The organism is Pseudonocardia sp. T1-2H, from assembly GCF_038039215.1.
Taxonomy (GTDB): Bacteria; Actinomycetota; Actinomycetes; order Mycobacteriales; family Pseudonocardiaceae; genus Pseudonocardia.
Genome location: NZ_JBBPCL010000001.1, coordinates 3,865,177 through 3,922,847 on the forward strand (window position 1 = coordinate 3,865,177; position 57,671 = coordinate 3,922,847).

The 57,671-nt window shown below is 73.9% G+C and carries 38 protein-coding genes and 3 pseudogenes (2 of these 41 only partly in view); 19 read left to right on the forward strand and 22 right to left on the reverse strand.

Annotated features, from left to right (window positions below):
- The 4 genes from WBK50_RS19085 to WBK50_RS19100 form a co-directional block, all read right to left on the reverse strand.
- On the reverse strand, nt 1-905 hold the 5' portion of the coding sequence (locus WBK50_RS19085) for a glycosyltransferase (RefSeq protein ID WP_341336917.1). 250 nt of this gene lie to the left of the window's left edge; 905 of the gene's 1,155 nt are visible here — the first part of the coding sequence; it begins with the start codon at nt 903-905; its stop codon lies beyond the left edge, outside the window.
- A 163-nt stretch (nt 906-1,068) separates the two neighbouring features.
- Nucleotides 1,069-2,280 (reverse strand): cysteine desulfurase-like protein, encoded by a 1,212-nt coding sequence (locus WBK50_RS19090; protein WP_341336918.1) that lies wholly within the window; start codon nt 2,278-2,280, stop codon nt 1,069-1,071.
- Between the two features lie 73 nt (nt 2,281-2,353).
- The gene (locus WBK50_RS19095; RefSeq protein ID WP_341336919.1) at nt 2,354-3,655 is read right to left on the reverse strand and encodes an MFS transporter; all 1,302 of its coding nucleotides are present in this window, start codon (nt 3,653-3,655) and stop codon (nt 2,354-2,356) included.
- Nucleotides 3,656-3,693: 38 nt separating this feature from the next.
- A complete protein-coding gene (locus WBK50_RS19100; RefSeq protein WP_341339441.1) occupies nt 3,694-5,166 on the reverse strand; it encodes a sensor histidine kinase in 1,473 nt (490 codons plus the stop codon).
- On the opposite strand from WBK50_RS19100, the pseudogene WBK50_RS19105 reads away from it, so the two are divergent.
- Nucleotides 5,104-6,636 (forward strand): annotated as a pseudogene (locus WBK50_RS19105) (carboxyl transferase domain-containing protein); the annotation flags it as partial. The gene WBK50_RS19100 and the pseudogene WBK50_RS19105 overlap by 63 nt on opposite strands.
- Nucleotides 6,637-6,948: 312 nt before the next feature.
- Here the strand turns inward: WBK50_RS19105 and WBK50_RS19110 are convergent.
- Complete coding sequence (locus tag WBK50_RS19110; RefSeq protein ID WP_341336920.1) at nt 6,949-9,012, reverse strand: aminodeoxychorismate synthase component I; 2,064 nt, start codon at nt 9,010-9,012, stop codon at nt 6,949-6,951.
- A gap of 186 nt (nt 9,013-9,198) precedes the next feature.
- On the opposite strand from WBK50_RS19110, the gene WBK50_RS19115 reads away from it, so the two are divergent.
- Nucleotides 9,199-10,428 carry a L,D-transpeptidase gene (locus tag WBK50_RS19115; RefSeq protein ID WP_341336921.1) on the forward strand — a complete coding sequence of 410 codons (1,230 nt, stop codon included), beginning with the start codon at nt 9,199-9,201 and terminating at the stop codon, nt 10,426-10,428.
- Nucleotides 10,429-10,441: 13 nt separating this feature from the next.
- On the opposite strand, the gene WBK50_RS19120 is transcribed toward WBK50_RS19115, so the two are convergent.
- Nucleotides 10,442-12,001, reverse strand: a complete 1,560-nt coding sequence (locus WBK50_RS19120; RefSeq protein WP_341339442.1) for an acyl--CoA ligase family protein — start codon at nt 11,999-12,001, stop codon at nt 10,442-10,444.
- Between the two features lie 185 nt (nt 12,002-12,186).
- Between WBK50_RS19120 and WBK50_RS19125 the strand changes: the two genes are divergently transcribed.
- Nucleotides 12,187-13,473, forward strand: coding sequence for an acyl-CoA dehydrogenase family protein (locus WBK50_RS19125; RefSeq protein ID WP_341336922.1), 1,287 nt, complete (start codon nt 12,187-12,189; stop codon nt 13,471-13,473).
- 83 nt (nt 13,474-13,556) lie between these two features.
- Here the strand turns inward: WBK50_RS19125 and WBK50_RS19130 are convergent, their stop codons facing one another.
- Nucleotides 13,557-13,724, reverse strand: coding sequence for a hypothetical protein (locus WBK50_RS19130; protein ID WP_341336923.1), 168 nt, complete (start codon nt 13,722-13,724; stop codon nt 13,557-13,559).
- Between the two features lie 18 nt (nt 13,725-13,742).
- Here WBK50_RS19130 and WBK50_RS19135 point away from each other — a divergent pair, with 18 nt between their 5' ends.
- Nucleotides 13,743-14,501 carry a hypothetical protein gene (locus tag WBK50_RS19135; protein WP_341336924.1) on the forward strand — a complete coding sequence of 253 codons (759 nt, stop codon included), beginning with the start codon at nt 13,743-13,745 and terminating at the stop codon, nt 14,499-14,501.
- Here the strand turns inward: WBK50_RS19135 and WBK50_RS19140 are convergent.
- Nucleotides 14,444-15,019: a MarR family winged helix-turn-helix transcriptional regulator gene (locus WBK50_RS19140; RefSeq protein WP_341336925.1), complete on the reverse strand. Its 576-nt coding sequence runs from the start codon at nt 15,017-15,019 to the stop codon at nt 14,444-14,446. The genes WBK50_RS19135 and WBK50_RS19140 overlap by 58 nt on opposite strands.
- A gap of 25 nt (nt 15,020-15,044) precedes the next feature.
- On the reverse strand, nt 15,045-15,827 hold the full coding sequence (locus tag WBK50_RS19145) for an enoyl-CoA hydratase-related protein (protein ID WP_341336926.1): 783 nt from the start codon (nt 15,825-15,827) through the stop codon (nt 15,045-15,047).
- 23 nt (nt 15,828-15,850) lie between these two features.
- Between WBK50_RS19145 and WBK50_RS19150 the strand changes: the two genes are divergently transcribed.
- The 5 genes from WBK50_RS19150 (at nt 15,851) to WBK50_RS19170 (ending at nt 20,910) form a co-directional block, all read left to right on the forward strand.
- On the forward strand, nt 15,851-16,774 hold the full coding sequence (locus WBK50_RS19150) for an LLM class F420-dependent oxidoreductase (RefSeq protein WP_341336927.1): 924 nt from the start codon (nt 15,851-15,853) through the stop codon (nt 16,772-16,774).
- Nucleotides 16,775-16,874: 100 nt separating this feature from the next.
- Nucleotides 16,875-17,996, forward strand: coding sequence for an MBL fold metallo-hydrolase (locus tag WBK50_RS19155; RefSeq protein ID WP_341336928.1), 1,122 nt, complete (start codon nt 16,875-16,877; stop codon nt 17,994-17,996).
- Nucleotides 17,997-18,284: 288 nt separating this feature from the next.
- Nucleotides 18,285-18,629 (forward strand): histone-like nucleoid-structuring protein Lsr2, encoded by a 345-nt coding sequence (locus WBK50_RS19160; RefSeq protein ID WP_341336929.1) that lies wholly within the window; start codon nt 18,285-18,287, stop codon nt 18,627-18,629.
- 415 nt (nt 18,630-19,044) lie between these two features.
- Nucleotides 19,045-19,266, forward strand: coding sequence for a hypothetical protein (locus tag WBK50_RS19165; protein ID WP_341336930.1), 222 nt, complete (start codon nt 19,045-19,047; stop codon nt 19,264-19,266).
- A 105-nt stretch (nt 19,267-19,371) separates the two neighbouring features.
- Nucleotides 19,372-20,910 carry an acyl-CoA synthetase gene (locus WBK50_RS19170; protein ID WP_341336931.1) on the forward strand — a complete coding sequence of 513 codons (1,539 nt, stop codon included), beginning with the start codon at nt 19,372-19,374 and terminating at the stop codon, nt 20,908-20,910.
- Between the two features lie 91 nt (nt 20,911-21,001).
- On the opposite strand, the gene WBK50_RS19175 is transcribed toward WBK50_RS19170, so the two are convergent.
- Entirely contained in the window at nt 21,002-22,246 is a 1,245-nt protein-coding gene (locus tag WBK50_RS19175; RefSeq protein WP_341336932.1) for an MFS transporter, read from the reverse strand.
- 139 nt (nt 22,247-22,385) lie between these two features.
- Here WBK50_RS19175 and WBK50_RS19180 point away from each other — a divergent pair, with 139 nt between their 5' ends.
- Both WBK50_RS19180 and WBK50_RS19185 read left to right on the forward strand, forming a co-directional pair.
- Entirely contained in the window at nt 22,386-23,969 is a 1,584-nt protein-coding gene (locus WBK50_RS19180; protein ID WP_341336933.1) for a long-chain-fatty-acid--CoA ligase, read from the forward strand.
- A 19-nt stretch (nt 23,970-23,988) separates the two neighbouring features.
- Nucleotides 23,989-25,416, forward strand: a complete 1,428-nt coding sequence (locus WBK50_RS19185) for a pyridoxal phosphate-dependent decarboxylase family protein (RefSeq protein ID WP_341336934.1) — start codon at nt 23,989-23,991, stop codon at nt 25,414-25,416.
- Nucleotides 25,417-25,517: 101 nt separating this feature from the next.
- Here WBK50_RS19185 and WBK50_RS19190 read toward each other — a convergent pair whose 3' ends face one another.
- Together WBK50_RS19190 and WBK50_RS19195 are read right to left on the reverse strand one after the other, a co-directional pair.
- A complete protein-coding gene (locus WBK50_RS19190; protein ID WP_341336935.1) occupies nt 25,518-26,117 on the reverse strand; it encodes a cysteine hydrolase family protein in 600 nt (199 codons plus the stop codon).
- 220 nt (nt 26,118-26,337) lie between these two features.
- Nucleotides 26,338-27,294 carry a methionyl-tRNA formyltransferase gene (locus tag WBK50_RS19195; RefSeq protein WP_341336936.1) on the reverse strand — a complete coding sequence of 319 codons (957 nt, stop codon included), beginning with the start codon at nt 27,292-27,294 and terminating at the stop codon, nt 26,338-26,340.
- A gap of 64 nt (nt 27,295-27,358) precedes the next feature.
- Here WBK50_RS19195 and WBK50_RS19200 point away from each other — a divergent pair, with 64 nt between their 5' ends.
- The 3 genes from WBK50_RS19200 to WBK50_RS19210 all read left to right on the forward strand — a co-directional run bounded on the left by WBK50_RS19200 (nt 27,359) and on the right by WBK50_RS19210 (nt 31,932).
- Nucleotides 27,359-29,062 (forward strand): ABC transporter ATP-binding protein, encoded by a 1,704-nt coding sequence (locus tag WBK50_RS19200; protein WP_341336937.1) that lies wholly within the window; start codon nt 27,359-27,361, stop codon nt 29,060-29,062.
- Complete coding sequence (locus WBK50_RS19205) at nt 29,059-30,819, forward strand: ABC transporter ATP-binding protein (RefSeq protein WP_341336938.1); 1,761 nt, start codon at nt 29,059-29,061, stop codon at nt 30,817-30,819. The genes WBK50_RS19200 and WBK50_RS19205 overlap by 4 nt, the downstream gene beginning before the upstream one ends.
- 102 nt (nt 30,820-30,921) lie before the next feature.
- Nucleotides 30,922-31,932: an ABC transporter substrate-binding protein gene (locus WBK50_RS19210; protein WP_341336939.1), complete on the forward strand. Its 1,011-nt coding sequence runs from the start codon at nt 30,922-30,924 to the stop codon at nt 31,930-31,932.
- Nucleotides 31,933-31,982: 50 nt separating this feature from the next.
- Here WBK50_RS19210 and WBK50_RS19215 read toward each other — a convergent pair whose 3' ends face one another.
- The 10 genes and pseudogenes from WBK50_RS19215 to WBK50_RS19260 form a co-directional block, all read right to left on the reverse strand.
- Nucleotides 31,983-33,026 (reverse strand): condensation domain-containing protein, encoded by a 1,044-nt coding sequence (locus WBK50_RS19215; RefSeq protein WP_341336940.1) that lies wholly within the window; start codon nt 33,024-33,026, stop codon nt 31,983-31,985.
- Nucleotides 33,027-33,266: 240 nt separating this feature from the next.
- Nucleotides 33,267-35,975, reverse strand: a pseudogene (locus WBK50_RS35200) (non-ribosomal peptide synthetase); the annotation flags it as partial.
- 130 nt (nt 35,976-36,105) lie between these two features.
- A pseudogene (locus tag WBK50_RS19225) lies at nt 36,106-45,594 on the reverse strand (amino acid adenylation domain-containing protein); the annotation flags it as partial.
- Between the two features lie 78 nt (nt 45,595-45,672).
- Nucleotides 45,673-45,885: an MbtH family protein gene (locus WBK50_RS19230; RefSeq protein WP_297496654.1), complete on the reverse strand. Its 213-nt coding sequence runs from the start codon at nt 45,883-45,885 to the stop codon at nt 45,673-45,675.
- Nucleotides 45,886-45,927: 42 nt separating this feature from the next.
- Nucleotides 45,928-47,331: a lysine N(6)-hydroxylase/L-ornithine N(5)-oxygenase family protein gene (locus tag WBK50_RS19235; RefSeq protein WP_341336941.1), complete on the reverse strand. Its 1,404-nt coding sequence runs from the start codon at nt 47,329-47,331 to the stop codon at nt 45,928-45,930.
- A gap of 239 nt (nt 47,332-47,570) precedes the next feature.
- Nucleotides 47,571-48,212, reverse strand: a complete 642-nt coding sequence (locus WBK50_RS19240) for a TetR/AcrR family transcriptional regulator (RefSeq protein ID WP_341336942.1) — start codon at nt 48,210-48,212, stop codon at nt 47,571-47,573.
- Between the two features lie 24 nt (nt 48,213-48,236).
- Entirely contained in the window at nt 48,237-49,385 is a 1,149-nt protein-coding gene (locus WBK50_RS19245; protein WP_341336943.1) for an acyl-CoA dehydrogenase family protein, read from the reverse strand.
- A 42-nt stretch (nt 49,386-49,427) separates the two neighbouring features.
- A complete protein-coding gene (locus WBK50_RS19250) occupies nt 49,428-50,180 on the reverse strand; it encodes a 3-hydroxyacyl-CoA dehydrogenase (RefSeq protein WP_341336944.1) in 753 nt (250 codons plus the stop codon).
- 78 nt (nt 50,181-50,258) lie between these two features.
- Complete coding sequence (locus tag WBK50_RS19255) at nt 50,259-51,407, reverse strand: thiolase family protein (RefSeq protein WP_341336945.1); 1,149 nt, start codon at nt 51,405-51,407, stop codon at nt 50,259-50,261.
- Nucleotides 51,408-51,563: 156 nt separating this feature from the next.
- Nucleotides 51,564-52,679: an NDMA-dependent alcohol dehydrogenase gene (locus WBK50_RS19260; RefSeq protein ID WP_341336946.1), complete on the reverse strand. Its 1,116-nt coding sequence runs from the start codon at nt 52,677-52,679 to the stop codon at nt 51,564-51,566.
- 68 nt (nt 52,680-52,747) lie between these two features.
- Between WBK50_RS19260 and WBK50_RS35205 the strand changes: the two genes are divergently transcribed.
- The 5 genes in view from WBK50_RS35205 to WBK50_RS19285 are tightly spaced (at most 32 nt apart) and all read left to right on the forward strand, a layout consistent with a single transcriptional unit that may run on beyond the window.
- Complete coding sequence (locus WBK50_RS35205) at nt 52,748-53,614, forward strand: class I SAM-dependent methyltransferase (RefSeq protein ID WP_445942282.1); 867 nt, start codon at nt 52,748-52,750, stop codon at nt 53,612-53,614.
- Nucleotides 53,533-54,393: a nitrilase-related carbon-nitrogen hydrolase gene (locus WBK50_RS19270; RefSeq protein ID WP_341336948.1), complete on the forward strand. Its 861-nt coding sequence runs from the start codon at nt 53,533-53,535 to the stop codon at nt 54,391-54,393. Before WBK50_RS35205 ends, WBK50_RS19270 begins: the two co-directional genes overlap by 82 nt.
- A 32-nt stretch (nt 54,394-54,425) precedes the next feature.
- On the forward strand, nt 54,426-55,709 hold the full coding sequence (locus WBK50_RS19275) for an aspartate aminotransferase family protein (protein WP_341336949.1): 1,284 nt from the start codon (nt 54,426-54,428) through the stop codon (nt 55,707-55,709).
- Complete coding sequence (gene hydA, locus WBK50_RS19280) at nt 55,706-57,106, forward strand: dihydropyrimidinase (RefSeq protein ID WP_341336950.1); 1,401 nt, start codon at nt 55,706-55,708, stop codon at nt 57,104-57,106. Before WBK50_RS19275 ends, hydA begins: the two co-directional genes overlap by 4 nt.
- Nucleotides 57,107-57,129: 23 nt before the next feature.
- Nucleotides 57,130-57,671 carry the 5' portion of a TIGR03842 family LLM class F420-dependent oxidoreductase gene (locus WBK50_RS19285; RefSeq protein ID WP_341339443.1) on the forward strand. 460 nt of this gene lie beyond the right edge of the window, so only the first 542 of its 1,002 coding nucleotides appear in the window; the start codon lies at nt 57,130-57,132; its stop codon lies off the right edge, out of view.

Below are 57,671 nucleotides of genomic sequence, written 5' to 3' on the forward strand. Positions count from 1 at the left end.
GCGAGCGCGCCGATCACCGTCCCGGAACCGCCGTGCGACACCACCGCCGCGCAGTGCGGCAACACCCGGGCCTGCGGGACGAACGACGCGACGTGGACGTGCGGCGGCTGCGGCCCGATCTCCGACGGGTGGACGTGCCGGCCCACGGTGAGCAGGACGTTCACCGGGAGCGCGGCGAGCCCCGCGGCGAGCCTGGAGAAGAGGTCGCCGGACTCGGTGTCGAAGATCGTGCCGAGGGTGGCGTAGACGATCGGGGCACCGGGCCGGGCGACCGGCCAGGGCGGCGGGGCGCTGCCGGCCGCCCCGGCGGGGCACACGCCCGGCGGCCGGATCGACACGGCACCCGGCGGCAGCGGGTGCGCCGGGTCCCGGAACCCCCGCGGGAACGGCGCGACGACGAGGTCGCGCGCCGGCATCGCCAGCCCCGGGTCGGGCGGCAGCCCGAACCCGTGCCGCAGCACGTCGAGGGCCGGGGCGACCACCTCCGGCCGTACGAACGACCCCGCGGCCGTGACCAGCACCGTCGCGTGCCGGACCCCGAACCGCTCCGCGGCGACCATCGCGCCGAAGTCGATCTCGTCGCACAGCAGGACGTCCGGCACCCAGTAGCGGCACAGGGCGAACACGTCCGCGCCCCGGCGACGGGCGGTGCGGCCGGCGAAGCCGCGGCGCAGCGAGTCGTCCTCCCGGTCGGCGTCGTACGCGAGCAGCGGGAAGCGCTTCCCGGCGTCCCCCAGGTCCTCGCCCGTGGCGAGGAAGGGGAACCCGGCGTCGAGCACCGCCTGCCCCATCGACGGCTGCCCGGTCACCAGCAGCGAGTGCCCGGCCGCGGAGAGCGCACGGGCGACCGGCAGCAGCGGCTCCAGATGGCCACGACCGCCGACGAAGGACACGAGCACCCGCACATGCCGATCATGTCGCGGATCGCGAACCCGCGGGGCGAAGACGCTCCTCCTGCAGCGCTCCGCCGGATCTTCCCCGCGTCGTCCCGCAACGGCTCGGCCGCGAACTCCACCGTCCGCGGGACCTTGGAGGGGGCGAGCCGGGTGCGGAGGTACGCCGCCGGCGTCAGAGACCGACGAAGTCCCCCAGGGCGCGCAGCAGGCGGTCGACGTCGTCGTCGTTCGTGTAGGGGGCCAGCCCGATCCGCAGCGAGCCCGTGTCGCCCAGGCCGAGGCGGCGCGACGCCTCCAGCGCGTAGAACGAGCCCGCCGGGGCGTTGACGTTGCGCTGGGCCAGGTAGCGGTAGGCCTTCTGCGGGTCCCCGTCCGGGAACTCGACGAGCAGGGTCGGCGTCCGGTGCGCCGCCCGGGACCGGACGACGACGCCCGGAAGCTGCGCGAGCCCCGCCTCGATCCGGGCGAGCAACGGCGTCTCGTGCTCCTCCACGGCCGTCATGCCGGCCACGATCCGCTCCCGGCGCGGGGCGTCCTCACTGCCCTTGCCGCTCAGGTCCGCGAGGAAGCCGACGGCCGCGGTCGTCCCCGCGAGCAGCTCGTACGGCAGAGTGCCCAGCTCGAAGCGCTCCGGCACGTCGTCCGTGGACGGCGCGAGCTTGGCCGGCCGCAACCCCTCGAGCAGCTCCGGATGGGCGGCGAGGACCCCGCAGTGCGGGCCGAGGAACTTGTAGGGCGAGCAGGCGAAGAAGTCCGCGCCCAGCTCCGCGACGTCGACGGGCACGTGCGCGGTGAGGTGCACGCCGTCGACGAACGCCAGCGCCCCGGCCGCCCGCGCCAGCCGGGTGATCTCCGCGACCGGGGGCCGCGTCCCCAGGATGTTCGACGACCCGGTGACGGCCACCAGCTTCGTGCGCGACGACAGCACGGCGGCGACGTGGTCCGCCGTGAGCTCCGCGGTCTCCGGATCGAACTCGGCCCAGCGGACGGTTGCGCCGGAGATCTCCGCGGCGAGCAGCCAGGGCCGGATGTTGGCGTCGTGGTCCAGGCTCGTGACGACGACCTCGTCCCCCGGCCCCCAGGTCGCGGCGAGGGCCCGGGCGAGGTCGTAGGTCAGCTGGGTCATACTGCGGCCGAACACGATCCCGCGGGAGTCCGCGTTCAGCAGGTCCCCCATGGCGGCGCGCGCCCGGAGCACGATCCCGTCCGCGTGCCGCTCCGCCGCCGTGACGCGGCCCCGGTTGGCCAGCGGGGCCAGCAGCGTCGCCGCCACGGCCTCGGCGACGGCGTCCGGCACCTGGGAACCGCCGGGGCCGTCGAAGTGGGCCGCCCCCGCGGCGAGGGCGGGGAACCGGGACCGGAGCGTCGCGACGTCGTAGCTCATCCCCCTATCGTGCAGCGTCGCCGGTCGTGCGCGGAACTCCTCGCCCTGGCAACGAGGAACGCGCACGGGCGCGTCAGCGCAGGACGGTGCCCTTCGTCTCCGGCAGGGTGAGGATCGTCAGGAACGCGATGACCGCCCCGCCCGCGACGTACCAGAAGAACGCCTGCGACGCCCCGGCCTCGGACAACGCCTGGATGACCAGCGGTGCCGTGCCGCCGAACACCGCGACCGTGAGGTTGTACCAGGCCCCGATGCCCAGCCCGCGCACCTCGGTGGGGAAGAGCTCGCTCATGATCGCCGGGGCGATGGACGTCATCGCCGTGTAGAGCGCGAGCCCGACGCCGAACACCACGAGCAGGTTGCCGAACCCGGGGCCGATCAGCGAGGAGAGCGGCACGATCAGGACCGCGGTCGCCGCGGACCAGACCAGCAGCTGAGGCTTGCGGCCGAACCTGTCCGACAGCGCGCCCATCGGGTACTGCAGGAGCACGAACAGCGCGGTCGCGATCGACAGCGCCAGGAACACGTCGCCCGCGTCCGCACCCCGGGACTTCACCGCGAACGGCGTCAGCGCGGAGAAGAACGTGTAGTAGCAGAGCGTCGAGAGCAGCGTGAACCCGACGAGCTGCGCGACGGCCTTGGGGTGCTCGCGCAGCGTGATGAGCAGCGGGTTCTTCAGCTCCTGCGCCTTCTTCTTGTTCTCCTCGAACTGCTCGGTCTCGGGGATCGTCCGGCGCAGCCACAGGCCGAAGAAGCCGAGCAGCCCACCGACCAGGAACGGGATCCGCCAGCCCCATGACGCGAGCTGGCCCTGGTCGAGGACCCCGGTGAGCAGCGCGCCGAGCAGCGAGGCGAGCAGCACGGCCGTGCCCGTGGAGATGTAGAAGAACGACGAGTAGCGCCCGCGCCGGCTCGGCGGAGCGACCTCCCCGAGGTAGGCCGAGGCGTTCGAGACCTCACCGCCCAGCGACATGCCCTGCGCGATCCTGGCCAGCACCAGCAGGATCGGCGCCAGCCAGCCGACCATCTCGAAGGTCGGCAGGATCGCGATCACCAACGATCCGCCGGCCATCAGCGTGATGGTCAGGAACATGGCCGTCCGGCGTCCGTGCAGGTCGGCGAACCGGCCGAGCAGGAAACCGCCGAGCGGGCGGAAGAAGAAGGCCAGCGCGTACGTGGCGAAGGTGCTCAGCAGGGCGAGCGCCTCGTTGCCGGCCGGGAAGATCTGCGTCGCGAAGTAGATCGAGAACGTCGCGTAGATCGTCCAGTCGTACCACTCGATGGCGTTGCCGATGGAGGCCGCGACCAGCATGCGCACCGGCAACCGGTGCTTCCTCCCGCCGGTCGTGGTCGTCTTCGCCGACTGTTCGGTCATACCTGCTCCCCCGCGACGGCAACCGGATTCCCGGGAGGTTAGCCGCGAACCACGGCCTCGTCACCCGGAAGGATGACCGGCTCCTGCGGTACGGCCCCGGCCGGGAGCCGAACCGTGAACACCGTCCGCCCGGGCGCGCTGCGCACCGTGATCGACCCGCCGTGCGCCGCCGCCACCGCCTCGACGATCGCCAGCCCGAGCCCGGTGCTCGCGGTCTCGTTCGCGGCGCGGGTCCGGGACGCCTCGCCCCGCGCGAACCGCTCGAAGACGTGCGGGAGCAGGTCCGCGGGGACGCCGGGCCCGGTGTCCGCGACGGTCAGCCGCACCTCGCCCCCGCGGACGGCCAGGACCGCGGTGACCTCCGTGCCCTCCGGGGTGTGCGTGCGGGCGTTGGCCAGCAGGTTCGTCAGGACCTGGGTCAGCCGGGCCCCGTCGCCGACGACCGTCACCGGCTCGTCCGGCACGCTGAGCCGCCAGCGGTGCCGCGGGCCGGCCGCGCTCGCGTCGGACACCGCGTCGACGACGATCCGGGTGAGGTCGACGGGGAGCCGCTCCAGCGGGCGGCCGGCGTCGAGCCGGGCGAGCAGCAGCAGGTTCTCCACCAGCGCACTCATCCTCAACGACTGCGCGGAGATGCGCTGCAACGAGTACGCGGCACCCGGGGGCAGCGCCGGGTCGCGGCCGCTCAGCTCGGCGTACCCGCGGATCGCGGCGAGCGGGGTACGCAACTCGTGGCTCGCGTCCGCGACGAACTGCCGCAGCTGCGTCTCGCTGGCGTGCCGGGCCTCCAGGGCGGCCGCGACGTTGTCCAGCATCCGGTTGAGCGCCACCCCGACCTGCCCGACCTCGGTCCGCGGGTCCGTGTCGAGGGCCGGCACCCGCTCGACGAGCTCGACGTCCCCGCTGTCCAGCCGCAGGTCCGACACCCGCGCCGCGGTGGCCGCCACCCGCTCCAGCGGCCGCAGCTCGCGGCGCACCGCGACGGCGCCGGCCACGCCGGCGACGAGCAGCGCCACCGCGAGCACCACGCCCTCCGCGAGCACCAGCAGCCCGAGCAGGTGATCGACGCCCGCCTGTGGCAGGCCGATGACCAGCACCGATCCGTCCCGGTCCAGGGTCGCGACGAGGCGGTAGGTGCCGAGGTCCCCGAGGTCCTCGCTGACCGGCCGCGCGCCCGGCAGGACCGCGGCGAGGGTCGCGTGGAGGTCACCGGGGACGGTCGAGGTGGCACCGCCGCGGTCGCTCACCACGGCGTCGGTGACGCTCCCCGCCACGACGACGGCGCCGACCGTCCGCGGCGCCTGGGCCGGACCGAGGAAGTCCGTGCCGCCGTCCGGCTGCTCCTCGTGCGGGAGCCCGAGCGGAGGTGCCGATCCGTGGTCCTGCTGCATGCCGACGAAGCGGCCGCGCGCGGAGGCGAGGTCGTCGTCGAGCTGGTCGATCAGGAAATGCCGCAGGGCGACCGCGGTGGCGATGCCGACGACGGCGCACACCGCGGCGAGCAGCAGCATGACGGACGCGACGAGCCGCGCGCGCAGCGACCGCGGGCCCCTGCCCGCGACCGTCCTCGCCCGCCGTCCGCCCGCCACGGGTCGAGGGTGCGGCCCGGGGGTGTGGGCGGTCTGGGACATCCCTGTGAGTCGGCTGTCAGTGCTCCGGCGTGGCACGGTGATCACGTGCCCGCACCTCGCTCGCGCCTCCTGCTCGACACCGTCCTCGACGGCGGCTCGTTCTGCTCCTGGGACAGCACGCCCGCGCCCGTTCCGCTGATCTCGGACACGCCCGCCTACCGCGCCGAGCTCGCCGCCGCGCACGAGCGCAGCGGCGTCGACGAGGCGGTGGTGACCGGCGAGGGCCGCATCGACGGCCGCCGGGTCGCGGTGGTGTGCAGCGAGTTCGCGTTCCTCGCGGGCTCGATCGGCGTCGCGACGGCCGAGCGGCTGATCGGCGCGATCGAGCGGGCCACCGCGGAGCGGCTGCCGCTGCTCGCCGCGACGGCGTCCGGGGGGACCCGGATGCAGGAGGGTGCGCTCGCGTTCCTCCGGATGGCGGCGATCTCCGCCGCGGTCACCGCCCACCGGGCCGCGGGCCTGGCCTACCTCGTCTACCTGCGGCATCCGACCACGGGCGGGGTCTTCGCCTCCTGGGGCTCGCTCGGCCACGTCACCGTCGCCGAGCCCGGCGCGCTCGTCGGCTTCCTCGGGCCGAAGGTCTACTCGGCGCTGCACGGCCAGGCCTTCCCGGACGGCGTGCAGACCGCGGAGAACCTGCACCGGCACGGTCTCGTCGACGCGGTGCTGCCCGCGAACCGGCTCGCGGGCGTCACGGCGCGGGTGCTGGCCATGCTCGACCCGGTCGACCCGATGGTGCCGCCGCCCGGTCCTCCGTCCCGGGCCGAACCTGCGGACCCGGACGCGGACGCCTGGACGTCGATCACGATCTCCAGGCGGCCGGAGCGGCCCGGCGTGCGGGACCTGCTGCGCCTCGCGGCCTCGGACGTCATCCCGCTGGCGGGGACCGGCGAGGGCGAGGCCGGGACGGGGATGCTGCTGGCGCTGGTGCGGTTCGGGAGCGTCGCCTGCGTGCTGATCGGCCAGGACCGCCGCGCCCAGGCCCGCTCCCCGCTCGGTCCCGGCGCGCTGCGGACGGCGCGGCGCGGGATGCGGCTGGCCGGGGAGCTGGGCCTGCCGCTGGTCTCGGTGATCGACACGACGGGGGCGTCCCTGTCCGTCGAGGCGGAGGAGGGCGGACTGGCCGGGGAGATCGCCCGCTGCCTCGGCGACCTCACCGAGCTCTCGGTGCCGACGGTCTCGGTGCTGCTCGGGCAGGGCACCGGCGGCGCCGCGCTGGCCCTGCTGCCGACGGACCGGGTCGTCGCCGCGCGGCACGGCTGGCTCACCCCGCTCCCGCCGGAGGGCGCCAGCACGATCGTCCACGGCACGCCGGACAAGGCCGCGGACGTCGCGGCGTCCCAGCACGTCCGCAGCGTCGACCTGTTCCGGGCGGGGGCGGTGGACACGATCGTCGACGAGCTTCCCGGACGCCGCGGGCGAACCGGAGGCCTTCACCGGGCGAGTGGCCGCCACGATCGAGACGGAGCTGCGGGCGCTCCTCCCGCTGTCCCCCATGGACCGCCTGGTCCGGCGACGGCGGCGCTACCGGACCCTCGGCCTGCGCTGACGGACACGCGGTCGCGGCGACATCGCCCGGCTCGTCGAGCAACGCCGGATTCGCGCGTCGAGGCCCCGGACCGCCGAGCGTCGAGTGGCTCCGGGGGCGTCGAGGCCCGGAGGTCAGCGGTCGTCGGCGTCCAGGGCGGCGGCGATCGCGACCGTCACCGGGTCCGGCCCGGCCCACCGGGCGAGCGGCGTGCCGTCGACGTCGCGGAGCTCCCGCACCCACTGCACCCCGCGCAGGGCGTTCGTCAGGAACACCCCGTCCGCCCCGGCCAGCTCCCCGAGCGCGACGACGGCGGGTCGTGCGTCCGGCCGCTCGTCCAGCACGGCCTGGCGCGCGGTCCCGGGGAGGATCCGGCCGTCCAGCGGCGGGGTCCGGACCAGCCCGTCCCGCACCTCGAAGACGGACGAGCGGGTGGACTCGAGGGCCAGCCCGGCGTCGTCGACGAGCAGGGGTGTCTCCTCCTCACCCACCGCGGCCTCGTGCGCGTCCAGCCAGCCCCGGTCCACGAGCTTGTGCCGCTCACCAGCGGTCTCCGTACACACCCGCAGCACCAGGCCGGGCTGCGCGGCGAGCGGGACGGGCGCGAAGGGAGCGACGGTCACGCGCACGTGGTCCGGTGCGCCGGGGCGCGCGACGACCCGCATCCGAGCGGCGGTCCTCATGGGCCCCGAGGCCAGGGCCTCTGCCACCGCCGCCTCGACGTCGGCGCTCAGCCGCACCCCGTACGCCTCCCAGTACGAGCGCCGCAGCCGCCCGACGTGGTCCGCCGACCGCCGCACGCGGCCGTCGCGGACCAGGATCGTCTCGAAGATCCCCCCGGCCGGGTCCGCCGCGCGTGCCACCGGAGCCGCGGGAACGGCCGCGCCGAGGACCCCCAGGACCGGGGCCGCCTTGGTGAGGCACTCCGCCCACTCCTCGGCGGGCGTCGAGTCGACCGTGACCCCGCCGCCGACGCCGAGCCGGGCCCGGCCGTCCGGGGTGAGCTCCAGCGTCCGGATCGCCACCGCCAGCTCCAGGCCGGCCAGCGGGCTCAGGTACCCCAGCGCCCCGGTGAAGAGCCCGCGCGGCACCGCCTCCAGCTCCTCGATCAGCTCGACCGCCCGGATCTTCGGCGTCCCCGTCACCGAGCCGGGCGGGAAGGCCGCGCGCAGCAGGTCCCCGTCGTCCCGGCCGTCGGCGAGGACGCCGCGGACCTCCGAGACGAGGTGCCAGACCCCCGCATGCGGTTCGACGGCGAGCAGCCGCGGCACCGTGACCGTGCCCGTCGCGCAGACCCGGGCGAGGTCGTTGCGCATCAGGTCGACGATCATCACGTTCTCCGCGGCGTCCTTCGCCGACGCCGCCAGGCGGGCGCGTTCGCGCTGGTCCGCGGCGCCGGTGCGGGGCCGGGTGCCCTTGATCGGCGCCGTCCGGACGACCCGGCCCTCCCGGTGCAGGAACAGCTCCGGGCTCGCGCTCACCGCCGTCCCGGCCGGGTCCGCGACGAATCCCGCCCGGGCCGGCCCGTACGCCTCGACCAACCGGGCCCAGGCGTCGTGCGCCGAGCCGGTGAACCGCGCGTCGAGCTGCGTGGCGATGTTGACCTGGTAGATCTCACCGCGGCGGATGGCGCGCACGGCCTCCTCGACGGCGATGACGTGCGCGGTCCGGCCCGCGGGTCCGATCCCCTCTGGCCCGATGCCGTGGAGCCGGGCCGGGACCGGCGACGACGGCCGGTGCAGGTCCGCGACGACCGCGGCACGGCGCTCGGCGGCCCTCTCGGCCGAGATCCCGTACGGGCCGGGCCCGAGCAGGGCCTCGTACCACCAGGCGGCGCCGTCGAACCGGAGGACGTCCGGGTACCAGGCGAGGCTGTGCCGCGGGAACGGTGCCGCCCGCCCCGGGAAGGACAGGTAGCCGAACCACCCCCCGCCCACCAGCGCATCGCCGGGCTCGGGCGCCGGGACCGCCGGCAGGAACGGGTCCGCGGGCCCGGCGAGCGGAGCCGGGTCGCACGTCACGAGCCCGCCCCGGGACCACGCCCCGGACCACGCCGTCACCCGCTCCCGCCCCGCCAGCCGGCGGACCGCCTCGGCCACCCCGACCTCCGCGGGCACGTCGAGCGGGATCGCGCAGGTCCGGAGCGCGGAGGCCGGCACTTCGGAGACGGGGAGTCCGGAGGCGGGGGCCGCGGTCACCCGGACATCATCCCCGCCGACGACGGCCACGCATCAGGGGTGTGTCGAGTGCTCCGTTCGGCGTATACCTCTGTCGGCCGAACAGGCGGATCATGGAGTCGTTAGTCAATCGAGACCGCGGGGGCGAAACACGGCGCGACGTGCACCGATAGTCACGGCGAGTGACGCATGACAAGAGGGGGAAGCGTGCAGTCCGTGCACACGAGCGTGCTCCGGCGGGTCCTCGCCGGGGCGGTCGCGCTGGGGACGGTGGCGGCACTGGCCGTCGGCTGTGCGACGGCCTCGGCCCGCTCCCCGCGAGACCCCGCCACTGCGGGGACGCAGCAGGTCGCGCCCGCCCCGGAGGCGATCATCCCCGTCGTCAGCGTCCAGCCCGCCGCGGACACGGAGGACTTCGGCCCGGCCTCGCCGGTCAGCGCGTCCACCACCGCCGGTTCGCTGCGTGACGTCGCCCTCACCTCCTCGAGGGGCACCTCGGTCGCCGGGGCGCTCTCGGCGGACGGCCGGCAGTGGACCGCGACGGAGCCGCTGGGCTACGGCACGGACTACACCTGGAGCGGCTCCGCGGTCGCCCCGGACGGCAGCGCCACCCCGCTGGCCGGCTCGTTCTCCACCGTGAGCCCGGCGAGGACCGTCCGCGCGTCGACGAACATCGGCGACGGCGCCACGGTCGGCGTCGCCGCCCCGATCGAGATCGCCTTCGACCGGGACCTGTCGGACGAGGCCAAGGCCGAGGTCGAGCGCACCCTCACGGTGACGACGTCGGTGCCGGTCGAGGGCGCGTGGGCCTGGCTGCCCGACGGTCCGGACGGCTCCCGCGTGCATTACCGACCCAAGGAGTACTGGCCGGCGAACACGCAGGTCGGCGTGGCCGCGAAGATCTACGGACACGACCTGGGCAGGGCCGGGTACGGCAAGGCGGACGTCGAAAGGACCTTCACGATCGGCCGCAGCCAGATCGTCAGGGCGGACGAGGACAGCCACCACCTCGTCGTGATCCGGGACGGCCAGGAGGTGATGAACCTGCCCGCGAGCTACGGCATGGAGTCGGACCCGAACCGCGTCACCCGCAGCGGCGTGCACATCGTGATGGCGAAGTCCGAGAAGGTGCTCATGTCCAACCCGGCCTACGGGTACGAGGACGTGCCGGAGTACTGGGCGGTCCGGATCTCCAACAACGGCGAGTTCATCCACGCCAACCCCGCGTCGGCCTCGGCGCAGGGCCGGCGGAACATCTCACACGGCTGCATCAACCTGTCCACGGCGGACGCGAAGGCCTACTTCGCCACCGCGCTGTACGGGGACCCGGTGGAGGTCACCGGGAGCAGCGTGCCGCTCTCCGCCCAGGACGGCGACGTCTACGACTGGACCATCCCCTGGGACCAGTGGAAGGCGATGTCGAAGCTCGCCGCCTGATCCTCCCGCCGGATCATTGGATCCGGCGTTCGGTTCCCGCCCAGGCCTTGTCCCGGAGCACGAACTTCTGGATCTTGCCGGTGGAAGTCCTGGGGAGCTCGCCGAACGTGACCGTCCTGGGCGCCTTGAACCGCGCCAGCCGGCCCTTCACGTGCTCGACGATCTCCTCCTCGGTCACGCTCGCCCCCTCCTGCAGGGTCACGTACGCGGCCGGGACCTCCCCCCACCGCTCGTCCGGGACGGCGATCACGGCCGCCTCCAGCACGGCGGGGTGGTCCATGATCGCCTGCTCCACCTCCACCGAGGCGATGTTCTCCCCACCCGAGATGATCACGTCCTTGGCGCGGTCGCGGAGCTCCACATAGCCGTCCGGGTGCACCACGCCGATGTCCCCGGTCCGGAACCAGCCGTCCGGCGCGGCGGCGGCCGTCGCCTCCGGGTCCTTGAGGTAGCCGAGCATGACGTTGTTGCCGCGCAACGCGATCTGCCCGGTCGTCGCGCCGTCCGCGGGGACGTCGGCGCCGTCCTCGCCGATCACCCGCGGCGTGAACGCGATCATGTTCCCGACGCCCTGCCGCGCCTTGAGCCGCGACTGCGCGTCCTGGTCCAGGCCGTTCCACTCCGGCCTCCAGTCGCAGATCATCGCCGGGCCGAACGTCTCGGTCAGCCCGTAGAGGTGCGTGACGTCGAACCCCAGCTCGTCCATCCGCCGCAGAATGGCGGGCGAGGGCGGGGCCCCGCCCGTGGCGATCCGCACGACGTGGCCGTCGGGCAGCGGCGAGGCCTCCTTCGCGTACGCCAGCATGCTCAGCACCGTCGGTGCGCCATTGAGGTGCGTGACGCCCTCCTCGCGGATCAGCCGCCACACCTGCGCCGGGTCGACCTTCGGCAGGCACACGTGGGTCGCCGCCGCCGCCGTCACCGCCCAGGGGAAGCACCAGCCGTTGCAGTGGAACATCGGCAACGTCCAGAGGTGGACCGCCGACGGCGAGAGCCCGGTGTGCCCGACCATCGCCAGGGCCTGCAGGTAGGCGCCGCGGTGGTGGTACATGACGCCCTTGGGACGGCCGGTGGTCCCGGACGTGTAGTTGATCGAGAGCAGCGACCGCTCGTCCGTCGGGGTGATCGCCGTCGGCTCGGCGCCCGCGATCAGCGCCTCGTACTCCGCCCCGGCGCGGATCCGCACCGGCGGCGCGCCGAGCTGCGCGAACGCGGTGTCCACCAGCTCGTCGAAGGCCGGGTCGTGGACCAGCACGGCCGCCTCGGAGTGCTCGAGGATGTAGGCGACCTCCCTCGCGGAGAGCCGCGTGTTCACCGCGACCAGCGGGACACCCGCCCACGGCACGCCGTAGTTCGCCTCCAGCAGGACGTGCGTGTTCGGCGCCAGCACCGCCACCGGCCGACCCGCCGCCAGCGGTTCGAGCGCGCCCGCCAGCCGCCGGCACCGCTCGCGCAGTTCCGCATACGTCCAGCGCTCGGCGCCGTCGATCACCGCCGTCCGGTCCCCGTGCGCGGCCGCGGCGCGGTCCAGGTACGAGACCGGGGTCAGGGGCTCGAACGACAGGGCGGACAGGAGATCGGTGGCGTCGGTGCTCACGTCCGCAGCTTCCCGGTGCCGCCCGGCCCGCGCAACGGGGGAGCGCCGGCTCACGATCCGCCCGACTTTTAATGCGACTGCACTACTGTCGCCGGCACATGCATCGGGTGCAGGATGGGCCCGGAGCTCAGGAGCGCGACGACAGCGGAGGTGCGGACACGATGGCGTGGGACTTCTCCACCGAACCGGAGTTCGAGAAGCAGTTGCAGTGGATGCAGGAGTTCGTCCGCGAGGAGATCTTCCCGCTGGAGACCCTGGACATCGACCGCGAGACGTTCGGGCGCATCACCGCCCCGCTCAAGGAGAAGGTGAAGGAGAGGGGCCTGTGGGCCTCCCACCTGCCTCCGGAGCTCGGCGGCGGCGGGTTCGGGCAGGTCAAGCTCGGCCTGATGCACGAGATCCTCGGGCAGTGCCGGTACGCGCCGGGCATCTTCGGCAACCAGGCGCCGGACTCGGGCAACGCCGAGCTGCTGGCGATCGGCGGCTCGCCGGAGCAGAAGGAACAGTGGATGCACCCGCTGCTGCGCGGCGAGCTGCGCAGCTGCTTCTCCATGACCGAGCCCGGCGCCGGCGCCGACCCGACGCTGCTGACCACGCGCGCCGTCCTCGAGGGCGACGAGTACGTCATCAACGGGCACAAGTGGTTCTCGTCCAACGCCTCCGCGGCGGACTTCCTCATCGTCATGGCCGTGACGGATCCCGACGTCTCGCCGTACCAGGGCTCGTCGATGATCATCGTTCCGGTGGACACACCCGGCGTGGACATCGTCCGGGACATCCCGGTGATGGAGCACTCGTTCGTGCAGCCCCGCCTCGAGGGTGGGCACGCGGAGATCCTCTACCGGGACGTGCGGGTGCCGAGGAGCAACCTCGTCGGCAACCCGGGCGACGGCTTCAAGCTCGCCCAGCAGCGCCTCGGCCCGGGCCGTATCCACCACGCGATGCGCTGGCTCGGCCAGTCGAAGCGCGCCTTCGACATGCTCTGCGAGCGGGCCGTCAGCCGGCACACGCACGGCTCGGTGCTGGCGGACAAGCAGATGATCCAGGAAATGGTCGCGATGTCGGCGGCGGAGATGAAGGCCGCGCGGCTGCTCACCCTGCAGGCCGCGTGGACGATGGACCAGGTCGGCGCGTCGAACGCCCGGGTCGAGATCGGCATGATCAAGTACTGGGGCGCGAAGGTCCTCCACGACGTGATCGACCGCGCGATCCAGGTGCACGGCTCGCTGGGCTTCTCCGGCGACCTGCCACTCGAGTCGATGTACCGGGCCGCCCGCGCCGCCCGGATCTACGACGGCCCGGACGAGGTGCACAAGGCCACGGTCGCGAAGCGGATCCTGCGCGGCTACACCCCGACCGAGGTCCCGACCGAGCACGTCCCGACCCGCACCGCGGCGGCCCGGAAGAAGTTCGCCCAGTACCTGGAGCTGGCGACCGCCAACGCGTAGCCCGCATTATGGAGCCACAACGCGCGTTTTCGGGCCGGGAAAACCGCATTGTGGCTCCATGACGCCGGTTTTCGGTGGGCGCGTCACGACTGGCCGGGGTTCGTCCCGGCGACGCGTTCGTGGAGGCGGGCGCGGATCTCGTCCGGGGTGTAGGTGCGGCGTCTGCGTTCGGCTCGCGCCGCGACCACGCCCGTCGCCGCGACGCCGGCCAGGCCGGCGAGGCCCAGCGCCTTCCAGAGGGTGATCCGCACCGCCCTAGGCTAGCGGTCGTGCCCCGCACCACGATCACGCTGGACCAGGCGCTCGACCTGACCCGCACGGGCGACGTCTGGCTCTTTCGCGGCCGCAGCGGTGCGGACCGGGCGATCCGCAGTCTGACGAACGCGCCGGTCAACCACGTCGGCATGGCGATCGTGGTCGACGACCTCCCGCCGCTGATGTGGCACGCGGAGCTCGGCCGGGCCCTGCCGGACCTCTGGGCGGGCCGCCACCACCGCGGCGTGCAGCTGCACGACCTGCGTGAGGCCGTCCTGCAGTGGGGTCACCGCTACGGCCAGCGCGCCTGGCTGCGCCAGCTCGAGGGCGAGGTCACCCGCGAGATGGAGGACGCCGCGCTCCGCACGGTCGCCCGTCTCGACGGCACGCCGTTCCCCTCCACCGCGCGCCTGGCCGGACGCTGGCTGCGCGGCCGGGCGCCGCAGGCCCAGGACGCGCTCACCCGGTTCCGCCGGACCGGGGGCACGCTCGTGGGGAAGGTGCGCGGGCTCGTCGGCGGGGAGCGGGAGGTCCGGGAGGCACCCGGCACCGGGACCGGCGCGGGCGAGGCGTTCTCGGCGCTGTCGACCGCGTACTGCGCGGAGGTCGTCGCCGTCACCTACGAGGAGATGCGGCTGCTGCCCGACGGAAACCGGCCCAACTGGTACGACCCCGGCCGGTTCTGGAGCGGCGACGAGCTGTTCCTCGCCCCCGGCTACTCCCTCGGCGGGGAGATCGCCGTCGCGCTCCCCCCACTGCGTCCGGAGGCGTGACCGGAAGACGACCCCGGCCCGCCGCCGGGGGTGCCCCGGAACAGGTCCTGTTCGGACTCACGGTGGCGGCCGAGCATCTCCGTCGTCCGGGCCAGGAACCGCAGGACGACGTCCAGCTCGGCGTTCGAGAAATCGGCGAGTATCGCGTCCATCCGGTCCCCGAGCGGGCCGAAGAACTGCCGGCCGATCGCCGCCGCCGTGTCGCCGCACCGCAGGGTGACGCGCCGGCGGTCCGGGTCCTCCCGGGTGCGCAGGACGTGCCCGAACCGTTCGAGCCGGTCGACGACGGCGGTGGTCGCGCCCGAGGAGAGGCCCAGCTGCGCGCCGAGCCGGCCCGGGGTCAGCGGCGAACCCTCGAGGTCCGCCTGCAGTACCGCGAGCATCGCGTTCAGGTCCGTCGGGTGCAGCCCGTGCCGCTCGGCGAAGACCTGCCCCACGAGGACCGACTCCGACGCGTACCCCTGCAGCAGCTGCACCAGCTCGTCCCGACGGCCGCCCCGGGCCGGCTCGTCCCCCATGATCGGAGCCTAGCTCCGGTCCCCCTCAGCGGCCCGACCAGCGCGGCGGCCGTTTCTGCAGGAACGCGTCGACGCCCTCCTGCCGGTCCGCGGACGCCATGATCGTCTCGGTCGCCGTGGCCGTCGCGGCCCAGCCCCGCTCGTCCGGCTCGCCGACCACGGCCTCCAGCGCCCGCAGTGAGGCGGACACCGCCACCGGCGCGTTGGCGCAGACCTGCTCGGCCAGCGCGACCGCCGCGGACTCGGCCTCGCCGGCGTCGACCAGCTCGTTGACCAGCCCGAGACCGTACGCGCGCTCGGCGCCCAACGGCTGCCCGGTCAGCAGCATCTGCTTGGCGACGTTGAGCGGCAGCGGCCGCGGGGTCCGGAAGAGCGCGCCGCAGTTGGCGATCAGCCCGCGGGCGACCTCCGGCAGCGCGAACCGCGCGTCCCGGCCGGCGACGACGAGGTCGCAGGCCAGCACGATCTCGAACCCGCCGCCGTAGGCGACGCCCTCGACCGCCGCGATCAGCGGAGTGGTGCGCTCCCGGCGGACGACACCGTAGTTCCCGCCGCGCTCGGTCGGGGTCCCGGCGCCGTTCGCGAGGTCCGTCCCGGCGCAGAACGCCGCCGGGCCGCCGGTGAGGACGCCGCACCAGAGGTCCGGGTCGTCGTCGAGCTCGTTGAGGGCCGCGTCGAGACCCGCGGTCATGGCCGCGTCGACGGCGTTGCGCTTGTCCGCGCGGTCCATGTGGATCAGCAGGACGCGCCCGCGGCGCTCCGTGATGACCCGCGGCGGCGTCACGGGCGCGGAGAGGGAGGTGCTCACAGGGTCACCGTAGGGTCCGGAGCGTGACTGACACAGGTGACACGACCGTCAAATTCAGTCTGCCGCCGATCGGCGTGTGGACCGGGGCGCTGGACACCGTCCCCGCCTCGCGGGCTCGCGAGCTGGCCGCCGAGCTGGAGTCCTTGGGTTACGGCGCGCTCTGGATCCCCGAGGTCGCCGGCCGGGACCCCTTGGTCCACCTGTCGTTCCTGCTCTCCGCCACCGAGCGGCTGATCGGGGCGACGGGCATCGCGAACATCTGGGCGCGGGACGCCGTCGCCACCTCCTGCGCGACGAAGGCGCTCACCGAGGCGTTCCCCGAGCGGGTGCTGATCGGCCTGGGCGTGAGCCACGAGAACCTGGTCGGCGGGCTGCGCGGGCACGATTACGCCAAGCCGCTGACCGCGATGCGCGAGTACCTCGACGGGATCGAGGGCGCGCCGTACACCGCGCAGCGCCCGGCCACGCCGGCCCGCTACGTGCTCGCCGCGCTGCGCCCCAAGATGCTCGGCCTCGCCGGCGAGCGGACCCAGGGTGCCCACCCGTACTTCGTGACGCCCGAGCACACGGCCCGCGCGCGGGAGACCCTCGGCACCGGCCCGCTGCTGTGCCCGGAGCAGGCCGTGGTGCTGGAGACGGACCCGGAGAAGGCACGCGCCATCGGCCGCACCTACACCCGGACCTACCTGGCGCAGCCGAACTACGTGAACAACATCAGGACCCTCGGGTTCACCGAGGAGGACCTCGCGCCGGAGGGCGGTTCGGACGCCTTCGTCGACGCGCTGGTGGCGTGGGGTGACGTGGACACGGTCGTCGCCCGGGTCGAGGAGCACCTGGACGCGGGCGCCGACCACGTCGCGGTGCAGGCGCTGCCCGCCGAGAAGCGCGGGCTGCCGGACGCCCAGTGGCGCGAGCTGGCCGCGCCCCTCGCCGCCCTCCGCGGCTGACGCCGCCCGTGCGCGGAAACCGTCGTCCCGGCGACGGTTTCCGCGCACGAGCACCGGAGGCGTCCCCGGCGCCGGAGATGCGCAACCATAAGCTCCCCCTGTGCCCCCCCGCCTGATCGCCAGCTCCCTCCTCACCTTTGGGGTCCTCGCCGGAGCGACGGTCCTGGGCCGGGCGGCGCGCGGCCTTCCCAGGTCCCTCGGCGCCGGATCGAACGCCCTGCTCACGGCGGCCGTCCGCTCCCCGCACGCCCGGGACGGGGTGTTCGCCAACACCGAGCCCGGGTCCGTCCTCGCCGAGGCGAGCCCGTGGACGATCCTGCGCCTCCTGCTCACCCGCGGGGACTCCGGACGCCCGTCCGGCCCGGTGCCGCTGGCGCCCGCCCTGCCCCACGACGCGGACGCGGCCGAGCTGGCGGTGACCTGGTTCGGCCACTCGACCGTCCTGCTCGAGATCGACGGCTGCCGCGTGCTGGCGGACCCCGTCTGGGGCGAGCGCGTCTCCCCCTCCCCCGTCTTCGGGCCGAAGCGCCTGCACCCGACGCCGGCGCCACTGGACGAGCTGCCGCCCGTCGACGTCGTGCTGATCTCGCACGACCACTACGACCACCTCGACCTGCCGACGGTCACCGCGATCGCCGCGGACCCGAAGCACGCGGCGGCGCGGTTCGTCGTCCCGCTGGGGATCGGCGCCCACCTGCGTTCGTGGGGCGTCCCGGACGAGCGGATCACCGAGCTGGACTGGGACGGCGCGACGCGCGTGGCCGGGCTGACCCTGACCTGCGCCGAGGCGCGGCACTTCTCCGGGCGGAGCCTGCGCCGCAACACGACGCAGTGGTCGTCCTGGGCGATCGCCGGCCCGCGGCATCGCGTGTACTTCGGCGGCGACACCGGCTATACGGCCGCCTTCGCCCGTGCGGGTGAACGACTCGGACCGTTCGACCTCACGGTCCTGCCGATCGGCGCCTACGCCGAGGTCTGGCCCGACGTCCACATGAATCCCGAGGAATCGGTCGCCGCGCACCGGGATCTGCGGGGTGGAGTGCTGCTGCCGGTGCACTGGGCCACGTTCAATCTCGGTTTCCACGCCTGGGCCGAACCCGTCGACCGGTTGCGCCTCACCGCGGAAAAGGCGGGAATCCCGCTCGCGCTGCCCCTTCCCGGCCAGCGAATCGATCTCGCCGATCCTCCCGCGGTCCACGACTGGTGGTCTCCGGTCGCCTGATCGGCGCGTTCCGGTCGCCGCACGGATCGTTTCCCTCATTCCCGCCCGTTTCCGCAGGTCGAAGGCCGCGTCCCGGCAACGTGCGGAGTGTGGGCCGAACAACATCCCGGGAACCTGCCCACCCCAATCGACATTCGCGGTACTCGTCGTTTATTCTCTGGACGGAAAGCACGACCCCAGGATTGAATCAACGCAGCATCGGCGATCCCACCGCGAACAGCCCCCACCGGCCTCGGCCGGGGTTCCGGCGTACCCGGATCGGCGAACACGTATCGAGAGGCGACGGAAGTGGCGAAGCAGACGACGGTGACCCTGATCGACGACCTCGACGGTGGCGAGGCGGACGAGCAGCTCGAATTCTCCGTCGACGGCAAGGCGTACGAGATCGACCTGTCCGCGAAGAACGCCGAGGCCCTGCGCGACGCGCTCGCCCCGTACATCTCCGCGGCCAGGCGCGTTGCGGGCGGCGGCCGCCGTGGTTCCGCTTCCTCGTCCGCACCCGCGAGCCGGCCGGTTTCCGACCGCCAGCAGAACCAGTCGATCCGGGAATGGGCCGTCGCCCAGGGGATGAAGATCTCCGAGCGCGGCCGTATCCCGTCGAATGTGCTCGAGTCCTACCACGCGGCGCACTGACGCGGAATCGCCGGCCCGCGGCCCTGCCGCGGGTCGGCGCAACGTGGCCGGGAGTGCAATCACCGGACGTTCCCGGTGGATCATGAGAACATGACCCACCGGGAATCGAGACCGGGTCGCAACAATGGCTCGCACAGGCCCGGTAATGCAGCGCGGGCCGGAATGGCGCGGGGCCCGGTCGCGAATCGCCACGAACCGCCGCGATTCCCCACTTGTCGCAGCCGGCCGGCCACCGGGCGTCATCGAATCGCTGTCGACACGCCCTTACGCGACGAACGGTCCCTCCGGCCCGGTGAGAATCGTCGCACCCCACCGTGGGACCCGGACACGGGGCGCACGCACTACCGTGGCGCGCTCCACCGGTGGCGGCTCCTCCCGGAACCGCCGCCGATCCCCGAGTGGAAGGCACGACCCCTTGACCGACGCACCACGGCAGCAGGACCCGCGGCCCCCCACCCGCGCGGCCCACCCGCAGTACGGCACCTGCTCGTACTGCCACCGGCTCAAGCACGTCGCCCCGGACGGCCTCGTCCGGCTGCACAACCGCTACGAGGCCCACGGCACCGTCGTCACCACGCTGCGCTGCGCCGGATCCGGCGCGCCCTACGCCGAGATCCCGCAGCAGCGCCCCGCCTGAGCCCCGCCCGGGCCGTGGCCGGGTGGGCGGTCGAGGTCACCTCCGCCCACGTCGGGCCCGGTGGCAGGATCGGTCGTGGCCCGCCCGCAGACGAGAGGACCCCCGATGTTCCCCGGCACGCACGCCGCGACGACCCCGGACAAACCCGCAGTGGTGATGGCGGGCTCCGGCGAGACGCTGACGTTCCGCGAGCTGGAGGACGGTTCGGTCCGGCTCGCCCGGTACCTGTACGACGCCGGTCTGCGCCGCGGGGACGTCGTCGCGCTCGTCGCGGACAACTCCCCCCGCGTCTTCGAGGTCTACTGGGCCGCGCAGCGTTCCGGCCTCTACATCACCGCGGTCAACCACCACCTGTCCGCGCCCGAGGCGGCCTACATCGTGCGGGACTGCGGCGCCGGGGCGCTGATCGTGTCCGCCGGTGTGGCCGGGCTGGCCGCGGCGGTCGGGGACCAGGTCGACGTGCCGGTCCGGCTGTCCTACGGCGGCGCGATCCCCGGGTCGACGGCCTACACGGACTACGACACCGCCCTGGCAGGTATCCCCGCCGAGCCGCTCGCGGAGCAGCCGCGCGGCGCGGACATGCTGTACTCCTCCGGCACCACCGGCCGTCCGAAGGGCATCAAGCCGTCCCTGCCCGAGCGGCGGATCGACGAGCCCGGGGACACCTACATCGCGCTGTTCGGCCCGATGTACGGCTTCGACGACGACTCCGTCTACCTCTCCCCCGCCCCGCTCTACCACGCGGCCCCGCTGCGGTTCAGCGCCACGGTGCAGGCCCTGGGCGGCACCGCGGTGATCATGGAGCGGTTCGATCCGGAGGGCGCCCTCGCCGCGATCGAGAAGTTCCGGGTCACGCACAGCCAGTGGGTGCCGACCATGTTCGTCCGCCTGCTCAAGCTGCCCGAGGCCGTGCGCAGCCGGTACGACGTGTCCTCGCTGAAGGTCGCGATCCACGCCGCTGCGCCGTGCCCGCCCGAGGTCAAGCAGGCGATGATCGACTGGTGGGGCCCGGTGCTGCACGAGTACTACTCGTCGACCGAGGCCAACGGCATCACCTTCATCGACTCCGCGCAGTGGCTGGAGCGGCCAGGCTCGGTGGGGCGCGCCGGGCTCGGCGTCCTGCACGTCACGGACGACGAGGGCAAGGAGCTCGAGACCGGCGAGGTCGGCACCGTGTACTTCGAGCGGGACGAGCGGCCGTTCGAGTACCACAACGACCCGGACCGGACGGCCGCCGCGCAGCACCCCGAGCACGAGAACTGGACCACCACCGGTGACCTGGGCTTCGTGGACACCGACGGCTACCTCTTCCTCACCGACCGCAAGGCCTTCATGATCATCTCCGGCGGGGTGAACATCTATCCGCGGGAGATCGAGGACGTGCTGGTGGGCCACCCGTCGGTGCTCGACGTCGCGGTCATCGGCGTGCCGGACGACGAGATGGGCGAGGCCGTCAAGGCGGTCGTGCAACCGGCGCCCGGGGTCGAGGGCGGACCGGCGCTGGAGAAGGAGCTCATCGAGTACGTCCGGGGGCAGATCGCGCACTTCAAGGCGCCCCGGACCGTGGACTTCACGGACTTCCTGCCCAGGACCCCGACCGGCAAGCTCGTCAAGCAGCAGTTGCGGGACCGCTACCCCCACTGACCCCTGGCCTCTGCCGCGTCGCGGCTCCACAACGCGAGTTTCGGGCCTACTCGGACGCGTTGTGGCTCCACGACGCCGGTTCCGGGGCGGTTCAGCTCTCGCGGGCCCGCGCGTACCCCCGGCGGGCGAGCACCGCCGCGACCACCAGCGGGACCGAGATCGCCAGCGCCGCCCGGAAGACGGTCTCGAACTCGCCGCCGTCCGCGAACGGCGCGGCCACCCCCGTGCCGACCGCGCTGCCCAGGAACAGCACCCCGGCGAACAGCGCCACGGCGGACGCCCGTGCGGCCGGCACGACCTCGGTGGCCCACGTCTGCAGGGTCGAGTGCAGGAACGCCCAGGTCGCGCCGAGCAGCAGGCCCGCCACGAGGATCGTCGGCAGGTTCACCCCGAACGACGGGACCGCCCATCCGGCCACGAGGCACGCACCCCCGATCGCGGCCAGCCCGGACGGCGGAATCCGGCCCACGAGCGGGCGCACCACCCGGCTGACCAGCACCGTTCCGACCCCGTACGCCCCGGAGACGACGCCGGCGACCGTCGCCGAGTACCCCAGTGCCTGCAGGGCGGGTGACAGGTAGGTCAGGGTGCCGAGCACGATCGCGCCCTCGACGAGCGCGAGGAGCATCACGATGCGCGCCCAGCGGTCGGCCAGCACGGTCCCGAGGGGGCGGACGAGCTCGAGGAGCCAGCCCCCGACGCGTCCGAGCACCCCGACCCGGCCGCCGTCGGACCCCGATCCGCCGGGCTCGGGCACGGGCAGGGTCGGTTCGGGGAGACGGCGTAGCGCGACCCAGAGGACGGCGCCGACGGCCGCGGTCACCGCGAAGACGATCCGCCAGCCGACGAGGTCCGCGAGCACCCCTGCGCCGGCCGTCGCGGTCGCGGTGCCGAGCGCGGACGCGGCCAGGACGTCGGAGAGCGGGCGCTGCCGGATCGACGCGGGCCAGGTGTCCCCCACGTACACCAGCGACGCCGGGATCAGCGCCGCGACGCAGCCCCCGGTGATCACCCGCGCGACGGTGAGCAGCGGCAACGTGGGCGCGAGCGCCGAGACGACCCCGGCGATCGCGGCCCCGACCAGGGCCACCCGCATCACGCGGACCCGGCCGAGCCGGTCGCTCACCATCCCCCACACCGGCTGCATGACCCCGTAGGCGAGGAAGTAGGCGCCGGCCATCCCGGCCGCGGCGGCGAGGGAGACGCGCAGGTCCGCGGCGATCAGCACCAGCAGCGGCGCGATCGCGAACCTGTCGATCGTGCTCGTCAGCGCGACGAGCTGGAGCAGGCGCAGCCGCCGGGCCCCGTCGGGTACTGCAGCCGCCTCGGTCACCACCCGGAGCACCTTGCTCGACCAGTCCGGTCGGCGCACCACCGGCCCCTGTGACAACACCCACTCGACCGGCGGCCGGCCCACCGGCCCCGGCGGGAATCAAGTCTTGATTCACGTGCATCAGCCCGCGAGCATGGTGCCCATGACGACGGAGTCGGGTACGGCCCCCATCACCGGCCGCGGGATGACCATGAGCGACGTCCTCGCGCGTTTCGCCCGCGTGACGCCGGACGCCCCGGCCTTCGTCGACGCCGGGACCGGCGAGCGCCGCAGCTACGGCGAGGCGGACGACCGCGTGACCCGGCTGGCGAACGCGCTCACGGCGGGGGGTGTGCGGGAGGGCGACCGGGTGGCCGTCCTCGGGCTGAACAGCATCCCGCTGATCGAGGCCTACATCGCCACGCTGCGCGCCGGCGCCCTCTGCGTGCCGGTCAACTTCCGCCTCGTCGCGGACGAGATCGCCTATGCCCTGACCGACAGCGGCGCGGTGGCCGTCGTCGTCGACCAGGCACTGGCGCCGCAGCTGGAGAAGGCCCGCGCGCAGGCACCGTCGGTCGAGCAGGTCGTCACCATCGGCGGGGACCTCGAGGACGTGCTGGCGGCGGCCTCGCCGGACTACGTCGAGCTGCCCGTCCCGGACGAGGCGACGGCCTACATCATGTACACCTCCGGTACCACCGGCCGGCCCAAGGGCGCGATGCTCAGCCACCGCAACCTGTTCCTGCACGCGTTCTCCAGCACCGCGCACCTCGGCTCGACCGGCTCCGGCGGCGTGTGGATGTCCGGGGCGCCGATGTTCCACATCGCGGGCCTCGCGGGCATGCTGCCGTCGCTGCTCACCGGCGGCACGACGATCATCCCGCCGTCCGGCGGGTTCGACCCGGCTGCGACGGTCGCGACGCTCGAGCGCGAGCGCGTCGCGTCCTGTTTCTTCGTCCCGGCGCAGTGGGCGGCGATCGTCGCGGTGCCGGACATCGCGGAGCGGGACCTGTCGTCGCTGACCAAGCTGTCCTGGGGCGCCGCGCCGGCGTCGACGACCCTGCTGCGCAAGATGATCGACACGTTCCCGCACGCGGACGTCGTCACGTCGTTCGGGCAGACCGAGTGCAGCCCGGTCACCACGACGCTGAAGGGCGAGGACTCGATCCGCAAGATCGGGTCGGTCGGCACGCCGATGATCAACGTCGAGTGCCGGGTCGTGGACGACGAGATGAACGACGTCCCCCGCGGTGAGGTCGGTGAGATCGTCTACCGCGGCCCGCTCGTGATGAGCGGCTACTGGAACAAGCCGAAGGAGACCGCCGAGGCGTTCCGGGGCGGCTGGTTCCACTCCGGCGACCTGGTCCGGCAGGACGCCGACGGCTACTACTACGTCGTCGACCGCAAGAAGGACATGATCATTTCGGGTGGGGAGAACATCTACTGCGCCGAGGTGGAGAACGTCCTGGCCGCGCACCCGGGGATCGGCGACGTCGCCCTGATCGGCGTGCCGGACGAGCAGTGGGGCGAGACGCCGCTCGCGGTGATCGTCCCCGCGGACCCGGCGAACCCGCCCACCGCGGCGTCGATCGAGGCCTACTGCCGGGAGCACCTGGCGGCGTACAAGCGGCCGCGGCGGCTGTCGATCGTGGACGCGCTGCCCCGTAACCCGAGCGGCAAGGTGCTGAAGACCCAGCTCCGCGAGGAGAACCAGGCGGGCTCCCTCGTGTCCCGGCCGGCCGTCTGAGCTGGGTACCGTCGCCCTCGTGCCTGATCTCGACCCCGACGAGTTCCGCCGGCTCGGCCACCAGCTCGTCGACTGGGTGGCGGAGCATCGCGCCTCGCTCGCCTCGCTGCCCGTCCGCCCCGAGGTGACGCCCGGGGCGATCCGCGCGCAGCTTCCGGCGTCGTTGCCCGACAAGCCCGCGGACGACGTGGGTGCCGCGCTGACCGCGCTCCTCGACGACGTGGTCGTCCCCGGCTCCCTGCACTGGCAGCACCCGGGCTTCTTCGGCTACTTCCCCGCGAACGCGTCGCTGCTCTCGCTGCTCGGTGACCTCGCCTCCGGCGGGCTCGGCGGGCAGGGCATGCTCTGGTCCACCGCGCCCGCCGGGACGGAGGTCGAGCAGGTCCTGATGGACGCGTTCGCCGAGGCGCTCGGCCTCGGGCCGGAGTTCACTTTCGACGGCGGGGGCGGCGGCTCGCTACAGGACTCCGCCTCGTCCGGGGCGCTCGTCGCGCTCCTGGCGGCGCTGCACCGCTCCTCGCCGGACTGGCGGGAGTCCGGGGTGGATGGCCGCGAGCGGGTCTACGTCACCGCCGAGACGCACTCGTCGCTGGCGAAGGCGGTGCGGGTCGCCGGGCTCGGCGCGCAGGCGCTGCGGATCGTCCCCTTCGCCCCCGGCACCTTCGCCATGTCGCCCGAGGCGCTGGCCGGGATGCTCGCCGACGACGTCGCCGCCGGCCTGCGGCCCGTGCTCGTCTGCCCGACGGTCGGGACGACGGGAACCGGCGCCGTCGACCCCGTCCGGGCCGTCGCCCTCGCGGCCCGCGAGCACGGGATGTGGGTGCACGTCGACGCGGCGTGGGCCGGGGTCGCGGCGCTCTGCCCGGAGTTCCGGTACGTGCTCGACGGCGTCGAGCTCGTCGACTCGTTCTGCACGGACGCGCACAAATGGCTCTGCACGGCGTTCGACGCGTCGTTCCTCTGGGTGCGGGACGGCCGGGCGCTGCCGGACGCGCTGTCGATCACGCCCGAGTACCTGCGGAACGCGGCGACGGAGTCCGGCGCGGTCGTCGACTACCGGGACTGGCAGGTCCCGCTCGGCCGGCGTTTCCGGGCGCTGAAGCTGTGGGCCGTCGTGCAGGGCACCGGGCTCGACGGGCTGCGCGAGCACATCCGCGGCCACGTCGCCTTGGCGTCCGAGCTCGCCGAGAGGGTCCGGGCCGCGCCGCGGTTCGCCCTGGCCGTCGAGCCGTCGCTGGCACTGGTGTGCCTGTACGTCCTCGGCCCCGACGGCGAGCCCGACGACGAGGCCACTCGCGCGACCCTGGAACGCGTCAACGCCGGCGGGAGGTCGTTCCTCACCCACACGAGCATCGAAGGCCGCTACGCGATCCGGGTCGCGATCGGCTCGCTCACCACCACCGCGTCGGACGTCGACACCCTCTGGCGTTCCCTCACCTCCCCCTGATCCCGCGAGTCGGGGTCCGGCGACTACCGAGTCGGGGCCTCGCGCTACCGCAGACCCCGACTCGGCCGCCGCTGGGCCCCGACTCGCGGGCACGGGCGGGATCAGTCCGGAACGGCGGCGGCGTCCGGCACGACGACGCCGAAGAGGTCCGCGATCGCGGCGAGGCTCGCGACCTGCAGGGCCGGGGCCGGGACGTCCGCGCCGCCGGGACCGGGCAGGGTGCGCGTCGCCGTGGCCCCGGCGACGACCGTCGGCGCGTAGCCCAGGCTGAACGCACCGCGGGCCGTGGAGTTCACGCACATGTGGGTCATGAAGCCCGCGAGCAGCAGCGGACGGCCCGGGTTCGTCCTCAACAGTGTGTCGAGCTCGGTCGAGACGAACGAGTTCGGGTAGTTCTTGACGACAGTCGGCTCGTCGCCGCGGGGTGCGACCCGGTCCACGATCGCGCCGATCTCGTCCCGGACGTCGTAGGGCGAGCCCGCGCCGCCGTCGTGCTGGACGTGGATGACCGGGATGCCTGCGCTCCGCGCCCGGTCGAGCAGCTCCTCGGCCTGGTCCAGCGCGGCCTGGACGCCGTCGAGCTCCATGACGCCGCGGGTGTAGGTGTTCTGACAGTCGATCATGACCAGGGTCGCGTCCCCGAGCGACGGCGGGGCGTCCGGGAGGCCGCTGATCGTCCGCAGGGTGGTGGGGTCGCTCATGAAGGGTCTCCTCGCACGGAGTCGGGCGTGGGTGGCGTGTCCGACCGTATCCACCCGCGGGCGGCGGGAGAAGGTCCGCGGCCGCGGCCCCCTCCCGGCGCAGAGCCTGGTCACAGTCCCGACTCGTGGCAGCCAGACCCCGACACGGTCGCCGCCAGAGCCCGACTCGCGGGGGCCGGGATGTGCGACTCGGTGACCCGAAAACGCCGGCTCGCGGGGCTCAGGGGGTGACGGGGTGGGAGGTGAGGTAGCCGCCCATCCTCGTGAAGTACTCCTGGGCCCCGAGCTCGCGGCCGTCGTCGGTGCGGACGGTCTCGATCAGCAGGCCCTTGTTGCGGCCCTTGCGCGCGTCCGCGCCCGCGACGATCACGACGCCGTTGCCCTGCCGGATGAAGATGCGGCCCGGGGTGCCGCCGAAGGGGGTCTCGGTGACGCGGGCGCGCACGATCCGCAGGCGCTCGGGGCCGTGGTAGCAGTAGGCGTTCGGGTACGGGTCGACCTGGGCGCGGACGAGGTTGAAGAGGTCGCGCGCCGGCCAGGTCCAGTCGATGCGGTTCTCCTCGTCCGTGCGGCGGTGAAAGTAGGAGGCGGCGCGGCGGTCCTGCGGCGTCCAGTCCGTCCGGCCTGCGGCGATGAGCTCGAGCGCGTCCACCGTGATCGGGCCGAACATCGCGAGCGTCCGGTCGAAGAGGTCGACGACCGTGTCCTCGTCGGTGATCGCGGTGGACCGCTGCAGGACGACGTCCCCGGCGTCGAACTCCGCGTTCATCATGTGCGCGGTGACACCGACCTCGGGCTCGTCGTTGATCAGCGCCCAGTTCAGCGGGGCGAAGCCGGCGTAGGCCGGGAGCAGCGCGTCGTGCACGTTGAGCGTGCCGAGCCGCGGGATCGAGAAGACCTCCGGCGGGAGCCAGGTCCGCCAGTTGGACACGACCATGACGTCCGCGTCCGCATCCCGGATCGCGGCCCGCACCTCGTCGTCGTCGGCCCGGTTGCGGACCAGCACGGGGATCTCGCGATCCCGGGCGAGCTCGGCGACCGACTCGTTGAAGATCTTCTCGTACGGGTTGTCGCTGTCCGCGTGTGTCACGATCAACGGGATCTCGTGACCCGCGGCGAGCACCGCCTCGATCGTCCGACGACCCCAGGTCATGTATCCGAACGCGACGACCCGCATCCGACCTCCCTCGCTCGTGGCTCCGGGCTCGCCCCGGCAAACCAGGTAAGGATAGCCTCACAGAATGACCCCGCAAGTGATCACCGGTCGGGCCGTGCTGCTCGACTCGATCCGGCACCACCGGCGGCAGCTGATCACCGCGGCGGTCCTGCTGTGCGGCCACCAGGGCGGCGAGGCGCTCGTCCCCGTCCTGGTCGGCGTCGTGATCGACCGCGCCGTCGGGACCGGCGACGCCGGGTCGCTGCTGTTCTGGCTCGCCGTGCTCGGCCTGGACTTCCTGGTGCTCTCGTTCTCCTACCGCTTCGGCGCCCGCCGTGCCTGGCTCGCCGACGTCCGCGCGGACCAGCGGATGCGCCATGCCGTCGCGGACCGGGTCCTGCACCCCGCGGGCGGCGCCGAGACGGGCCGCCTGCCCGGCGCCCTGACCAGCATCGCGGTCGCGGACGCGAAGCGGGTCGGCGTGCTGAACTTCGCGCTCCCGCTCGGCCTGGCCGCCTTCGCCGCCCTCGTCGTCGCGGCGGTCTCGCTGCTGCGGATCTCGCTCCCGCTCGGCCTGCTGATCCTGCTGGGCACGCCCCCTCTGCTCTACGCCGTGCACCTGCTCGGCAAGCCCCTGGAGCGGCGCAGCGGGCCGGAGCAGGAACGGGCGGCGCAGGCGTCCGGCGTGGCGGCGGACCTCGTGGCGGGCGTGCGGGTGCTCAAGGGCATCGGCGCCGAGCCCGCCGCCGTCCGCCGCTACACCGCCACCAGCCGCGACGCCCTGGCCGCGACGCTACGGGCCACCGGCGCGCAGGCCTGGTACTCGGGCGCCGTGCTGGCGGTCAACGGGCTGTTCCTCGCGCTCGTCGCCCTGGTCGGCGGCCGGCTCGCCGCCGAGGGCGACATCACGATCGGCGGCCTGGTCTCGGCCGTCGGGCTGGCCCAGTTCCTGCTCGGCCCGCTGGAGATCTTCGGCTGGGTCAACGGCCGGTTCGCCCAGGCCAGAGCCTCGGCGGCGCGGATCGCCGAGGTCCGCTCCGCGGCGCCGGCGGTGTCCGGCGGGACCGCGGCACCCGTCGCCGACGGCCCGGGGAACCTGCGGATCCGCGGCCTGCGCACCCCCGGCCTGGCCGCCGGCGTGGACCTCGACGTCGCCGCGGGCGAGACCGTGGGGCTGGTCGTCCCGGACCCGGCGGTCGCGGCCGCGCTGCTGCAGGTGCTGGGTCGCGAGCAGGACCCGCAGGCCGGTTCCGTGGAGCTCGACGGCGTCGACCTGGCCCGGATGCCGCCCGCCGCGGCCCGGGCCGAGGTGATCGTCGCGGCGCACGACGCGCGGCTGTTCGCGGGCACCGTGCTGGAGAACGTCCTGGCCGGCCGGGGCGCCGGCCCGGGCGACCCCGCGGTCGACGGGGCGATGCGCGCCGCCCAGGCGGACCAGGTCGCGGACGCCCTGCCGGACGGCCGGGACACCGAGATCGCCGAGCAGGGCAGCTCGCTGTCCGGGGGCCAGCGACAACGGGTGGCCCTCGCCCGGGCGCTCGCCGCGCAGGCGCGCGTCCTCGTGCTGCACGACCCGACGACGGCCGTCGACGCCGTCACCGAGGCCCGGATCGCCGCCGGCCTCCGCGAGGTCCGGGCGGGCCGGACCACCCTGGTCCTGACCACGAGTCCGGCGCTGCTCGCGGCGGCGGACCGCGTCGTCGTCCTCGACCGCGACCGCCGCGCGGAGGGCTCGCACGCCGAGCTCCTGCACACCGACGCCGCGTACCGGGAGCTGGTGCTGTCATGAGCCGGGACCTGCTCCCCGTCGCGACCGGCCCGCGGATCCGCGGCGCCCTCGCCGGGCTCCTGCGTCCGCACCGGGGCCGGGCCGCCGTGGCGGTGCTCGCGCTCGTCGCCGGGGCCGCGACCGGGCTGCTCACCGCCCCACTGCTGGGGCGGATCGTGGACATCGTCGCCACCCGGCAGGGAGCGTCCGCGGTCACGGCGCCGGTGCTGCTGCTCGTCGTGGTCGCCGTGGTGCAGGGGCTACTGGCGGTGCTCGGCGTGGCCCTGGTGGCCCGCGTCGGCGAGGGGATGCTCGCCGAGCTGCGCGAACGGTTCGTCGCCCGGGCCCTCGGGTTGCCGCTCGACCGCATCGAGAACGCCGGCGCCGGGGACCTGACCTCCCGGGTCACCGCGGACGTGGCGCTGGTCGGCGAGGCGGTGCGCGAGGCCGTCCCGGAGTTCGCCCGCGCCGCTCTGGTGATCGCCCTGACCCTCGTCGGGATGGCCGTCCTGGACTGGCGTTTCCTGCTCGCCGCCCTGCTCGCGGTGCCCGTCCAGGTGCTCACCGCGCGGTGGTACCTGCGGCGCTCCGGGCCGATCTACGCCGAGCAGCGCCGGGTCGGCGGCGCCCAGCAGCAGCAGCTCCTGGACACCGTCGGCGGGGCGGCGACCGTGCGCGCGTTCGGGCTCGCGGACGCCCACGCGGCCAAGGTCCGCTCCCGGTCCGAGGACGTCGTGCGGCTCGCGCTGGACGTCGTCCGGTTCCAGACCCGGTTCTTCGGCCGGCTGAACGGGGCCGAGTTCGTCGGGGTCGCGGCGGTGCTCGCCGTCGGGTTCTGGCTGGTCCGGAACGGGTCGGCGTCGATCGGCACGGCGAGTGCGGCGGCGCTGTACTTCATCAACCTGTTCGGGCCGATCAACCAGGTCCTCTTCCTGCTGGACACCGCCCAGTCCGCCACGGCGAGCCTGGCCCGCATCATCGGCGTCGCGGACCTGCCGCCGCAGGAACGCCCGGCCGCCCCGGCCCGGCCCGTGGACGCGGGGGTGAGCACCAAGGGCGTCGGGCACAGCTACGTCGAGGGCCATCCCGTGCTCGACGGCGTCGACCTCGATCTGGAGCCCGGCTCCCGGGTCGCACTGGTCGGCGCCAGCGGCGCGGGCAAGACGACGCTGGCGAAGCTGGTGGCCGGGGTGCACCTGCCGACGGCCGGGACCGTCCGGATCGGCGGCGCCACGCTCGAGGAGCAGGGCCCGGACGTGGTCCGCGAGACCGTCGCGTTGATCACCCAGGAGGTGCACGTCTTCGCCGGCCCGCTGGCCGAGGACCTGCGCCTGGCCCGCCCGGACGCGACGGACGCCCAGCTGCGGGCCGCGCTCGACGCCGTCGACGCGCTGGGCTGGGCCGAGGCCCTGCCGGAGGGGCTGGACACCGTGGTGGGCAGCGGCGGGCAGGAGCTGACGGTCGTGCAGGCCCAGCAGGTCGCCCTGGCCCGGCTGGTGCTCGCCGACCGGCCGGTCGCCGTGCTCGACGAGGCCACCGCCGAGGCCGGCAGCGCGGGATCGCGGGTGCTCGAACGCGCCGCGGCCCGCGCCCTCGACGGCCGGACCGGGCTGATGGTCGCCCACCGGCTGACCCAGGCGGCGACGGCGGACCGGGTCGTGGTGCTGGACGCGGGCCGGGTCGTCGAGCAGGGGACGCACGCCGAGCTCGTCGCCGCGGGCGGCCGGTACGCCCGGTTGTGGGCCGCCTGGTCGGACGAACGGGACGAAAGACCGTGATGTTCTCGTTATTGACGGGCAGTGTTCGGGTAGGCGAACCTAAGTTCGCCCGGTGATCGTCATCCGACCGGAGTACTTGAACCACGTCCAGGAGGACCGCGCATGGCTCGCCCGAGCTCCCCATCCGCCCGCCCGAGACGGGCCGGGTTCCTGCGAACCCTCGCCGCGGGGGCGCTCGCCCTCGTGGCCGTCGCCGGGTGCGGCAGCAGCGAGCAGGCCTCCACGGCCGCTCCGCAGCCCGGGGCCCCGGCCACCGCGGGTGCGGCGGCGTTCCCCGTGACGCTGAAGCACCAGTTCGGCGAGACGACGATCCCGGCGCAGCCGCAGCGCGTCGTGACCGTCGGCTACAACGAGGGCGACTTCCCGCTGGCCCTCGGCGTCGTCCCGCTCGGCGAGCGCGAGTTCTCCGGCGGCTTCGCCTGGCAGGACCGGCCGTGGGCGCAGGCCGCCAAGGGCGGCGCGCGGCCGGAGGTCGTCGGCGGCGACGAGCTCCAGTTCGAGAAGATCGCGGCGCTGCGGCCGGACCTGATCCTCGGCGTGTACTCGTTCATGGACCAGGCCACCTACGACACCCTGGCCAAGATCGCGCCGACGGTCGGCCCGCCCGGTGACGGCACGAAGGCCGCCACGTGGCAGGAGCAGACCCGGATCACGGGGCAGGCGCTCGGGCTGACCGGTAAGGCCGAGCAGGTCGTGTCGGACACCGAGAAGAAGCTGGCGCAGGTCAAGGCCGCCCACCCGGCGCTGGACGGCAAGAGCCTGGCGCTGGACTTCGACGTCGAGGGCGTCCCGTACAAGCTCGGCACCGACGACCTGCGGACCCAGCTGTTCTCGGGCCTCGGCCTGAAGTTCGGGGACACCACCGAGACGCTGACCGCGGAGACCCTGCAGCCACTGGACCAGCAGGCCCTGATCGTCATGGGCGTGACGCAGCAGCAGCTCGCCGGGAACCAGCTCTTCCAGAGCCTGAACGTGGTGAAGAACGGCAAGACGCTCTACCTGGGCGACTACACGACCCCGTTCGCCGGAGCGCTCGGCTACAGCAGCCCGCTGAGCCTGCCCTACGCCGCGGACCTCGTCGCCCCGCAGCTGCAGACGGCCCTCGCCGGCTGACCCGCTCCCCCGACGAAGGCCCCCTGCCGGTCCGGCAGGGGGCCTTCGTGTCAGCCCGTGACCGACCGCAGCAGCGCGACGAGTTCCTGCGCCAGCGCCGCCGCCGTCTCCCGGTCGTACGCGGCGAGCCGGTGGGTGAGCTCCACCGGCACCGCGGCGCCGCCGGGGGTCTCGAAGAACCCGACGGTCAGGTCCGCGGTGGACCCGCCCACGTCGACGGCGTCGAGCGCGCCGAGCACGGACCGTTCGGCCCCGAGGTCCGCCTGCTCGTGGTGCACGAGCAGCACCGGCGGCCGGCGCAGCCCGGTCGCGTCCGCGACATCGGCGAACCCGGTCTCCTGGTGGTCCAGGGCGGCGAGGTTCGCGGTGCGGACCCGGCCGAGGAGCGCCTCGAACCCGTCGCCCTCCACCTGCACCGGGAGCACCAGCACGTTCGCCACGCAGCCGACGACGTCGACCAGCGAGGCCTCGGTCCGGCCCGCCGCGAACGACCCGACGGGCACCACCGGGCCCGCGCCGCGCCGGGCGAGGACCGTGGCCAGTGCCGCCTGCAGGACCATGAACATGCTGGTCCGGGTCCTACGGGCGAGCGCGTCGACCCCCGCGCGGAGCTCGGCGTCCAGCTCGAACGCGACCGTCGCCGCGGTCTCGTCCCCGCCCGGGTCGGGCGCCGGGACGCCGTCGAGGGCCTCCCGCCAGAATGCGAGCGCCCGGGCGTGCCGGCTCTCCGGGTCCGCGGGGTCGCCCCCGAGGGCTCCGGCCCAGCGGGCGTAGTCCGAGTACCGGACGGGCAGCGGCGCCCGGTCCGGCGCCCGTCCGTCCCGCCGGGCCTCGTACGCGGTCGCGAGGTCCCGTAGCAACGGGACGACGGACCACTCGTCGACGCCCAGGTAGTGCAGGACGAGGAGCAACTCACCGCCGGCGAGGATCGCCCGGAACGGCGGCTCGGTGGTGAGGTCAAACGGCTCCCGGGCCAACTCCGCGAGCGGGCGGTCCGAGCGGGCGAGGCCGGGCCCGCAGCTCCGCACGTGGCGCCGTCCCTCCGGGGAGAACACCGTGCGCAGCGGCTCGTGCCGGGCGACGACGTCGTCCACCGCCGCGACCAGCGCCGCCTCGTCGTAGGGCTCGTCCGGCCGCAGGACCAGCGCGTGGTCCGGCCGCGGCGCGATCCGGTGCCGCTCCCAGCGCCACCGCTGCGCCGGGGCGAGCGGTTCGGCCTGCGCCGGCGGCCCGGACGGGACCAGCGCGGGCCGGCTCGACGGCCGCTCCGCCAGCACCCGGACGAGCGCTGCGACGGTCGGCGCGTCGAACACGTCCCGCACCCCCAGATCCGCCCCGAACCGGGTCCGCACCCGTCCGATCAGGCGCATCGCCGCCATCGAGTGTCCGCCGAGGGCGAAGAAGTCGTCGTGCACGCCGACCTCGGGCAGGCCCAGGACCTCGGCGAACACCGCGGCGAGCCGTTCCTCCTCGGGCGTGCGCGGGGCGCCGTCCCCGGTGAGCCCCGACCAGTCCGGGGCGGGCAGGGCGCGGCGGTCCAGCTTGCCGTTCGGGGTGAGCGGCACCGGCCCGTCGAGCACGACGACGATCGCCGGGACCATGTACTCCGGCAGCCGCCGGGCGACCTCGGCCCGGACCTCCCCGGGATCGACCGGGCCGTCCTCCGGCACCACCCCGTCCTCCGGCACTACGTAGCCGACGATCCGGGTCATGTCCCCGGACCCGTCGGCGACGGCGACGGCCTGCCGGATCCCCTCGTGCGCGGTCAACGCGGACGCGACCTCGCCGAGCTCGACGCGGAAGCCGCGGACCTTGACCTGGTCGTCGTCGCGGCCGAGGAAGTCGATGTTCCCGTCCCGTCTCCAGCGTGCCCGGTCGCCTGTCCGGTACAGCCGGGTCCCGGGCCGCCCGAACGGGTCCGCGACGAACCGCTGCGCCGTCAGCCCCGGCCGCCCGAGGTAGCCGCGGGCCAGCCCGCGCCCACCTACGTAGAGGTCCCCGACGACACCCGGCGGCACCGGCCGCAGCCGCGCGTCCAGGACGTACGCGGTGGTGTTGGGGTCCGGGACCCCGATCGGCACCGCGGCCGCCCAGCCCGGTTCGGCCTGCCAGAGCGTGGAGTTCACGGTCGCCTCGGTGAGCCCGTAGGCAGCGAGGAGGTTCAGCCGCTCCGCCCACCGGCCGATCAGGTCCGGCGGCACCGTCTCGGTCCCGACCAGCACCGTCATGCCCGCCGGCAGCTGCTGGTCCGGCGGCAGGGCCGCGACCAGCGACGGCGGCAGGATCCCGTGGGTCACGCCGTGTTCGGCGAGGAAGCCGGTGAGCGCCGGACCGGCCACCCGGGCCTCGTCCGGGCAGATCACCAGCCGCGCGCCGAGGCCGAGCGCCATCGTCAGCTCGAACACCACGACGTCGAACCCGACGGAGGCGAACTGGAGCACCGTGGCGTCGGGGGTGACACCCATCCGGTCCTCGGCGGTGGCCGCGAGGCTGGCGATGCCGTCGTGCGGGACGACGACGCCCTTCGGCCGCCCCGTGGAGCCGGACGTGTAGATGACGTAGGCGGCGAGGTCCGTGCCCCACGGCCGCTCCCGTTCCCGGGGCTCTGCGGGGCCGACGCCCTCGTCGGGCACGACGAGCCGTTCCGGGCCGTCGACGACCAGCGCCAGCTGCGCCGCGGTGCCGACCAGCAGCCGGGCCCGGGAGTCCGTGAGCAGGAAGCCGATCCGCTCCGGCGGGTGCTTCAGGTCCAGCGGGAGCCAGGCCGCGCCCAGCTTGAGCAGCCCCAGCACGGTCGCGACCATCGCGGCCGAGCGCGGCATGGCGACGCCGACGACGTCCTCCGGCCCGATCCCCCGCTCGGCCAGCAGCCGAGCGGCGCCCTCGGCCCGGGCGTCGAGCTCGGCGTAGGTGAGCGTGCCGCGCCCGTCCGTGACGGCCGGGGCGTCCGGGCGATCCCGGACCTGCCGCTCGACCATGTCGATCAACGTCTCGGCCGGGACGTCGCGCACGTCCCGGCGCCCGGCGAACCGCCCGAGGACGAGCGCGCGCTCCCCCGCTACGGCGACGTCCAGCTCGTCGACCCCGACCCGCGGGTTCGCCGCGACCGCCGCCGCGAGCCGGGTGAACCGCTCGCCCAGCCGCGCGACGGTGTCCCGCTCGAAGAGCTCCGCCGAGTACTCGAGGTGCAGCGTCGCGGCGCCGTCCCGCTCGGCGAACCCGAACACGAGGTCGAACTTCGCCGTCGTCTCCTCGACGGATTCCTCGACCGCCTCGATCCCCGGCAGCGCGAGCAGGTCCCCGCTGCGGGCGTGGTGGGCGACCATCACCTGGAACAGCGGGTTCCGGGACAGCGCCCGCGGCGGGTTGAGCCGCTCGACGACCGCCTCGAACGGCACGTCGGCGTGGGAGAACGCGGTCAGCCCGGCGTCCCGGACGCGTGCGACGAGTGTCGTGAAGTCCGGGACGCCGGAGACGTCCGCGCGCAGGACGACGGTGTTGACGAAGAACCCGACGAGGTCGTCGAGCCGCTCGTCCGTGCGGCCGGTGACCGGGGTGCCGAGCGGGACGTCGTCCCCGGCGCCGAGCCGGTGCAGCAGCGCCGCGACGGCCGCGTGCAGCACGAGCAGCAGGCTGGCCCCGATGTCGTCGGCGATCCGGCGGAGCCCGGCGAGGGTCTCCGGCGCGAGCGGGACGTCGACGACCCCACCGGCGAAGGTCAGCCGGGCGGGCCGCGGCCGGTCCGTCGGAAGCGTCAGCTCCTCTGGGGCGCCGTCGAGCGTGCGGGCCCAGAAGTCGAGCTGCCGGGCGGCGAGGCTCGCCGGGTCGGCCGGGTCGCCGAGCAGCGCGGCGTGCCAGAGCGCGTAGTCCGCGTACTGCACCGGCAGTGGCGCCCATTCCGCCGCCCGGCCCTCGCGGCGGGCGGCGTAGGCGGCGGCGAGATCGTCCAGGAACGGGCGATCGGACCACTCGTCGGTCGTGATGTGGTGCAGCAGCAGGACGAGGACGTGCTCGGCGCCGTCCTGGATCAGCGCGGCCCGGATCGGGAAGCTCGGCCGTCAGGTCGAACGGCCGCGCGAGCTCCGCCGCCACGTCGTCCCCCTGCGTGAACGGCACCCGGAGATCGCCGCGGACCTCCTGGTACGGGGTCCCGTCGACGACCTGGAAGACGGTCCGCAACGCCTCGTGCCGCCCCGCGACGTCCTGCAGCGCGGCGTCCAGCGCGGCCCGGTCCACGTCCCCGCGCAGCCGCAGCACGATCGGGAAGTGGTACGCCGCACCGCCACCGGCGCCGCCGAGCTGCTGGACCAGCCAGAGCCGCTGCTGCGCCGCGGACAGGGGCAGCAGTGCCGGGCGTTCGAGCGAGCCCAGCTCGGGCCCGGTCACCGCCTCGCGCTCGGCCGCCCGCACGGCGAGCTCCGCGGGGGTCGGGGCCTCGAAGAGGTCCCGGAGCGTGAGGTCCGCGCCGAGGGCCGTCCGGGCCCGGCTGAGCAGCCGGGTGGCGACCAGCGAGTGCCCGCCGAGATCGAAGAAGTCGTCCTCGGGCCCGACCGCGTCCAGGCCCAGGACCTGCGCGAACAGCCCGCACAGCTGTTCCTCGGCGCGGGTGCGGGGCGGCCGCCCGGCGCCGGCGGTGGCGGGCTCCGGACGGGGCAGCGCGCCGACGTCGAGCTTGCCGTTGACGGTGAGCGGCAGCTCCGGGACCGGGACGAGGACGGCGGGGACCATGTGGTCCGGCAGCCGGTCCCGCAGGGCCGCCCGGACCTCCGCGAGATCGTGCGTACTCGATGAAGGCACCACGTACCCGACGAGCCGCGCGAGACCCCCGGGCCCGGACCGGTCCGCGACGACCGTCGCCCGCGCGACCGCGGGATGCGCGGTGAGCGCCGCGGCGACCTCGCCCGGCTCCACCCGGTGGCCGCGGATCTTCACCTGGTCGTCCGTGCGGCCGAGGAAGTCCAGGATGCCGCCCGGGCGGCGGCGCACCAGGTCGCCGGTGCGGTACATCCGGCCCCCCGGCACGGCCGGGTCGGCCACGAACCGCTCCGCGGTCAGCGCGTACCTGCCGAGGTAGCCGCGGGCGAGGCCGTCACCGGCGATGTACAGCTCCCCCGGGACGCCGTCCGGCACCGGCCGCAGCCACGGGTCGAGGACGTGCGCGCGGGTGTTGGTGATCGGCCGGCCGACCGCCGGCGTCGGGCTGTCGCCGGTGCCCGCGCCGAGCGTGTTGATCGTGTACTCGGTGGGGCCGTAGAGGTTGTAGCCGAGCGTCCCGGGGGTCTCCCGCAGCGTCGTCCACACGTCGTCGGACACGGCCTCGCCGCCGAGCAGCACCAGCGGTGGTGTGTGCCCGGCGAGCAGGCCCGTCTCGAACAGGGCGGCCGCGTAGGTCGGGGTCACGTTGACGACGTCGACCTCGTGCTCCGCGCAGTACACGACGAGCGCGGTCGCGTCGCGGCGCAGCTCCTCGTCGCACACGTGCACCTCGTGCCCCTCGACGAGCCAGAGCAGCTCCTCCCAGGACATGTCGAAGGCGAACGACACGGTGTGCGCGATCCGCAGCCGCCGCCCGCCCACGCCCGCGACGACCGGCTCGAAGATCTCCGCACGGTGGTTGAGCTGCATGTTCGTCAGCCCGCGGTACGGCGTGACGACGCCCTTGGGCCTCCCGGTCGAGCCGGACGTGTAGATCACGTAGGCGGGCAGGTCGAGCCGGTCCGGGTTCGTGCGGGCGAAATCGCCGAGCTCGGCGTCCGTCAGCGGCCCGGCATCGAGGGCGGCGCGCTCGGCGGCGGTCGCCGGCTCGTCGAGCAGGACGACGGGCACGCCCGCCGCAGCCAGCGGGCCGGCCACCCGTTCGACCGTGAGCAGGCAGACCGGTTCCGCGTCCGCGATCGTGGACACCAGCCGCTCGGCCGGGTGGTCGAGCTCCAGCGGCAGGTAGGCCGCGCCCGTACGCAGCACCGCGAACAACGCGACGACGGTCTGGACGGACCGGGGAACGGCCAGCGCGACGACGCGTTCCGGCCCGGCCCCCCGGGAGAGCAGCAGCCGCGCGGTGCGGTTCACCGCGGCGTCCAGCTCGGCGTAGGTCAGCCGCTCAGCGCCCGAGACCAGGGCGGTCTCGTCCGGCACCAGGGCCGCCCGCTCACCGAGCAGGTCCGCGATCGTGTCCGTCCCGACGTCGACGGCCCGGCCGTCCCGGGTCGCGAGGATCGCCTCGCGCTCCGCGGGCAGCAGCGCGTCGAGCGCCGCCACGGGCGCGTCCGGTGCCGCCAGGACCTGCTCGAGCAGCGCGACCAGCCGCGGCAGGTGGCACTCACCTGCGTCGCCGAGGGTGTGGACCAGGGTCAGCCGCATCCGCGCGCCCGGCGTCACGATCAGGTTCAACGGGTAGTGCGTCGCGTCCAGGTTGGCCATCGCGGTGATCCCGTGTCGCGCGCCCAGCTCCGCGACCCGCTCCTCGCCGCCCTCGGGCCGGTAGACGAACAGGGTGTCGAACAGGGTCCGGTGCCCGGAGAGCCGCTGGACCTCGCCGAGGCCGGTGGCCTCGTGCGGTTCCAGGGCCATCCGCTCGTCCTGGACCCGGCACAGCAGGGCCCGCACCGGCTCGTCGGGGCGGAAGGTCATCCGGGCGGGCACGGTGTTCAGGAACAGCCCGATCGCGGACTCGACGTCCGGGACCGCGGTCGGGCGCCCGGCGACGGACGTGCCGAACACGACGTCCGTGCGCCCGGTCGCGGCCCCGAGCACGAGGCCCCAGACGGTGCTGAGCACGGTGTTCACCGTGACGCCCAGCTCGCGGGCCAGCTCGCGCAGCCGCGCGGTGGTGTCCGCGGGCAGCTCGACCTCTCCCTCGCGGGCCACTCCGGTCCGGCCGTCACCGATCAGCGTGGGTTCGTCGAGCCCGGCCAGCGCGGTCCGCCAGGCCTCCGCGCTCTCGGACCCGTCCCGCGACGCGAGCCACGCCAGGTGGTCCCGGTAGGAACCGGCCGGTGCGAGCGGCTCCTCGGCGTACGCCGCGAACAACCGCTCGACGAACAGCCACGCGGACCAGCCGTCCCACAGCAGCAGGTGCCGGCCGATCACCAGCCGGTCCCGCTCACCCACCCCGTCCCCGCCGAGCCGGATCAGCAGCAGCCGGAACAGCGGCGGGCGGTCCAGGGCGAAGTGGGTGGCGCGGTCCGCGGCCATGACCTCGGCCAGCCGCCGGGACTGCTCGTCCGCGGGCAGGCCCGCGAGGTCGATCTCGGTCACCGGCGGGGCGAGCGCGCCGGGGACGAACTGCACCGGCCCGTCGAGGCCCTCCCCGGTGAACCCGGCGCGGATCGCGTCCGTCCCCGCCATGACGGCGGCGCACGCGGCGCGGAGCCGGTCGAGGTCGAGCCGGTGGTCGAGGTCGATCGACTCCTGGATCGTGTAGACGTCCGCCTCGACGCCGTCGAGCGTCGCGTGGAAGTACAGCCCCTCCTGTAGCGGCGACAGCGGCCAGACCTCGGCGACGGGTGCCGGGCTGATCCGGTTCACCTGCGCCAGGACGGCCGGGTCGGCGGCCGGGAGCGGGGTGATCCCCTCCGGTCCGGTGCTGCCGGCCAGCGCCGCCAGGCCGGCCGGGGTGCGGGCGGCGAAGACCTCCCGCGGCCCGACGTCCAGCCCCGCCCGCCGGGCGCGCGAGGACACCGAGATCGACGAGATGCTGTCCCCGCCGAGGGCGAAGAAGTCGTCGTCGGGGTGCACGGACTCCCGGCCCAGGACCTCGGCGAACACCGCACAGAACAGCCGCTCCGCGTCGCTCGCGGGCTCGCGCCGGCCAACGCCGCCCGTCACCGAGGGTGCCGGGAGGCCCTTGCGGTCGAGCTTGCCGCTCGGGCTCAGCGGGAGCTCGTCGAGCAGCACCACCGCGGAGGGGACCATCGCCGCGGGCAGCCGCTCGGCCAGGGCCGCGAGAAGCGCGGGGCCGGTGATCGCCGACCGCGGTACATCCCGGCCGCCCGTGGCCGGGACGCCCCGCGGGTCGTGATCACGGGGCGCCGGCACCACGTACGCGACGAGCGTGTGCCCCGCCCCCTCCCGCCGCGCCGCCACCGCCGCCCGCGCGACCTCCGGCAGCGCGGTCAGCGCGGCCTCGATCTCGCCGAGCTCCACCCGGTTGCCGCGGATCTTGACCTGGTGGTCGCTGCGGCCCAGGTACTCCAGCTCCCCGGTGCGGGACCGCCGCACCACGTCGCCGGTGCGGTACATCCGCTCGCCCGGCGCGCCGAAGGGATTCGCGACGAAGCGGTCCGCCGTCAGGCCGGGCCGGGCGTGGTAGCCCCGCGCGAGCTGCACGCCCGCCAGGTACAGCTCCCCCGAGACCCCGTCCGGGACCGGCTGCAGGCAGCCGTCGAGCACGTGCAGCCGGGTGTTCCACACCGGACGTCCGATGGGGACCGAAGAGCCTTCCGCCACCGAGTACGGGTGGTACGTGACGTCGACGGCGGCCTCGGTCGGCCCGTAGAGGTTGTGGAGCGGGACGCCGGTCAGCGCCGTCCATCGCGCGGCCGCGGATCCGGGCAGCGCCTCCCCGGACGCGAACACCCGCCGCAGGGGCGCCGCCCAGGACGGGTCCGCGGTCACGGCGTCGGAGGCGAGGAACCCCTCCAGCATCGCCGGGACGAAGTGCAGCGTCGTGACCCGCTCGGCGCGCACGAGCCCGGCCAGGTACTCCGGGTCCCGGTGCCCGTCCGGCTTCGCGAGCACCACGGCGGCGCCCTGGCACAGTGCCCAGAAGAACTCCCACACCGAGACGTCGAAGCTCGCCGGGGTCTTCTGCAGCACCCGGTCGTCGGCGGCCAGGCCGTACTCCGCCTGCATCCACGCGAGCCGGTTGACGATCGCGCGGTGGCTCACCACCACGCCCTTCGGCCGCCCCGTGGAACCCGAGGTGTAGATCAGGTACGCGGCGTCGTCGGGGTGCACGGCGGGCTCGTCCACGGTCCCGGTCTCGTCCGTGACCAGCAGCGCCGCCGGACCGGCGGGCACCCGTCCGGCGGCCTCCGCGGTGGTGACCACCGTGTCCACCCCGGCGTCGGCGATCATGAACGCGAGCCGCTCGGCGGGATAGTCCAGGTCCAGCGGCAGGTACGCGGCCCCGGAGCGGAGCACGCCGAGCAGGGCGACCATCAGCTCCGCGGAGCGCGGCACCGCCACCCCGACGACGGACCCGGGGCCGGCTCCGCGCTCCCGCAGCCGGCGGGCCAGGGCCCCGGCGCGGCCGTCGAGCTCGGCGTAGGTGAGGGTGCACCCGTCGGCCACGACCGCGGTGGCCCCCGGGGTGCGGGCGACCTGGGCGGCGATCCGCGCGGTCAAGGTCGTGACCGGTACCGGGTGATCCGTGTCCCCGGCCGGCTCCGGCCCGTCCCGCAGCGGGATCGACGCGACCGGCGCCGCGAGGTCGTCGGCGAGTGCCGTCAGCGTGCGCCGCAGCTGCGCGACGACGATCTCCGCCGCCTCGGCGGACACCCGCGCGGCGTCGTGCTTGAGCGTGAACTCCAGCTCCCGCCCGGTCGAGGCGATCAGCGCGATCGGATAGTGCACGGCGTCGACGACGTCGATCCGCACACCGGACGGACGCCGGTAGTTCTCCACGACCAGCAGCGAGTCGAACAGCTCCGGCAGCCCGGCGGCGCGCTGGACGTCACCGAGCCGGACCTGCTGGTGGTCGAGCAGCGCCGTCCGGGTGTCCTGGGTGCGGCGCAGGACCGTGGCCAGGGACTCCTGCGGCGCCCACCGCATCCGCGTGGGCAGGGTCGCGATGAACAGACCGACCGCGTCCTCCAGGCCGGCGACCGCCGCGTCGCGGCCGGAGACGGTGCTGCCGAACACGACGTCCGGGCTGCCGGTCAGCCGGCCGAGCAGCAGGCCCCACGCCCCGTGCAGCAGAGTCCCGAGGGTCAGCCCGTGCTCCCGGGCGCGCGCGAGCAGCGCCGAGGTGGTGCGCTCGTCGAGGGTGAACCGGACCTGCTCGTGCGGCCGGAACCCCGGTTCGGCGATCGCGGACGGCGCCGCGAAGGCGTCGGCGAGCCGGGTCGGCTCGTCCAGCCCGGCGAGCGCGGCGCGCCACGCCTCCTGCGCGGCCGCCTCGTCCCGGCGGGCGAGCGCGGCGAACCAGGCGCGGTGCCGCCCCAGGGGGTCGCCGCCGGCCGGGGTGCCGCCGAGGATCTCGTCCACGAGGAGCGCGACGGACCAGCCGTCGAGGACGATGTGCTGGAAGGTGAGGATCAGCCGGGCCCGGTCGGGGCCGAGCCGCAGCAGCGCCACCCGCAGCAGCGGCGGCCGGGCGAGGTCGAACGGCTCGGCGCGCTGTGCGGCGACCGCGGCGTCGACCTGGGGCTCGGTCACGTCCAGCACGGTCCACGGCAGCTCGACGTGCGCCGCTACGGCCTGCACCACAGCACCGTCGGCCCGCTGCACGAACCCGGCCCGCAGCTGCGGGTGCCGGTCCAGCGCCGCCTGCGCCGCGGCCCGCAACGCGGCCTGGTCGACCGGCCCGCGCAGGTCCAGGACCTCCTGGAGGGTGTAGACGTCCGCCGCGCCTTCACCGAGGGCGGAGTGGAAGAAGAAGCCCTCCTGCAGCGGCGACACCGGCCAGACGTCCGCGATCTCCCCGATCGCGGCGAGGGCCTCCCGCGCGGTGGCGTCCAGCTCGGCCAGCGGGCCGTCCGGGACCTTCACCGCCGTCTCGCGCAGGGTCACCACCGGAGCCAGCTCGGCCGCGGTCCGGTGCGTGAACAGCTGCCGCGGTGTGACGACCAGCCCCGCCGCGCGCGCCCGGACGACGAGCCGGATCGAGACGATGCTGTCCCCGCCGAGCGCGAAGAAGTCGTCGTCGACGCCGATCCCCGGCACCTCCAGGACCTCGGCGAACAGCGTGCACAGCAGCTCCTCGCGCGGGGTGCGCGGCGGCCGCCCGCCGACCTGCGCCGCGAGGTCCGGGACGGGCAGGGCGTTGCGGTCGATCTTGCCGTTGGGCATCAGCGGGAGCGCCGGCAGCGGGACGACGGCGGCGGGGACCATGTACTCCGGCAACCGCTCCCGCAGGTGCTCGCGCACGGAGCCGACGAGCGCGGCGACATCGCGGAACGGGGCCGGCCGGTTCGTAAGGTCCTCGGGGCGCGCGGTCACCGACGGCAGGTGGACGGGCCCGGCGTCCACGCCGTCCCGGGTGAGGAGCAGGTCGAACTCCCCGGCCGTCCCGCCGGCCGTCCAGGCCGCGGCGCTGCGGTAGCCCGCCTCGTCCGCGACCCGCGCCACCGCCTCCGGGTCGATCCCGCGCTCCTGCGGCGCCGGGCCGCCGTCGATCGCGGCGAGCGCCGCGAGGTCGTCGGCGAGCCGGGCGTTGGGGATCGCACGTAGGCGCAGCGCGGCCGGGCGATCGCGACGCAGGTGCTCGGCCAGGTCGTGGGAGGTCCAGCCGGCGGGCCAGGTGAGCTGCGCGGCCTCGATTCCCGGCGCCCGTTCCCCGGCTCGCAGGACCACGTCGTAGCGGTACCGGCTCAGCTCGTCGTGCGCCGTGGCCCGCTTGAGCCGCAGGTCCACCGACCCCAGCTCGGGGATCGCCGCCGCGGCGGCCGCGAAGAAGTCCGGCTCGCAGAGCAGTTCGCCCTCCCACGCGGCCGACGCGTCGACGGCCCCCCGCACCGCCTGCGGATCGGACGTTCCGGCGCGGGCGGTCTCCACCCCGGCCCGGAACGTGCGGAGCAGGCCGGCGTGCCGGACGTCGCCGACGAGGATCGCGCCCCCGGGCGCGAGCAGCCGCGCGGCCTGGCGCAGCACGTCGAGCAGGTACTCCGGACCCGGGAAGTACTGGGCCACGGAGTTGATCACGATCGTGTCGAAGGGGCCCTCGTCCGCGAGGCCGGCCAACTCGTGCGCCGCGCGGGCGTCGAGGACCACCCGGCCGTCGAGCCGGGGGTCCGCAGCGACCCGCCGACGCAGCGCCGCGACGGCCTCCTCGGACAGGTCGAACCCGCGGTAGAGCGAGCAGCCCGGGGCGAGCTCGGTGAGCAGCAGCCCGCTCCCCACCCCGATCTCCAGCAGCCGGTCCGGGCCGAGCTCGCGGATCCGGGAGACCGTGGCGTCCCGCCAGGCCCGCATGTCCTCGCGCGGGATCGGGGCGCCGTCGTAGGTGGAGTTCCAGCCCGCGAAGCCGTCCTCGAAGGCCCCGTTCTCGAACTTCCCGGCCTCGTCGTCGGCGGAGGTGGCGCCGTAGAGCAGCTCGTGCAGCTCCTTCCACGCCGCCACCTGCTCCGGCGTGCTCGACCCCAGCTCCGGCACCACGTACGCGGCCAGCCGCCGGTCCCCCGGCGCGATCTCCCGGACCTGCACCGTCGCCTGCGCGACGCCCGGATGCGTGGCGAGCACGGACTCGATCTCCCCCGGCTCGATCCGGTACCCGCGGATCTTCACCTGGTCGTCGACCCGGCCGAGGAAGTCCAGGCTCCCGTCCGCGAGACGCCGGACGAGGTCCCCGGTCCGGTAGAGCCGCTCGCCGGGCGCACCGGACGGGTCCGCCACGAAGCGCTCCGCCGTCAGGCCCGGACGTCCCAGGTAGCCCCGGGCCAGCCCCGGCCCCCCGAGGTAGAGCTCGCCCTCGGTGGCGGGCTGCAGCCGCTCGTCGAGGACGTGCGCCGAGGTCAGCGGGTCCGGCACGCCGATCGGGACCGACGTGCCGTGCAGCCGGTCCGGGTGGCTCTCGCCGAGCGTGGAGTTCACGGTGGCCTCGGTGGGCCCGTAGGCGTTGAACATCCGCCTGCCCCGCCCCCACCGCGCCACCAGCTCCGGCGACACCCGTTCGGTCCCGGCGAGCAGGGTCGCCGGCGGCAGCGTGAGGTCCGGTGGCATCGCGGCGAGCAGCGCGGGCGGCAGGATCATGTGCGTGACGCCCTGGGCGTGCGCGTACTCCGCCAGCTCGGGTCCCGGCACCCGCCGCTGCGCGGGCACGACGACGAGCCGCCCGCCGGACAGCAGCGCCTGGCAGAGATCCCAGAAGGCGACGTCGAAGCTCGGCGAGGCGAACTGCAGGATCCGGCTCTCCGGCCCGACGCCCAGCCGCTCGGTCTGGGTGGCCACCAGGCCGGTGACGCCGCTGTGGGTCAGCACCACGCCCTTGGGCCGGCCCGTCGACCCCGAGGTGTAGATCAGGTACGCGGCCGAGCGGACGTCCAGGTCCGCAGGCGGCAGCGTGCCCGGCGCCGCGGCGATCTCCGCGGCGGTCGCCGGGTCGTCGAGCAGCAGGGCCGGCACGGCCTGCTCGCCGAGGACTCCGCACACCGTGACGACGACGGCGGGGGTCGCGTCCTCGAGCATGAAGGCCAGGCGCTGCGCGGGGTAGTCCGGGTCCAGCGGCAGGTACGCCGCGCCCGCCCGGAGCACCGCGACCTGTCCGACGACCATGTCCACCGACCGCGGCAGCGCCAGCGCGACCACGGTCTCCGGGCCCGCACCCCGCTCGCGGAGGACGTGGGCGAGCCGGGCCGAGCGGGCGTCGAGCTCGGCGTAGGTGAGCCGCTCCTCCTCCAGCACCACGGCCACCGCGTCCGGGGCGCGCCGGACCTGCTCGGCGAACAGCTCGGGCCAGGTGCGCAGGTCGTCGACGGGACCGGCCGACAGGGGGCGGGACATCTCGCTCTGGGTCACAGTTCTCCCACCGCGCGGCCGCCGGGCCCGCGGTTCTCGATCGAAGAGGATGGGCCGGGTGGGCTAGCGGCTCGAACGCTCGACCAGGCTGCGGGGACGGAGGTCCGTCCAGTTCGCCTCGACGTGCTCGAGGCACTCCGCCCGGCTCGCCGGGCCGTGCGCGACGGTCCAGCCCGCCGGCACGTCGACGAACGTGGGCCAGAGCGAGTACTGGCCCTCGTCGTTGACCAGCGCGTGGAACGTGCCGTTCTCGTCGTCGAAGGGGTTCGTGGACACAGGGGTCTCCCGGGGTCGTGCCTGCAGGGGGTGGGGGCGGGCTCAGCGGGCGGTGGTGGCCACCGGGTCCGCCGGCGCCTCGCCGTGGATCGGCTCGGCGGGCCCGGCGTCCGGCACGAGCGCGCCGGTCAGGGAGTCGACGATCTCCCCCGAGCGGGCGGCGACCGTGGACAGCAGCGTCGAGGTGATGCCGTGGGTGTGCTCGGTGGCGCCCTGGACGTAGATCCCGGCGGCGAGCGGGGCGGGGCCGCGGGTGGCGATCCGGTAGTCCCGCAGCACCCGCAGCCGGCCGGCCTCGTCCCGGGCGCACGCGCCGGCCAGCGCCGGGTCGAGCAACCAGAGGGGGTCGCTGGAGCGGTAGCCCGTCGCGTACACGACGACGTCCGCCGCCAGCACCTCGCGGGAGCCGTCGATCAGGGACTCGACGGCAAGTTCGACGCGGTCCCCCATGTCGACCACGTCCGCCACCCGGGACACGTTGTGGAACTGCAGGCGCTCCCGGCCCGCGACCCGCTCGTGGTAGTGCCGGCGGTACAGCTCCTCGATCAGCTCCGGGTCGACCACGGAGTAGTTCGTGTTGCCGTGGTAACCCATGATCCTCTGCTTGACGTCCGCGGGGGCGTCGTAGAAGTCGTCGACGGCGGACGGGTCGAAGATCCGGTTCGCGAACGCGCTGTCGTCCGCCGGGCTGTAGCCGTAGCGGGCGAACACCGCGCAGACCTCGGCGTCCGGGAACGTGCGGTGCAGGTAGTCGACCGTCTCGGCCGCGCTCTGCCCCGCGCCGACCACCGCGAACCGCCTCGGGGTGGTCCCGGCGAGCTCGGGGATGCGGGTCAGCAGGTCCCGGTTGTGCCAGACGCGCCGGCCCAGGACCGCCTCGCGCGGCACGTTCGGGGTCAGGCCGGTCGCGAGGACGACGTTGCGGGCACGGACCCGGACCGGCGCGCCGTCCGCGCGGCTCGCGACGACCTCGACCAGGCCGACCGGCTCCCCGGCGGCCACGCGGACCGGTACCACCTCGGTGACCTCGGCGCCGTAGTGCACCCGCTCGGTGAAGCTGCCCGCGGCCCACTCGAGGTAGTCGTGGAACTCCAGGCGGGTGGGGAACACGCTGCCGTAGTTGATGAAGTCGACCAGCCGGTCGCGGGCGTGCAGGTAGGACAGGAAGCTGAACCGGCTCGTGGGGTTGCGCAGCGTGGCCAGGTCCTTGAGGAAGGAGATCTGCATGGTGGCGTCCTCGAGCAGCATGCCGCGGTGCCAGCCGAAGCGCTCCTGCCGCTCGACGAAGCGGTACGTGAGCCGCGCGCCCTCCCCGACGGAGGCGTTGTGCTCCTCGATCGCGACGGCCAGCGCGAGGTTCGACGGCCCGAACCCGATGCCCACGACGTCCACCTCTTCGATCCCGGGGGCGTTCCCGGACGTGCGCTCGGTGTGCGGCTCGCTCATCGTCATCCTCTCGGCACCCCCGACGGGGTACGGGTCATGGCAGCTCGACTCAGGGCAGGCTAACCAATGGTGAGGATGGACTACGCCACCGGGAGGGTGATCTTCACGCGGCTGCGGGCGGCCGGGTGCCGCGCGAGACGCGGCCGAACGGTGGAAAGCGGGATCACTCCTGGTGACAGGAGCGCCACGATGGCAGGATGACCGGCCCGCTGCGGACGGCGTGGACGAGCAGGGCCGGATCAGCGGGCGGCGGCGGGCCCGTCGAGCAGGGTGCGGGCGAGCCCCTGCCACTGCGCGACCATCGGGTCCGTCGCGGGGTCCCGGGGGTCGAACGTGTAGGTCATGGCGGTGCCGCGCATGCTCGTGAACAACAGGTCCCGCAGGCGGGTGAACCCGGGGCGGGAGGCGAGCTCGTCGCCGAACATCCGGGTCATCGAGGCGCGGATCGCCGCGCCGAGGGTGCGTTCCTCGGGCCGCAGCGCGTCCGCGATCTCCGGGTTGGCACGGGCCGCGGTCCAGAGCTCGATAGCCGCCCAGAAGTGCGGCTCGGTGAAGCTCTCCCACAACGACTCGATCACCCGGTCCGCGCGCTGCCACACGTCGGTGGGCGGGTGGCCGTCGAGCAGCAGGGCGAGCCGATCCTCGGTGTCCTGCACGCGTTTGACGGCCAGGTGCTGCGCCGCCGCGACGAGCAGCAGGTCCCTCGACGGGAAGTGGTGCAGCAGCCGACCGCGCGAGACCCCGGCCCGGGCCTGGATGGTGAGCGTGGTCGCGCCGGAGTAGCCGCCCTCGACGAGGGCGCTCACGGCGGCGTCCAGGATCCGGGTGCGGCTGTCGGAGGTGCGCTGCGCCCGGGTCCTGGGCTCGGTTCCCGAAGTCATGGGCTCCCTGACCTCATGCGGTGATCACAGGCCGAGACCACGGCCGATGACCTCCTTCATGATCTCGGTGGTGCCGCCGTAGATGCGGGTGATCCGGGCGTCGGCGTACGCCTTCGCGATCGGGTACTCGTTCATGTAGCCGTAGCCGCCGTGCAGCTGCAGGCACTTGTCGACGACCCGGCCCTGCAGCTCGGTGCACCAGTACTTCGCCTTGCTGGCGTCGACGGCGGTGAGTTCGCCGGCGTTCAGCGCACGGATGCAGTCGTCCACGTAGTGCTCGGCGATGTCGATCTCGGTGTCGAGCTCGGCGAGGACGAACCTCGAGTTCTGGAACGAGCCGATCGGCGAGCCGAAGGCCTTGCGCTCCTTGACGTAGTCCAGCGTCCAGCCGAGCGCGGCGCGGGACGCGGAGACCCCGGCGACGGCGATGGAGAGGCGTTCCTGCGGCAGGTTGGTGACGAGCTGCGTGAAGCCCTTCCCCTCCTCGCCGAGCAGGTTCGCGACCGGGACCCGGACGTCGGTGAACGACAGCTCCGCGGTGTCCTGGGCGTGCTGGCCGAGCTTGTCGAGGTTGCGGCCCCGCTCGAAGCCCTCCATCCCGCGCTCGATCACCAGCAGCGAGATGCCCTTGTGCTTCTGCGAAGGGTCGGTCTTCACCGCGGTGATCACAAGGTCGGAGTTGATCCCGTTGGTGATGAACGTCTTGGCGCCGTTGACGACGTAGTGGTCGCCCTCGCGGCGGGCCGTCGTCGACATCGAGGCGAGGTCGGAGCCGATGCCCGGCTCGGTCATCGCGATCGCGGTGATCAGCTCACCGGAGACGATGCCGGGCAACCAGCGCCGCTTCTGCTCCTCGGTGCAGTACGCGAGGAAGTAGGGCATGCAGATGTCGTTGTGCAGGGTCAGACCCAGCCCGGCCGCCGCCGCCCCGGAGCGCATGAGCTCCTCGGTGATCACGGCGTTGAACCGGAAGTCCCTGACCCCGCCGCCGCCGTACTCCTCCGGCACGTCGATACCGAGGAAGCCGGACTTCCCGGCGGTCGCGAACAGCTCGCGCGGGACGATGCCGTCCTCCGCCCACCGGTCGTCGTGCGGCACGATCTCCTGCTCGACGAACTTCCGGAAGGACTCCCGGAACGCGTCGTGGTCGCTCTCGTACAGGCTGCGCTTCATGGGAGTCCTTCCGGGTCGTCGGGCGGAGGGTGGGTGCGGCCGCTAGCGGGGCGCCATGCGGATGGCGCCGTCGAGCCGGATGACCTCACCGTTGAGCATCGGGTTGGCCACGATGTGCGCGGCCAGCGCGCCGTACTCCGACGGGCTTCCCAGGCGGGCCGGGTGCGGAACCTGCGCGCCCAGCGACGCCTTGGCCTCCTCCGGCAGGCCCGCCAGCAGCGGGGTGTCGAACAGGCCCGGCGCGATGGTGCAGACGCGGATCATGGCGTCGGCCAGGTCCCGCGCGATCGGCAGCGTCATGCCCACGACGCCGCCCTTCGACGCCGAGTAGGCCGCCTGCCCGATCTGCCCGTCGAACGCCGCGACCGACGCGGTGTTGACGATGACGCCGCGCTCGCCGTCGATCGGGTCCGCCTGCGCGATGCGCTCCGCGGCGAGCCGGATGACGTTGAACGTGCCGACCAGGTTGATCTGGATGATGCGGTTGAAGTCGGCGAGCGGGAACGGACCCTTCCTGCCGATCGTCTTGATCGCGTTGCCGGTGCCGGCGCAGTTGACCGCGACGCGCAGCGTGCCCAGCTCCGCCGCGACGTCCAGGGCCTCCTTGACGGAGTCCTCGCTGGTCACGTCGCCGGCGACGAACCGGACCCGGTCGCCCAGCTTGTCCACTGCCTCGGAGTTCTTGAGGTCGAGGATGACGACGCTCGCGCCGGCGTCGAGCAGCTTCTCGGTGGTGGCCAGGCCGAGGCCCGAGGCCCCGCCGGTGACCAGCGCGACCGAACCGTTGATGTCCATCGGGGGAACGAACCTCCAGGTCACAGGGGGTTGTGCGCGTGAAACCTCGCTAGAACGAGGTTTCACGCGCACAGGGGGTCAGAGCAGTTCGAGGATGGTGGCGTTGGCCTGGCCGCCGCCCTCGCACATCGTCTGCAGGCCGTAGCGGATGCCGTTGTCTCGCATGTGGTGGATCAGGGTCGTCATGATCCTGGCACCGGAACCGCCGAGCGGGTGGCCGAGCGCGATCGCTCCCCCGTTGGGGTTGAGCGACTTGGCGTCCGCGCCGATGTCGGAGAGCCACGCGAGCGGCACCGGGGCGAACGCCTCGTTGACCTCGTAGGCGCCGATCTCGTCCACCCGCAGGCCCGACTTGGCCAGCGCCTTCTGGGTGGCGGGGATCGGGGCGGTCAGCATGATCACCGGGTCCGCACCGGCCAGGACCGCGGTGTGCACGCGGACGATCGGGGTCAGGCCCAGCTCGGCGGCCTTCTCCGAGGTGGTCATCAGCAGCGCGGCGGAACCGTCGCTGATCTGCGACGAGTTGCCCGCGGTGATCGTGCCGCCCTCGGGCTTGAACACGGTCTTCAGCTTGCTCAGGCCCTCGACGGTGCCGCCGCGGCGGACGCCCTCGTCCTGGCTGACGACGGTGCCGTCCGGCAGGGTGACGGGCGCGATCTGGCCCTCGAAGCGGCCCTCGTCCTGCGCGGCGGCGGCCTTCTCGTGGCTGCCGATCGAGAACTCGTCGAGCTGGGTGCGGGTGAAGCCCCACTGCTCGGCGATCATCTCGGCGCCGACGCCCTGGTTCGGGAACTTGCCGTCGTAGCGGGCCATGAAGCGCTCGCCGAACGGGTTCTTGTCGGCGACCGCGGAGCCCATCGGGACCCGGCTCATCGACTCGACGCCGCCGGCGACGGCGACGTCGTACTGCCCGGAGATCAGGCCGGCCGCCGCGAAGTGCACGGACTGCTGCGACGACCCGCACTGCCGGTCGACGGTCACGCCGGTGACGGTCTCGGGCCAGCCCGCGGCCAGTGCCACGTTCCGGGCGATGTCGAAGGTCTGCTCACCGACCTGGGACACGCAGCCCCAGATCACGTCGTCGATCACGGCCGGGTCCACGCCGCTGCGCTCGGCGAGGGCCTGGAGCACGTGGGCGGACAGGTCCACCGGGTGGATCCCGGACAGACCGCCGTTCCGCTTGCCGACGGGGGTTCGTACCGCTTCAACGATGACTGCGTCTCGCACGCCCTGGCTCCTCTGCCTCTGGCCTGGATCGGTCCGGCCCACTCCGACGGCCTCCGCGCACGCGGCTCCGTCGCCTGCCGGTGACGCTAGCAGGGAAACAGTCAGAGTTGACCGTCCAGATGTGTGGTCTGCAGAACACTCGTTAAGATCGCCAGGTCAGAAGACGATCACGCCGCGCAGGTTGCGGCCCGCGTGCATGTCGTCGAAGCCCTTCGCGACCTCGTCGAGGGTGTAGCGGGTGGTGATCAGCTCGTCGAGCTTGAGCGCGCCCCGCCGGTAGAGCTCGAGCTGGGCCGGGATGTCCGCGGTGGGGGCACTCGCGCCGAACAGCGAGCCCTGCAGCCGCTTCTGGAACAGCACCAGCTCGGTCAGCGGGATGTCGCCCTCGCGGGTCCGCGCCTCCCCCAGCCCGACGACGACGCAGGTCCCCGCCTTGCGGACCGCCCTGAGCCCCTGCCCGACGTGCTTCCCGGTCACGACGCCGATCGTGACGATCACGGCGTCCGCACCCTGACCGTTCGTCACCGACCGGGCCAGCTCCGCCGCCTCCGCGATGTCGGGGACGGCGTGCGTCGCCCCCAGGCCCAGCGCCGAGGTCCGCTTGAACTCGACGGGGTCGACGGCGATGACGGCCGACGCCCCGGCGTGCGCGGCGCCCTGCACCGCGTTGATCCCGATCCCGCCGACGCCCATCACGATCACGACCTGCCCGGGCCGGACCTCCGCGGAGTTCACCGCCGCACCCCAGCCCGTCCCCACGCCGCATCCGGTCAGGCACGCGACCTCGAGCGGGATCGACGGGTCGACCTTCACCGCCGACGCCGTCGAGACCGTCGTGTACTCGCAGAACGTGGAGAGGCCGCACATCTGGCCGACCGGCGCGCCGTCGAGGGTGAGCCGGAAGCTCGTCGGGTCCTCCCAGCGGGCGTTCGTGGCCAGCGACGCCCCCATGTCGCACAGGTTCTGGTGGCCCGTCGCGCACCACCGGCACCGCCCGCACGAGGGCAGGAACGAGAAGACGACGTGGTCGCCCTCGGCGAAGCCCGGGGTGTTCGGCCCGACGGCCTCGACGATCCCGGCGCCCTCGTGCCCGCCGGCGAACGGCAGGATCCCGACCTTCATGTCCCCGGTGGCGTGGTGGTCGTCGGAGTGACAGAGCCCGGACGCGACCATCCGCACCCGTAGCTCGCCCTGCCGCGGATCGTCCACCTCCAGCTCGACGACCTCGAACCGACCGGGGACCTCACGCAGCACCGCACCTCGGGTCAACACCCGTCGATCTCTACACCCGTTCCGGGCCGGAAGGCCAGCCGTCCCTGTCCCGAACCGGGCCGCCTGCCATGGTCGAGATCGTCAGCAATGCTCACGACCTCGGGAGGTCACGCGTGCACGACCAGTGGGACATCACGAACGGAATCGGACTGACGGCCCTCGCGGTCGCCGCCGCCCGGGCCGTGGAGGCCGGCCGGCCGGACGCCCTCGTGCGCGACCGGTGGGCCGGCGAGTTCGTGCGGGCCGCCCGGTCGGTGGATCCCTCGGTGGGCTTCCCCGCCGGGGCGGCCGACGTCGGTGACGATGTGGAGCTCTGGCTGCCGATGACCGACTACATGGCCGTCCGCTCCCGGGTGTTCGACGACGCCCTGCTCGACGGCGTCCGGGCGGCCCGGCAGGTGGTGGTGCTCGCCGCCGGCCTCGACGTGCGGGCGTTGCGGCTGCCGTGGCCGCCCGCCGTCCAGACGTGCGGCATCGCGGCGTCGTCGGTGCGCGGCAGCAGCCGGACCCCGCCGAAGGTCACGCCCGCGGCCGGCAGCACCAGCTTGGCGAGCTCCCACGCGGCGACCAGAAGGACGAAGGCGGCGGCGGTCGTGAGCACCGTGCGCGCTCTGCTCCCCATCGACGTCCCTCCGTCGTGTGCCGGGCGTTCACCCGGACGAGAAGGCGAATACTCCGAGCCGCGGATGACGCTGGGGTTACGAACGGGTTCCCACTGCACCGTCGATCGGGCGGTTCGATCACATCGTGTCGATCACGGAACGGGCCCGGAGGTGACGGCTTCATGTCGGGTCTTGCGCTCCCCCCGCCCGGAGCGCCAGGGTTCAGGGCTTCGTGGACGAGGGGAGCCGGCGTGTCCGACAGTGCAGGGCCCGAGAGGACGGTCCGGGCCGCGATCGTGCAGACCAAGTGGACCGGCGACACCGCGTCGATGATCGAGGTCCACGAGTCCTACGCCCGCGCCGCCGCGGAGCAGGGCGCGAAGGTCATGGGCTTCCAGGAGGTCTTCAACGCGCCGTACTTCTGCCAGGTGCAGGAGGCGGAGCACTACCGCTGGTCGGAACCCGTCCCGGACGGCCCGACGACGGTGCGCATGCAGGCGCTGGCGAAGGAGACCGGGATGGTGCTCGTCGTCCCCGTCTTCGAGATCGAGAGCGCGGGCAACTACTACAACACCGCGGTCGTGATCGACGCCGACGGCACGGTGCTGGGCAAGTACCGCAAGCACCACATCCCGCAGGTCAAGGGCTTCTGGGAGAAGTACTACTTCAAGCCCGGCAACCTCGGCTGGCCGGTCTTCGAGACCGCGGTCGGCAAGGTCGGCGTCTACATCTGCTACGACCGGCACTTCCCCGAGGGCTGGCGCGCGCTGGGCCTGGCCGGGGCCGAGATCGTCTTCAACCCGTCGGCCACCAGCCGCGGGCTCTCGGCGCACCTGTGGAAGCTGGAGCAGCCCGCCGCGGCCGTCGCGAACGAGTACTTCGTCGCCGCGATCAACCGGGTGGGCGTCGAGGAGTACGGGGACAACGACTTCTACGGCACCAGCTACTTCGTGGACCCGCGCGGGCAGTTCGTCGGCGAGGTCGCCTCCGGCACGGACGAGGAGCTGCTGGTCCGGGACCTGGACCTGGACCTGATCGACGAGGTGCGTCAGCAGTGGGCCTTCTACCGGGACCGCCGCCCCGACGCGTACGGAAAGCTGGTGGAGCCGTGAGCGTCCGACGTACCACTTCCCGCGGAGGCGTCGTGAGCACCGAGCTGTACGACCGCACGCGTGCGGTCCTCCCGAAGTGGCTCGCGATCTACTACGACGAGCCGATCGAGATCGACCGCGGCGAGGGCCGCCATGTCTGGGACGCCGACGGGAACCGCTACCTGGACTTCTTCGGCGGCATCCTCACCACGATGACCGAGCACGCGTTGCCGGCCGTCACCAAGGCCGTCGCCGAGCAGGCCGGCAAGATCATCCACACGTCGACGCTGTACCTGAACCGGCCGATGGTGGAGCTGTGCGAGCAGATCGCGGCGGTCTCCGGCATCCCGGACGCCAAGGTGTTCCTGACGACGAGCGGCACCGAGGCCAACGACACCGCGCTCCTGCTGGCGGCGTCTCGGAACCGCTCCAACCAGATCCTGGCGCTGCGCAACAGCTACCACGGCCGCTCCTTCTCGACGATCGCGATCACCGGGAACAGCGCGTGGTCGCCGACCTCGCTGACGCCGTTCCAGACCTACTACGTGCACGGCGGCCAGCAGTACCGCTCCCCCTTCGCCGGGCTGTCCGACGGGGAGTTCATCGCCGCCTGTGTCGCGGACCTGAAGGAGACCCTGGACCAGGCCGGTGGGGACGTCGCCGCGCTGATCGCCGAGCCGATCCAGGGCGTCGGCGGGTTCACCTCGGGCCCGGACGGCCTGCTGGGGGCGTTCGCGGAGGTGCTGCGGGAGCGGAACATCCTGTGGATCTCCGACGAGGTCCAGACCGGGTGGGGCCGCACCGGCGAGCACTTCTGGGGGTGGCAGGCCCACGGAAGCACTCCGGACATCGTGACCTTCGCCAAGGGCGTCGGGAACGGGCTGTCGGTGGGCGGCGTGATCGCCCCGGCCGCGATCATGGACGGCCTCTCCGCCAACTCGATCTCGACCTTCGGCGGCAGCCCGCTCACCGCCGCCGGCGCCCTGGCCAACCTCCGCCACCTGCGCGAACACGACCTGCAGGCCAACGCGGCGAAGGTCGGGTCGATCCTGTTCGACGGCCTGCGCGCGCTGCGCTCCCCGATCGTCGGGGACGTCCGGGGCAAGGGGCTGATGATCGGCGTCGAGCTCGTCGAACCGGGTTCCGGCACCCCGGGGACGCCCTCGCCGCAGCTCGCGACGGCCGTCCTGCAGGGGTGCAAGGAGCGCGGGCTGCTCGTCGGCAAGGGCGGACTGAAGGGCAACGTCCTGCGCATCGCACCGCCGCTCTCGCTCACCGCGACGGAGGCGATCGAGGGCCTCGACATCCTCACCGCCGCCCTGGAGGAGGCCTCGTGAGTCGCACCGTGATCCGCGGCGGCACCGTGATCACCGCCGCCGACGAGCTCCTCGCGGACGTGCTGATCGACGGCGAGCAGGTCGTCGCGTTGACCGCCCCCGGCTCGTCGCTCGCGGAGTCCTTCAGCGCCGACACGGTCCTGGACGCGACCGGGAGGTACGTCATCCCCGGCGGCGTCGACGCGCACACGCACATGGAGATGCCGTTCGGCGGCACCTACGCCTCGGACACGTTCGAGACGGGCACCCGGGCCGCGGCCTGGGGCGGCACGACGACGATCATCGACTTCCCGATCCAGACCGTCGGCAGGTCGCTGCGCGAGGGCCTCGACGCCTGGCACGCCAAGGCCGACGGCAACTGTGCGATCGACTACGGCTTCCACATGATCCTCTCCGACGTCACCGAGTCGTCGCTCAAGGAGATGGAGTCCCTGGTCGACGAGGGGATCACCAGCTTCAAGCTGTTCATGGCCTACCCCGGCGTCTTCTACAGCGACGACGGCCGCATCCTGCGGGCGATGCAGAAGGCCGGGGACATCGGCGGCCTGATGATGATCCACGCGGAGAACGGGATCGCGATCGACGTGCTCGTCGAGCAGGCGCTCGCCCGCGGCCAGACCGACCCCCGCTACCACGGCGACGTCCGGCACGCGTTGCTCGAGGCCGAGGCCACGCACCGGGCGATCCAGCTCGCGCGGGTGGCCGGCGCGCCGCTCTACGTCGTGCACCTGTCGGCGTCAGAGGCCCTCGCGGAGATCGCGAACGCCCGCGAGCTGGGCGTCAACGCGTTCGCCGAGACCTGCCCGCAGTACCTGTTCCTGTCCACGGACGACCTGGCCCGGCCGGGGTTCGAGGGCGCCAAGTACGTCTGCTCGACGCCGTTGCGGCCGGCCGAACACCAGGCCGCGCTGTGGCGGGGGCTCCGCAACGACGACCTCTCCGTGGTCTCCACGGACCACTGCCCGTTCTGCTTCAAGGGGCAGAAGGACCTGGGCCTCGGGGACTTCTCCAAGATCCCCAACGGGTTGCCGGGTGTCGAGACCCGGATGGACCTGCTGCACCAGGCAGTCGTCGACGGGCACATCGGCCGGCGTCGGTGGATCGAGCTGGCCTGCGCGACACCCGCGCGGATGTTCGGGATGTATCCGAAGAAGGGCACGATCGCGCCCGGCTCGGACGCGGACGTCGTGATCTACGACCCCACGGCGCGGCAGACCCTCTCGGCCGGGACCCACCACATGGCCGTCGACTACTCGCCGTACGAGGGCAAGGTGACCACCGGGAAGGCGGAGACGGTGCTCTCCCGCGGCCGGGTGATCGTCTCCGGCGGTGAGTACCTCGGGTCGGCCGGGCACGGCCGCTTCGTGCCGCGCTCGACCTGCCAGTACCTGCGCTGAGAGGACGACACATGGGCAGTGACATGACCGTGGGGCTGGTACTGCAGACGGACCCGCCGGCGTCGACCGTCGTCGACCTGATGGTGCGCGCGGAGGAGCTGGGGTTCAGCCACGGCTGGACCTTCGACTCGCACGTGCTCTGGCAGGAACCGTTCGTGATCTACAGCCGGATCCTGGAGCGGACGTCCCGGCTGGTCGTCGGGCCGATGGTGACGAACCCGGGCACCCGCGACTGGACGGTCCTGGCGTCGCTGTTCGCGACGCTCGACGACATGTTCGGCCCGCGCACGGTCTGCGGGATCGGACGCGGGGACTCGGCGGTGCGGGTGCAGGGCCGGCCGCCGACGACGCTGGCCCGGCTGGAGTCGTCGATCGAGGTGATCCGTGGGCTCACCGCGGGCGCCTCCGTCGACCTGGGCGGGACGCCGGTGCAGATCCCGTGGGTCGCTCCCGGCAGTCCCGCCGTGCCGGTGTGGGTCGCGGGCTACGGGCCCAAGGCGCTGGCGCTGGCCGGGCGGTGTGCGGACGGGTTCATCCTGCAGCTCGCCGACCCGTACCTGGTGGA

Excerpts from the sequence above, each read along its gene's own strand:
- WBK50_RS19195 (WP_341336936.1), bottom strand. The coding sequence starts at position 27,294 with ATGCGGGTCGTCGCGTTCGGATACATGACCTGGGGTCGTCGGACGATC.
- WBK50_RS19100 (WP_341339441.1), bottom strand. The coding sequence starts at position 5,166 with ATGCTGCTGCTCGCCGCGGTGTGCGCCGTCGTCGGCATCGCCACCGCG.
- WBK50_RS19240 (WP_341336942.1), bottom strand. The coding sequence starts at position 48,212 with ATGACTTCGGGAACCGAGCCCAGGACCCGGGCGCAGCGCACCTCCGAC.
- WBK50_RS19125 (WP_341336922.1), top strand. The coding sequence starts at position 12,187 with ATGGCGTGGGACTTCTCCACCGAACCGGAGTTCGAGAAGCAGTTGCAG.
- WBK50_RS19170 (WP_341336931.1), top strand. The coding sequence starts at position 19,372 with ATGTTCCCCGGCACGCACGCCGCGACGACCCCGGACAAACCCGCAGTG.
- WBK50_RS19140 (WP_341336925.1), bottom strand. The coding sequence starts at position 15,019 with ATGGGGGACGAGCCGGCCCGGGGCGGCCGTCGGGACGAGCTGGTGCAG.
- WBK50_RS19205 (WP_341336938.1), top strand. The coding sequence starts at position 29,059 with ATGAGCCGGGACCTGCTCCCCGTCGCGACCGGCCCGCGGATCCGCGGC.
- WBK50_RS19190 (WP_341336935.1), bottom strand. The coding sequence starts at position 26,117 with ATGAGCGACCCCACCACCCTGCGGACGATCAGCGGCCTCCCGGACGCC.
- WBK50_RS19250 (WP_341336944.1), bottom strand. The coding sequence starts at position 50,180 with ATGGACATCAACGGTTCGGTCGCGCTGGTCACCGGCGGGGCCTCGGGC.
- WBK50_RS19090 (WP_341336918.1), bottom strand. The coding sequence starts at position 2,280 with ATGAGCTACGACGTCGCGACGCTCCGGTCCCGGTTCCCCGCCCTCGCC.
- WBK50_RS19245 (WP_341336943.1), bottom strand. The coding sequence starts at position 49,385 with ATGAAGCGCAGCCTGTACGAGAGCGACCACGACGCGTTCCGGGAGTCC.
- WBK50_RS19180 (WP_341336933.1), top strand. The coding sequence starts at position 22,386 with ATGACGACGGAGTCGGGTACGGCCCCCATCACCGGCCGCGGGATGACC.
- WBK50_RS19210 (WP_341336939.1), top strand. The coding sequence starts at position 30,922 with ATGGCTCGCCCGAGCTCCCCATCCGCCCGCCCGAGACGGGCCGGGTTC.
- WBK50_RS35205 (WP_445942282.1), top strand. The coding sequence starts at position 52,748 with ATGGTCGAGATCGTCAGCAATGCTCACGACCTCGGGAGGTCACGCGTG.
- WBK50_RS19235 (WP_341336941.1), bottom strand. The coding sequence starts at position 47,331 with ATGAGCGAGCCGCACACCGAGCGCACGTCCGGGAACGCCCCCGGGATC.
- WBK50_RS19200 (WP_341336937.1), top strand. The coding sequence starts at position 27,359 with ATGACCCCGCAAGTGATCACCGGTCGGGCCGTGCTGCTCGACTCGATC.
- WBK50_RS19095 (WP_341336919.1), bottom strand. The coding sequence starts at position 3,655 with ATGACCGAACAGTCGGCGAAGACGACCACGACCGGCGGGAGGAAGCAC.